Source organism: Streptomyces griseoflavus (assembly GCF_014649995.1).
In the GTDB taxonomy this organism is placed as follows: Bacteria; Actinomycetota; Actinomycetes; order Streptomycetales; family Streptomycetaceae; genus Streptomyces; species Streptomyces griseoflavus.
The window spans coordinates 35,583-91,629 of record NZ_BMUC01000015.1 but is presented as its reverse complement, the minus strand read 5'-3'; the positions used below and the strand labels follow the sequence as shown (position 1 = coordinate 91,629).

Genomic DNA, 56,047 nt, shown 5'->3' with positions numbered 1-56,047 from the left:
GACGCGGGGTGGAGCAGCTCGGTAGCTCGCTGGGCTCATAACCCAGAGGTCGCAGGTTCAAATCCTGTCCCCGCTACAAAAGAGGGGCCCGGCATCAGCCGGGCCCCTCTCACGTTCCTCCGCCTCACTGCTGGACGAGGCCGGTCGTGTGAGCGTGGTTCCTCGCCCACCTCGCCGCCGGCCTCGGCGGGAGCAAACGTCGACCCAGGGCGAAACGCTTCAGGCCGTGGGCCCCTCAGCCTGTCTCAGACGAGTCGAGGCCCGTGTGGACCCGCCGCATCGTCTCCCAGGCGATCGTCATCGCCACCGGCCGCACCCACGGCGGCCGGGAAGTCGTCGGCGTCATCGTCGGAGCGATCCGCAGCGTCGTGCTCGGCTCCGCCCGGCAGCGCTGGTGTCGCTGCCGGCTGCCGGCCGGACCGGCGGCAGGTGGGTCCCCTGGAGGACCTCGACGATGACGTCGCCGTCAGCGCAGGCCGATGCGGACCAGGTACTCCGTGAGACCGTCCGCCGTCTCGGCAGCCCACCCGATGTAGCCGTCCGGTCGGACCAGGAACACCCCCTTCCCGTACGCACCGTGCTCCCGCCCGCGCACGACCCGCACCGCCCCGAGGCGCTCGTCCGGGGCTTCCGTGCCCAGCGCCAGCAGCGTCCAGTGCGGCCCCCGGAACGCGTCGAAGAGCCGTACGCCGTCCACCCTGCCGTCGGGCGCGCGGTCTCCGGCCCGCACCGCACCGGCCGGGGCGGTACGCGTCTCCGCGGTGAGGGACGACTCCGGGTAGCCCAGCGCCAGCTGCTGGGTCTCCTTCCCGCGCCGTACCTCGCCGCGGTGGACGCCGGTCGAGACGCCGAGCATCCGCGCGGCGACCGGGCGCCGCTCCTCCTCGTAGCTGTCCAGCAACGCGATCCGGGCGCCGCCGGTGAGAACCGCGCCCAGCTTCCAGCCCAGGTTGTAGGCGTCCTGGACACTGGTGTTCAGCCCTTGCCCGCCGGCCGGCGAGTGCACGTGCGCCGCGTCCCCGGCGAGGAACACCCGGCCAACGCGGAACCGGTCGGCCAGTGCCGCGCGCGGCCGGAAGTCGGAGGCCCAGCGCACCTCGGTCACGTCCTGGGCGGCGAGGTGCGTGCGGTCGGCGACGACCTTCCGTATGCCGTCCAGGGTGAGGTCCACCTCTGTTCCCTCGGGGAGCTCGGCGGTCAGCTGGAAGTCCTCGGTGCCGGCGAGGGGGCAGAGAGCGAGGCGGCCACCGGCCTCCTCGGCCGGGAAGAAGTGCCAGTTGTCGCGGTCCAGGCCGTCGATCCGGACGTCCGCCACCAGCATCGGGCGTGGATCGACCGTCTCGCCGGTCATGCCGACGCCGAGTGCCCGCCGCACGGCCGACCTGCCGCCGTCGGCGGCGACCGCGTACCGGGCGTGGACGGTCCCGCCGGAGGCGAGGTGCGCGGTGACGCCGTTCGCGTCCTGGAGGACGCCGACGACCTCCCGGCCGAAGGCGACCTTGCCGCCCAACTCCTCCAACCGGTCCCGCAGGATTTCCTGGGTGCGCCACTGCGGCACCATCCACGGCTCGGTGTACGGCGTCTCCTCGCTCGCCGGGAGCGGCTCGAACATCCGGTGCTCGCCGGCCCGCCGCCCGCCCCTCCAGATCATCCCGACGGGGTAGGTCCCACCGGCCGCGCGGATGGCGTCGAGGACGCCCAGGTCGTCGAAGACCTCCATCGTCCGGGGCTGGAAGCCCTTGCCGCGTGAGCCGGGGAACAGCGTTCCGTCCCGCTCCACCACGAGCGCGTCCACACCGCGCCGGGCCAGGTCGATGCCGAGCGTGAGACCGGTGGGGCCCGCGCCGACGACCAGAACGTCCGTGTTCATCCCACTCCCCCTTAACGTTGTTAAGTGATGCTGGATGCCGAGCATCTCCTTAACGCTGTTAAGCTGTCAAGCTGTGCGGGTGGAAAAGGAACGACGCGCCCCCCTCGACCGCAGGCGAGTCGCGGACACGGCGCTGGAACTGCTGAACGAGGTGGGCCTGGACGGCCTCACCCTGCGCGCCATCTCCAGGGAGCTGGACGTCAAAGCGCCCGCCCTGTACTGGCACTTCAAGGACAAACAGGCCCTGCTCGACGAGATGGCGACCGAGATGTACCGCCGGATGGTCGCCGGCGCCGCGCTCGACCCGGGCGACACCTGGCGGGAGCGGCTGCTCAAAGCCAACCGGGGTCTGCGCGCGGCGCTGCTCGGCTACCGCGACGGCGCGAAGGTGTTCAGCGGGTCACGCTTCACCAGCCCGGAGCACGCCGAGCAGTTGGAGGACAACCTGCGCCTGTTCACCGCCGCGGGCCTCAGTCTCGCCCAGGCGGTCCGGGCGTTCACGACGGCGTACCTCTTCACCCTCGGCTTCGTCACCGAGGAACAGGGTGCCCAGCCTCTGCCCGGTGAGCTCCCCGAGGGCTTCGACCTGGTGGCGGAACGCGCCCGCCGACTGGCCGGATACCCACTGACAGCGGCGGCGGGCGCGGAGCTCTTCACGGACTACGACCGGCACTTCGAGGAGGGACTGGAGCTGGTGATCGCGGGGATCGGGGTGCGCTACGGCCTGGACTGAGCCGCCCCGCCCGCCGTCATCGACTGGCTGTGACGCGTTCCCGTGCAGTTGTGCAAGGGATGCACGATCCCCGCGCCATCAACCGCCGTACGCACGAGTGACGACGCATACCCTGAGCGACAGACTCGGCTGCTGAGGCCCGTAAGGGCCGTGGTCCGCTTCAGGACACGAGGCCCTGCCGGTACGCATAGACGACTGCCTGGACACGGTCGCGCAGGCCGAGCTTCGTGAGGATGCGGGAGACGAAGGTCTTGACCGTCTCCCGGCTGATCACGAGGGCCGCGGCGATCTCGTTGTTGGAGAGGCCGTCCGCGATGAGACGCAGAACCTCCAGTTCGCGGGGTGTCAGCGGGACGTCGGGCCGGTTGTCCTCGCTGGGGCGGATCCGGACGGCGTACCGGCCGACGAGCTGGCGCGTCACCTCGGGGTCCAGCAGCGCGGCTCCGGCCGCCACGGTCCGGATTCCGTGCAGTAGTTGGGCCGGAGGTGCGTCTTTGAGGAGGAAACCGCTCGCGCCCGCGCGGAGCGCCTCGTAGACGTATTCGTCGAGGTTGAACGTCGTCACCACGAGCACTTTGACGGGCTGAGGTACGCCGGCGCCGGCCAGGAGGCGGGTGGCCGAAATGCCGTCGAGGCCGGGCATGCGGATGTCCATCACCACGACATCCGGGCGGAGTTCTGCGACGAGGTCGACGGCGGTCTGCCCGTCCCCGCACTCGGCCGCTACCTCGAGATCGGGCTGGGCGTCGATGATCGTCGCCAGTCCGGTGCGGATCAACATCTGGTCGTCGCAGATCAGGACGCGGGTGGGTGCGGTCACGATGGTGTCCCGGCGGGTATGTGGGCGCGGACGATGAAGCCGCCGTCGTTCTGTTCCTCCGCGTGGAAGTCGCCGCCGAGGACGTTGACCCGTTCACGCAGACCGGCCAGGCCGCGTCCGCTCCCGGAGAGTGCGGGGGCCTGCGAGCCGGAACCGGCCGTGCCGACCTCCACGGTGATCTCTCCTGAGCCATGGCGTACCCGGACTGAGGTGCGGCTGCCGTGAGCGTACTTGAGCGCGTTCGTCAGGGATTCCTGTACCACCCGGTAGGCCACGAGGTCCGCGCTGCCGGTCGACTCGGCCGGTGTGCCCTCCTCAGTGAACTCCACGGGCTGACCCGCCTGCCGTGTCTGTTCGACCAGGGTGAGGAGCCGGCCGGCCGCTGGGATCCCGGGCTCGGTGCCGTGGTCGGGATTGAGCAGGTCCAGCAGGTGCCGCAGGTCCGTGATGGCCCGGCGGCCGGTGTCGGTGACGGCTGTCAGGCTCTGGTCGAGGCGGTCGGGGACGGCGGTCAGATAGCGGGCCGCCTCAGCCTGGACGACCATCGCGGTCACGTGGTGGGTCACCACGTCGTGAAGTTCGCGGGCGATGCGGGCGCGTTCGGCGGCGCGGGTGTCCTCGGCGATACGATCGCGGCGCTCGGCCTCCAGGGCCCGCGTGTGACGCACCCACGCCCCGACGCCCCAGGAGAGCGCCACGGCCAGGTAGAACGTCACGAATTCGCTGGGCGGTTCGCCAGGGCCGAGCCGGTGGAGCGCGACCGCCAGCGGGACATACGCCACGGAGGCGGCGATCGCGGTTGCGCGCCTGTGGTGTTCCAGATGGCTGGCCACGCTCACCAGCGCGATGGGCAGCGCGATGCCGGCGAGCGAGTGGTAGCCGCGGAGCTGGTCGAGGGCGAAGCCGACCGACACCATGGCGAAGCAGAGGGCGGGCCACCGCCGACGTCCGGCGAGCGGGAGGCACTGGAGGGCGATCGCTGCGAGCGCCAGGGCGTCGAAAGGGCGGGTCGGCAGGCCGCCGAGCTCCGTGCCGTTGTCGTGGTAGACCAGCGAGGCGGCGAACAGGACCACGGCGAGCGGGAGATACCAGAGTGCGGCGCCTGACCGGCGCCACAGTTCCTGGATCCGCGTAAGTCCGGTCACCGGGACAGTGTAGTGGGGGTGGCGGCGACCCTGTCGGCGCGTCGACGGGGCACCAGGTTGCCGCGCTTACGGGCCAGCCACAGGAACCCGATCATCACCAGGACGCCGAACAGCACCGCGTACACGCTGCCTTCCGGTCCGAAGGCACCGCCGGTGACCCACGTCGGGCCCGACGTCACGGTGTCCAGCAGACCCTGCGGGGTGTCGTTGCCGGAGACCTCGGTGCTGAAGATGCCGGCCGCGGCGAAGTTCCAGCCGAAGTGGAGGCCGATCGGCACCCACAGGGTGCGGGTCGCGGCGTAGGCGGCGGCGAGCATGCCGCCGGCTTCGACCGCGATGGCGAGGGCGCCCCACAGGTGGGCGTCGGGGTTCAGCAGGTGCGAGAGGCCGAACAGCAGACCGGTCAGCGTGAGGGCGATCCAGGTGCCGGTGCGCTCCTCGATGATCCTGAACAGGATGCCCCGGAAGAGCAGTTCCTCCGTCACCGAGGCGGCCGCCATGAATCCGATCAGCCCCACGGCGCCGGACACCGAACCCAGGCCGTTGATCTCGTAGTGCGCGTTGACGTAGATGTTCGTGATGACGGCGCCGAACATCGCGACGCCGATCAGCATCCCCCGGCCGATCGCGGACCCCGCACCCTTGCGCTCCACTTCGGTGGCCGGGCGCCGTTCGGTCTTGCTGACCACCCATCCGTAGACCAGGACGGCGAGCACGGACACCAAGAGCCCGAAGACGAGCTGCAGCCAGGGGCTGTCCTCCACGGCGGCGACGAGCTGAGCACCGATCACGGAGACCACCGCGACGGCCGTCAGCTGCCAGACGAACCTCATGAACGCTCCTTCTCAGGATTCGCGGCCGGGGTGCCGCGAGGCCTCGAACGCTACGGACACGACGTCCGCGAATCGTCACCTCACGGTGGACACCTGCGCGTAGCTCGCGTGGGGGACAGGCGCTCCGACGCTCCGTTCGACTTGAACGTCGGCGCACCTGGCTGTCCGGAAGAGCGGCGAGGGGATGGTCCGGGCCCGAGCCGCCGAAGAAGCGGCGGTGCCGGCTTTCGCGCCCCTCGGCCGGGGCACTCGGACACGACCGGGCCGCGGCGCCCAGGCACCTCCCGCGCCAGGTCACGCCGCGTGTCCCGACGCAGCTTCACAGTCTCCGTCCGCGAAAGAGACACCATGGAATCTGTCACCCAACAGGACACCGCCAGGCACGGACGAGGCGGCGCGCCCATGAGCCGCGTGCTGGTGACCGGCTCGACGGATGGCCTCGGACGTGCTGCGGCGGACGCCCTGCTGTCCGATGGGCACGACGTGGTCGCGCACGCCCGCAACGAGGAACGCGCGATGGCCCTCGACACCCTGGCCGCTCGGGGAGCACGCATCGTGGTGGGCGACCTCACCGACCGTGACGCCGTACGGCGCATCATCGACGAACTGAACGCCGCCGAGCCGCTGGATGCGGTCATCCACAATGCGGGTGTGTGGAGTGGGCGTCCCGTCATGCCGGTCAACGTTGTGGCGCCGTACCTGCTCACGGCGCTCCTACGCGGCCCGCGCAGGCACGTCTACCTCAGCAGCGGCTCGCACTTCGGTGGACACCCGTCCTTGTCCGGCGTCGACTGGCGGGGCGCCACCGCGGGCTCGTACGCCGACAGCAAGCTGTTCGTCACGGCACTCGCCTGTGCGGTGGCCCGGCTGCGCCCCGGGGTGCCGAGCAACGCGGTGGACCCGGGCTGGGTGCCGACCAGGATGGGCGGGCCGAGTGCGCCGGACGACCTGGAGCTCGGCCACCGGACACAGGAATGGCTTGCGACGAGCGACGAACCGGAGGCCCTGACCACCGGTGGCTACTGGTACCACCGGCAGCGTCAGCAGCCGCACCGCGCGGTCCACGACGAGGCGTTTCAGGACCGCCTGCTGAGGGCGCTGGCCGAGGAGACCGGTACCGCGCTGTGACCCCGCGCGGGCGCCGGCACCGGGGCGGCGACGTCCACGCCCTCCGGGGAGCGGTGGGGCCCGCCCGCTCAGAGCCCCGGCGACCGGGTCATGCCCCAGGTGAGCGGGCCGCCGTCAGGGAGCGCGACCTCCGCGGTCACGGTGAAGCCGAGGCGTTCGTAGAACCGCACGTTGCGCGGATCGGAGGTCTCCAGGAAGGCCGGGAAACCCGCCGCCTCGGCAGCCTCCAGACCCGGCCGCAGCACCGCCGTGCCGCGACCCCGCCCCTGCGCCTCCGGGGCCACCCCGACGGTGGCGAGGAACCACACCGGGTGCGTGGGGCGGTGCGGCCCGAGTGCCTCCTCGGCGGCCTCGTACGCCGCGGCGCGGTCGCCCGCCAGCTCCGGGAGCAGGGAGCCGATCTCGGCGAAGGCCGGAGAGGGGTCCTGCTCGGGAGTCGTCCAGGCGGCCACCGCCAGGCGGTCTTCGGTGACCCAGGAACGGCCGTGGCGCAGCGCGACGCGCGCCAGGAACAGCTCCTGAAGACGGCGGACGCGCCGCTCGTGGTCGTCGGCGGCGACGACGTGCCGGGTGAACGGATAGTCCGCGAACGCGCGGGTCAGTACCTCCACGCACGCGGGTACGTCGTCGTGCGTGGTGGGCCGTGCGGGCGGGGTGGTGATGGACATGGTCTGCATGCTCCAGCTTGGGATCGTTCAGGGCGGGGAGGGAGTCGGCCGGTCAGGCGGGCACGGGGGCGGCGTCGCGCAGGCCGGTCCAGAGCCGGCGTTCGTCCGGCGCGGGGTCGTCGAGCACGGCGGGCGCGCCGTCGCCCAGACGCATGACGGAACGGCGTCCGCCGTACGCGGGCCAGTGCGGCACGGCACCGGCAGGTGCGTCCGCGGGCGCGTCGGCGGGCTTTCCCGTACGGGCGAAGGAGAGCCAGGCCCGGCGGATCACGTCGGACAGTTCCGGTGGGGCGCCGGGGCCGGTGAGCGGGGAGTCCAGGTTGCCGAAGACGTACCCGACCTCGGCCATGTGGCAGGCGCCGAGGGCACCGTCGAGCGCGGGGGAGGGGCGGGCGAACTCGTACACGTAGGTGTCCGCCCCGTGCGCGGCGCGGGACTCGGCCACCCGGAGCGCGGGGATGCGGTAGGCGTGGTCGCTCATGGCCGCGGACAGCAGGTCGCCCGGGGTCGCGCCGGGGTGCTTCGCGGAGTAGACCGCGCGGGCCCGCTCGGGGTCGAGCCCGAGCCCGGCGAGGAACCCGGTCAGCGCCTCGTCCGTGATCCTCGGCCCCATCCCCAATGGGACCAGGAAGAGCCGGAACTCGTCGCTGGTGGTGCCGGTGAGCAGGTCGATGTCGCGACCGGCTCCGCCGGCGATGGCGTCGACCGGGCGCTGCGGCAGGGTGGATCCGTCCACGACGGGCAGCACGGTGGTGCCGCCGCCCGCCGACTCGCCCCACTGGGCGGGATCGGTGGCCCGGGCGATCTCCTGCCCCAGGGCGGCGTTGGCGGCGACGAGCCGCTCGGGCGGTACGACGGCCAGGCCCTCGCGCGTCGGCTCCGTTCCGGCGAGGGCGGCCAGCCGCTCGGTGATGCGGCGGGCGATGTTCTCGGGGTGGCTGTGGTGGCCGGCTCCGCTTTGTGTGATCGCCCGCCGGAACAGGCCCCGGGCGTGCGGCATGGCCATGAGCGTGGTGATGCAGATGGCCCCGGCGGACTGGCCGAAGACGGTGACGTTGTCCGGGTCGCCGCCGAACTGGGTGATGTTGTCGTGAACCCATTGCAGCGCGGCGATCTGGTCCAGCAGACCGAGGTTCGCGGTGCCGTCGGGGAGGAGCAGGAAACCCTCCGCACCGAGCCGGTAGTTGAGGGTGACGCAGACGGCGCCGTCCGCGGCGAGCCGCGTGCCGTCGTAGGAGGGCAGTGAGGCGGAGCCGTTGCGGAAGGCGCCGCCGTGGATCCACACCATGACCGGAAGCCGGCCTCCGGTGAGGCCCGGCGCAGGCGTCCACACGTTGAGGTTCAGACAGTCCTCACCGGTGCTCACGGCTTCTTCCAGCAGGGCGGCCATCGCCGGGTGGTAGCCGGGCTGCGGCGCGGCGGGCCCAGGGACGAGCGCGTCACGCACCCCGGTCCACGGCTGCGGCGGCTCGGGTGGCATCAGGCGCCGGGGGCCGAACGGCGGAGCCGCGTAGGGGATCCCCTGGAATGCCGCCACCTCGCCCTTCCACTGTCCGCAGATCGTGCCTGCCAGGGTGGGAACGGTGACGTGCATGGGGCCTCGCAATCCATGATCTTGCCCGGTCATCCTTCCCGGCCGCCCTGAGGGCGGACAAGTGGTTTTCGGACCGGTCGGACAGGGCGCGCCGGATTGGCCCGGTCTCTTCTGCCCCAGGCGGCAGACGGCAGGCGGCAGGCGGCCCGGTGCCGCCCTCACCGATCCCCTCCGGGGCCGCGTCACCAGGGCGAGCGGATGGTCGGACGCAGTGTGGCGAGGACGTGTGGGGCGTCGCCCGCCCTCACCACGTCGAGCGTGGCTCGACAGCCGGCCCCTGCACGGACGGTTGCCGAAGAGGAGGCGGGCCGGGAAGGCCAGTTCCTTCCCGGCCCGTGGTGGTTCGGTTGTCGCGCTGGTCAGGTGTTGGCTGTCGCGGTGAATCGGGTGGCGACGTCTTCCCAGTTGACGAGGTTCCAGAGTTTGGTGACGTAGTCGGGGCGGACGTTCTTGTACTGCAGGTAGTAGGCGTGTTCCCAGGCGTCGAAGACGAGCAGCGGAGTGCTGCCCTGACCGACGTTGCCGTGGTGGTCGTAGACCTGCTCGACGATCAGGCGCTTGCCGAGGGGCTCCCAGGCCAGGACGCCCCAGCCGGAGCCCTGGACGGACGCTGTCGCGACGGTGAGCTGCTTCTTGAACTGCTCGAAACCACCGAAGTGTTCGTCGATGGCGTCGGCGAGGACGCCGTCGGGGCGGTCGCCGCCGTCGGGGGAGAGGTTCTGCCAGAAGATCGAGTGCAGGACGTGGCCGGAGAGGTTGAAGGCGAAGGTCTTCTCCAGCCCGACCAGTGAGGTCGGGGTGATCTGGTCCTTGTCGCGGGCTTCGGCGATCTGTTCGAGGGTGTCGTTGGCACCCTTGACGTAGGCGGCGTGGTGTTTGGCGTGGTGCAGTTCCAGGATCTGCCCGGTGATGGCCGGTTCCAGCGAGGAGTAGTCGTAGGGCAGGTCAGGAAGCGCGTAGGCGCTCATCAGGCACGTCCCCTTTCCGGGTGAGTGGTCGTCCGGGGACAGCCTATGCCTTTATTGCGAACAACTTGCAACAGCGACCCTGATGCATCAACATCATGCGTGGCGGGGTCGGCCCGTCAGTCTTCGGTGTGGAGCGCCTTCCGTCCGTCGGCGCGTCCTTCCTGGAGAGTGATCGTCTTCTCACCCGGCGTCCGCCGGTTCCCGGCCGGCCCCGCTCCGACATGCGACGGCCTCAGCGGTGCTCAGCCGTGGAGGGTGCGGGTCTCCGCCGCCGGAAGGGAGTGGCGCCCTTCCGCGCGAGACACCGGGGCTTGAGCTTGATGGCTGCCCGGACGATCAGGGTTCGGGCGCTGGACGAGTCGTTCGTCGTCCTCGCATGACGGCAGGCATGCATCCGTTGCGGGGGTGGCGACAGCCGGCCGGCCCATTCCATGTTCGCCGCCACCATCGCACCCAGCTTTTCCCACCGGGGTGAAGCCCGCGTTCAAGCCCTCGTCAGCGGACTGTCCACGCCTCAGGCCCGCAGGCCCAAGACCTAGGGCCTGTCTGACAAATGATCATCTGGCCGTTTCGCGGAGCCAGAGGATCAGGGAGGCGAGGACGACTCCCGCGCGGTAGCGGTCCGCGAGCTTGTCGAACCTGGTTGCGATCGCGCGGAACTGCTTGAGGCGAGCAAAGCATCGTTCGACCACGTTGCGGTCGCGATGGATCTCCCTGTCAAAGGCGGGTGGCCGGCCGCCCCAGAGCCCCTTGCGTCGACGGTTGGCCAGCTGGTCGCGGCGCTCGGGGATCGTGGCGGCGATGCCCCGCCGCCTCAGCAGTTGGCGGATGGCCCTGCTGGAGTATGCCTTGTCACCCAGCACACGTTGCGGCGTCGCGCGCGGGCGAGCCGTGCTGACGCGCGGGATGCGGACCCCGTCGAGGACATCGGCGAACGCGGTGGCGTCGTTGACGTTTCCGGGTGTGAGCACGATCGACAGCGGCAGTCCCCGGCCGTCGACGGCAAGATGGACTTTGGTGATCAGTCCGCCCCGGGACCGACCGTTCCCATGCCGTATCTCTCAACTCACCTCGACCTGACACAAGATCAATTATCAGACCGGCTATAGAGTCCCTGCCTGTGGTGAATCATCAGGACGAAACCAGGATGGCCTACGACGGTGTCGTCGAGCTGTACGCATCGCTGTTCGCGAACCGGCTGGAGACACAGCCTTTCTCGCGGGCCATGATCGGCACCTTCGCCGAACTGGTGCGCGCGACGGGCAACCTGCGGGCAGCGGATGTCGGGTGCGGGCCCGGACACCTGACAGCCATGCTGCACGAACTGGGCCTGGATGCCTTCGGACTCGATCTTGCTCCCGGCATGGTCGCCCACGCCCGGCAGGTCCATCCGGCGCTGCGCTTCCAGGAGGCGCGGATGGAATCCCTGCCGGTCGAGGACGCCGCCCTCGGCGGCGTACTGGCCCACTACTCAATGATCCACACCCCTCCGGGAGAACTACCGGAGCTGATCGCCGAACAGGTACGCGTCCTGGCGCCGAATGGTCTGCTGCTGGTCTCCTTTTTCGGGACCGACGGACAGGAACCGGTCCGGTTCGACCACAAGGTGGCGCCCGCCTATAGCTGGCCGGCGGATCGCCTCGCCGGACTGCTGGGTGATGCCGGGCTCGATCCCTTCGCTCGGCTGCTCCACGATCCAGCCTCTGATCGGGGCTTCCTCGACGCCCATCTACTGGCCCGCCGTTCGTAGGCCCTGCCCAGTCCCCACGGCCGGTCAGCGCACCTCTGGCTTGCAAACTCAGCCGAATCTCGCTGGTTGGAATGGAATTGTCAGACAGGCCCTAGGGGGCGGAGCCACGAAAGAGGTGAGCCGCCGGTCAGCCGTGCGGGCCGTGGCAGTGGTGCCGGTCGCGCCAGGCCCGGGGCGGCATCCCGTACGCGTCCTTGAAGACTCTGCTGAAGTGGGTCGCGTTCGTGAAACCCCAGCTCCGCCCGATTGCCGCCACGGTTCGCGACCGCCCGGCGGGCCCGGCCAGCTCCCGCTTGCACGCGTCGAGCCGCCGGGCACGTATCCAGTCCCCGAGACTGATGCCTGCCCGGGACAGCACGGCGTACAGATGCCGTACGGAGATGCCGTGCGCCGCCGCGATCCGGGCCGCGGACAGATCGGGGTCGGACAGGTGCTCCCGGATGTAGTGCTTGATCCGCAGAGTGAGCGTCGCCTCCAGGGGCTCCTTCGCCAGCCGCGCGTCTCCGCGCTGGGAGACCAGGACAGCACGCAGCAGCTCGATGCTGGGGGCGACGACGGCCTCGTCGCGGTGCAACTCGCCGCTCACCGCGAGCTGCGAGAAGTACATGTAGGCCAGCCGCGCAACCGGGTTCCCGACACCGAACGTCACCGTGGTGGCGTCCCGCAGCAGCCGGTCGGGCAGCGCGAGGGCTGCGAGGGGCAGCCGCAGGAAGTGGTGGTCGATGCCCTCGTCGAAGAGGAGCGTGTACGGGGCGTCGGACCGCAGCACGGCGAACTCCCCCGGCCCCACGACGCATTCGCGCCCGTTCTGCACACCGATGCTGGTGCCGGTCACCTGAAGACTCAGGAAGAGGGACGGCTCCTCGTCCTTCCGTACGAGTCGCTCCGTGCGGCGCAGCCTGACCGCCGTCGACCGAGCCGAACACACTCTGAGCGGCCCGACGGATCCGACGTCCATCCGCGCCCGGATCTCCCCGGCCGCGGGGCGGTGGTCGATGTCGACGACCACCACGGAGCCCCACACGGCGTCCCGGATGACCGCCTCACGATCCTGCGGCCGTATGTACGTGGTGTCCAGCGCCGGACTCATCCGGTGCACCCGGCCCGACATGGCACCACCAGGGTTCCTCGCTGCACGCGCCCCCCTCGACACGGACGGTTCCGGCACGAGTGTGGGTGACGCGTGCGTGCGGTGCAACTGTCCGGCTGCCGGAGGGACGGCGTTTCGGCACGGCGAGCAAAACATCCGGCACGCACAGCAAAGTCGCGACTCTCCGACGGGCCTAGGGTCCTTCAGCGGTACATCACCTCCACTGGATCGGACGGGGTCTCATATGCGCATCTCCATACGTCGGGCCGCCAGGACCGCCTGCACGGTCGTCACCGCGACGGCCGCGCTGCTCGGCGTCGCGGCGGCCGCTGCTCCCGGGGCCTCCGCGGTGGCCGGCGACCCCTATACGTGCGACACGTACACCGTTTCCTTCGCGGCCTCGCACTCCGCGAGCATGAAGATCAGCGCGTGGATCCCGTACAGCAACGGCATCTACAGCAAGGACTGCACGCTCCGGATGAACGATCAGGGAGGCGGCGTGAAGGCACTCCAGCGGAGCCTGCGGCACTGCTACCAGCAGCAAATCGCTGATGACGGGTTCTTCGGCCCGGCCACCTTCGCCGCTCTGAAGAACGCGCAGAGCAGGCTCGCGGGGGTGGCCGTCGACGGGAAGTACGAGTTCTACACGGCCCGTGCCATCAAGTTCCCCTACTTCACCCCGACCGGCGCGTTCTACTCGTGCCGCTGACCCGTACGAGACATGCGCACATGAGGTGCGCGTGTCCGGGCGGGCCACGGGGTCGCTGCACTCGCGGAGTGCACGGGGCGAGTGCCGCAGCCAGAACAACGCCACCGGCGGGGTGCTCGGCGACAAGACCTGCAAGGCCGTCGAGCGCCCGGAGGAAAGACGGGCGTGACCACGGACGGCATGTTCGTCCCGGGCCCCGCGACGCTCCCTTCGGCTGCTCCCTTACGAGCGACCGGTGAAGTCAAGGACGGACGAGGCGACGATCGAAGCGGGGGGTGCTGCATGGCGCCCCCCGCTCCCGCGTAGGTGAGGACGGGACAGTTGAGACACAGCAAGTTCAGACGCTTGCGCGCCGCAGCGGCCTCGACGGCCGCGCTTGCGGTCGCGGTCGGCATCGGCCTGCCGCAGGCGTCCGCCGACAGTTCGCGCCCCCGAGCACTTGACGGCTGGTCGGCCGAGACGGATGCCGCGGTGAGGGGCGACGGCGTGTCCGCGGCTGCGAGACCCGGGTTCAAGCCCTCGGCAGTGGCCGAGGGCCGTCGTGCCGCTGTACTCGGCGAGGACTTCGCCGACTCGGGCGACCGGGCGCTCACTACTTCCGGAGACGCCACCGGGTTCCACGTGATGGTGGCCGAGGAGAAGAAGGGGTACGGGTGGCGGACCGCAGCCACGCTGTCCGAGGCTGGGTTCGAGACGGACGCCTGGATCGGTAACGCCTGCGTGACGGAGTCAGGACGGTATGCCGCCGTGGCGTACGCGCCCCGGACGTTCACCAACAAGCCCGAACTGATGAGCCGGGGCGCCTTCACCGCGATCGTCGATCTCGACACCGGGAGCGTTCGCAAGCTGCCCTTCCAGGCTTCCCTGGGCTACTTCTCGCCCGGCTGCGGCAGTGGCGAGAACGCGGTCTTCTCCCAGTTCACCGACGAAGTGTCGTCGGCCGCTCCGGAGACCAGGCTGATCACCGTCGCCGGTCCGAGCGGGACGACGCGCGCGGCACGCCTGGGCGGGCAGATCACCTCGGCGGTACCCGTGGGCGGACAGATCGTCGCCGCCCACGGCAATCGGATCGTCGGGATCGACGGGACGAGGACACGGGTGGTGGCCCGCACCCATGGCGTGCCGTTCCAGCTCAAGCCGGACGCGGGCGGCGGCGTCACCTTCATCGACCGTCTGCCCGGCCGGACGCGGTCCGCCCCGCAGGCCGATACCGAGTCCGAAGCCGCCGTCTTCCGCGTCACCCCGGCACAGCTCCGCTCACCTGCGGCGAAGCACACCGCCCAGCGACTGGTCAGGGGCAAGCTGACCTCCTTCGACCTGGCCAGGGCGGCGGACGGCACGGTCTTCGTCACAGGTACGGCCCGTACAGAGCAGGGCACTGAACTCCCGGGTTCGGTGCGCAACCCGGGCGGCATCGCCAAGGACGCGCGCCTGTCCAGTCACGGCCGCGCCGCCCTCACCACCGCATGGGCCGACGGGGAAGACTCGCGGACGCCCTCTCGGGGTACCCTGGCGGCCCGGCCGGCACGGGTGACCTTGAAGGCGCTGGACACTGGTGAAAGCGTGACGCTGGACGCCATGCCGCACGAACGCATCGGCACCGCGAAGGCGCAGGACAGTTCTCGCGCGACCAGCCCCGTCCTGCCCCAACCGCTGGGGGCGGAGGCCAAGTCGTCCCGGACGGCTGCCGGGTCCCCGGTCGACGCGGACCGCACCTGCTCCGTCCCTCGCGGGGACCTGCGCAAGCAGGCGTTCCAACCGACCCCCCGGCAGGTCGAGTGGGCAGTGGACCAGACCGTGGTGCGGAACCTCAACGCGCATGCCAGCCGGCCGGCCGGCTGGAAGGGGATGGGCATGCCTGCGTACTCACCGCAGACGCTGTTCCCCCTCAGGTCCCTGACCGGCGGGACCGGCGCCGACTGGCACATCCCCGCGCAGATCATGCTGGGCATCACCGCGCAGGAATCCAACATGTGGCAGGCCACCCGCTACGCGGTGCCCGGTGTCACGGCCAACCCGCTGATCGGCAATTACTACGGCGTCAGGTACTCGGCCGACGGTACGCAGCACGACCCCTGGGCGATCGACTGGTCGAAGTCGGATTGCGGCTACGGCATCGCCCAGGTCACCGACGGAATGCGGCTGCCGGACAAGGGCGAGGTCACGCTGACTCCGGTCCAGCAGGAAGCCGTAGCCCTCGACTACGCCGCCAACATCGCCAAGGGGGCGGACATCCTCGCCGACAAGTGGAACCAGACCCGAGCCGACGGTCTCGTCGTCAACAACGGCGAACCGAAATGGATTGAGAACTGGTTCTACGCCCTGTGGGCCTACAACTCCGGCTACTACCCCAAGGCCGCGGCCCACAAGTACTCGGGCAAGTGGGGTGTGGGCTGGACCAACAACCCGGCGAACCCCCTGTGGAAAGAGAACCGCAACCCGTTCCTGGAGTCCGACGGAGGCGGCGACCAGTACGCCGATGCCGCGACGCCGCAGAACTGGCCGTACCAGGAGAAGGTGATCGGCTGGGCGGCCCGCCCGCTGTCCGCGATGTTCGCCCCCGGCGACTTCCGCCCCGGTTACCGACAGGCGACCTGGCTGACTCCTGGCTTCCGCACCACCGCGAAGCCGCCGATCGACCTGTTCTGCGACAGCGGCAACGACTGCGCCCCCTCGAAGATCGGCGAGGACGCCACCAACCACACCGGCGGCGGACCGTGTCTGCTCCCCGGGGACGACGACACCGATCCGCTGTACCTCAAGTGCTGGTACCACCAGCCGGTGACCTGGAAGGACTGCGGTCCCGCCGTGAGGGCGTGCGGCTATCCGCTGCACCGGTTCGACACCGGCTACGCGGAGCAGCCGGACGGCTCCGCCTACCCTCCGAGGTGCTCGGCCGGCCTGCCGGCCGGCAGCCTCGTGGTCGACGACATCCCCGCCGGGACCACACCCAGCGGCTCCGCCAACCGCGACTGCGGGCCGTCGGAGTCGGCGGGCACCTTCACGTTCGACTTCGCCTCACCGTCCGGCCGGATCGATCTCCACCAGATCGGAGCCGGATACGGCAACCACTTCTGGTTCTCCCACACCCACCAGCAGCGCGGCACCGAGCCGCCCCGTGTCAAAGTCACCGGCACCTGGGCCCTGCGAGGTGACCACCGCGGCTGGATGAGGGTGTGGGTCCATCTGCCCGACCACGGGGCCCACACCCGCCAGGCCCTCTACTCGGTCATGGGCACCGACTCCACCAGCCCGCACCGCTCCAAGCCGCAACGAGTGATGACCAACAAGTGGGTGTCGCTCGGCGCGTTCAACTTCACGGACGCGCCCCGCGTCTCCCTGTCGAACGTCACCCGGGACGGCAACGGAACCGAGGACGTTGCCTGGGACGCCGTGGCCTTCCAGCCGCTGGGAGGCAAGCCCCGTGACCAGATCGTGGCCATGGGTGACTCGTACTCCTCGGGCGAAGGCGTCACCGAAGGTGCCGGCGGCGCGGACTACTACCCGGAGACCGACTTCTACAGCGGTGACAAGGCCACCATGAACGGCTGTCACCGGTCCCGGAAGGCATGGTCCCGGCAAGCGGTCCTGCCTGCCCGCACTTCCTCGATCGGCACCCTCGCGGATGCCGGAGACCCGTCCCTGGACTTCCAGTTCGTCGCCTGCTCGGGAGCACGGCACTACAACCTCATCGGTGAGGGCCAGCATCACGAGCCGGGCCAGATCGCCCAGGGAGCGCTGGACCAGCACACCTCCCTGGTGACGGTCTCGATCGGCGGCAACGACGCGAGGTTCGCCGACGTCGTGACGAAATGCGTCCTTCCCGCGATTCCGCACTGCTCCAGTGCCAGCATCGGCGCCCTCGACCCGGACACCGGGGAGAAGATCCCGGGCGAAGAGACAGGTCCCCTGGAAGCATGGGCGCCTGTCTGGATGCATGACACGGTACGTCCCCGCCTGGTCACCACTTTGAAGAAGATCCAGGAACGGGCTCCGAACGCGCGGATCGTCCTCATGGGCTATCCCAGACTCCTGACCGGCGCCACCTGCGCGAACATCAACGAGCAGAACAAGACCTGGCTGAACGGGCTGGCGGACTTGCTGGCGGCCGAGATGGCCGGCGCCGTCGCGGACGCCAACTCCCGGCACGGGACCCGCGCCGTCTTCTCCGACCCACGCGACGAGTTCGACGGGAAGGCAATCTGCGGCAGCCCGGAAGGCGTCCACGGCATCATCCTCAGCGGCCACTCGCAGGCGGACCTGGGCGTCACCTCAAGTAAATCCTTCCACCCGAACATCTACGGCGCCGCGCTCTACACCGACTCCTTGGAGGCCACTCTGAGCGCCCTGGAATAAGGCGCATCCTGCCGGCACGGTGGGTCCGGGGCCGACGTACGCGTCAGCCCCGGACCCAAGGCCCACGCTCACTGATCTCACGGAACGGACATCCGTCGACCGGGGGAGATGCTGCGAGTGGGCGGGCCGCGCCGCGGCCGCCGGGCCGCCCGCCCTCCGACCCACACCCTCCGCTTCGCCGGCGGCAGTCGCCGAGGCCGCCATGGACCGGGAGAAGCGGGTCACGGCGATGGTGTGTCTGCGACCGTGCGGCCTACGTGCTCGCCTGCCCGCGAATCACGGCGAGCACGCCGTGCAGCCCGTCAGCTTTCACCAGCACGTCACGAGCCCTGGATCCCTCGCTCGGCCCGACGATGCCCCGGGACTCCATGAGGTCCATCAGCCGCCCCGCCTTGGCGAAGCCGACGCCCAGTTTGCGCTGGACCATGCTGGTGGACCCGAACTGCGTGGAGACGACCAGTTCGGCCGCCCGGCACAGCAGGTCAAGGTCCTCGCCGATCTCCTCGTCGGTCCCCTTCTTCTGCTTGGCGCCCACAACGACGTCGTCCCGAAAGGCGGACGCCAACTGTTCCCTGCAGTGCCGGGCGACCGCCGCGACCTCGTCGCCGGTCACGAACGCGCCCTGTATACGCCTCGGTTCGTCCACACCCATCGGCAGGAACAGCCCGTCGCCCTTGCCGATCAGTTTCTCGGCGCCGGGCTGCTCGAGGATGACCCCCGAGTCCGCGAGCGAGGAGGTGGCGAAGGCGAGCCGTGAGGGGACGTTCGCGTTGATGAGACCGGTGACGACGCCGGCCGACGGCCGCTGCGTGACGAGCACCAGATGGATGCCGACCGCGCGCGCGAGCTGTGTGATGCGCACGATCGCGTCCTCGACGTCGTGCGGCGCGACCTTCATCAGATCGAACAGCTCGTCCACGATCACCAGAAGGTACGGGTAGGGACGGAGCTCGCGCTCACTCTCCTCCGGCGCCTTCACCTTGCCGCCCCGCACGGCCTGGTTGAAGTCGTCGATATGGCGGAAGCCGTATGCCGCGAGGTCGTCGTAGCGCAGGTCCATCTCTCGTACGACCCACTGGAGGGCCTCGGCGGCCCGCTTCGGGTCGGTGATGATCGGCGTGATCAGGTGCGGGATGCCCTGATAGAGGGTCAGCTCGATGCGCTTGGGGTCAATTAGGACCATGCGCACGTCCTCCGGGGTCGCGCGCATCATGATGGACGTGATCAGGCAGTCGACGAAGGACGATGTGCCGGAACCGGCAGCTCCTCCGACAAGCAGGTGCGGCAACTGCGCGATGTTGGCCGTCACATAACCGCCCTCGACGTCCTGGCCGAGCGCGACGAGCATCGGATGGTCGTCCTCGGCGTCGGCTGCGAAGCGCAGCACGTCACCGAGGGTGACCGTTTCGCGGTCGGTGTTGGGGATCTCGATACCGACCGCGGATCTGCCGGTGACCGGGCTGACGATCCGCACGTCCGGGCTGGCGACCGCGTACGCGATGTTCTTCGTCAGTGCGGTGATCCGCTCGACCTTCACGGCGGGCCCGGGCTCGACCTCGTAGCGGGTGACCGTCGGCCCGCGCGTGAAGCCGGTGACGCGGGCATCGACCTTGAACTCGGAGAAGACATTGATGAGTGAGGCGACGACGCGGTCGTTGGCGGCGCTGCGCGCCTTGCCAGGGGCCCCGCGCGTGAGGAGGTCGGGGGAGGGCAGGCAGTAGATGATGTCGCCGGACATCCGTGGCGGTTCCGCAGCGGGCCGTGGGGGCCGGGAGGACAGCGTGGCCTCGGCGACGGCCCGCGCCTTCTCGGTGCGTCGGTTGGTCCGGGAATCGAGGGCGATGGCGTCCAAGGCGGTGCTGACGTGCGCGTCGAAGGGCGAGGGCGGACAGGGCCCGGAGACTGTGGCCGAGGGCCGGACCGGTCGCCGTGCGGCGACCTTGACCGACCTCGCGACGGCCACCCGGTATTCCAGCTCGGCCCACATCTGTGGTCTCTGCCGTACTCCGGCGGCGAGGGTCCGCTCGTAGACGTAGTCGTACAACTCCGGCACGGTGATGATCCCGTCCTGGTCCCGATCAGCATTGCCGGTGCGCAGCCCGTCGATGATCGCCCCAGTGAATCTGGAGGGCTCAGGCGACAACGCACTGAGGTGCCGGCCCTCCCAGGCGTACTCGGTGCGATTGGTGGCCGTGAGGACGGCCCTGCCGTGGCCTGCGAGGACCTCGTTCACGTGCACAGTGGTGTCGCCTTTGGCACCAGGTAGAAAAGCACCGCTGTAGCAGCAGTCCAGGAGCACCACGATCGACTTCGCCCGGCAACGGCTCATCTGGTCCTGCACGAACGCTGCGGATATCGCAGTCGACGCGAGGAGCCTTCTGTCCGTGTCCGCGGCTGCGAAGTAGAGCCTCCCGTTGTCGTCCTTGATGCCGTGGCAGGAAACGTGCAGCAGGAGCAGGTCGTCGCGACTTCGATCCAGGAAGAAGCCCTCGATGGAGCGCGTCACTTCATGATGAGGTCGATCGATCACCTGAACCACGTCGAAGTGTCCGATTCGCGGATCGCGCAGGACTTCGGCCAACCCGGCGGCATCACGCGCCGGTGATCGGAGTTGTTGCAGAGCGGGATTCTCGTACTGGCCGGTGGCGATGAGCAGTGCTTGCCGGCTACCGGGCATGGCCACCAGCCATGTGTCCCCTGCTCCAGCTCAATGCTGTGCTCACTGGAAGACACTCACTGGGTTCGGAACCCGCGGGCGCGTTCCGGGAGCGGATGAGTTCGACGCGAGCAACCCCCAATGCGAGCACCAGGTCTCGGAGTTGGATCGTGAGTTCGTAGAATTCGACCTGATCGCTGACGGGTGCACCCTCAAGCATCACGGTCTTCAAGTATGCGTTGGCCACAGACCCCCCCGGAAGTTGCCGACGTGAATCAGCCTACCTTCAAGAGGGGAATGATTTACGGGGTTGAACAGGCAGGCGCACGGGGGTGAATTCCCTCCAGGATCGGTCCCATTGTGACCCGTGACGCACTTCCAGCCGTAGACGGGCGGCCCACGAGGCGCCCACCACCAGGCACGTCCGTACTGCGCCGCGCCCCGGACCTCTCGCTGGTCGATCGGAGCACGCCCGAGTCGCAGGGAGCCGAGGTGCGAGGTCGCCGCCCTCGTCGTCACGCCGGTGGCGACCTTGTGCCGGAGGCGCGATCGAGCCGAAGACCGGCCGGTGTGTCGGATGGCCGCCCGGCGGGAGCCAGAGGCGCATGGACGAGGCCGGCACGGGTCCGGCGGAGCAACTCCAGTGCGAGTGCCTCGCCCGAGGCGTCCGTCCCGAGGAGGCGGTTGGCGTGCAGGTGTACGTAGCTGCGCCACAGCGCTTCCCGGGACCGCCACAGACCGCCATCGCTGTGCAATGTGGTGACCTGGGCGATGGCAGGCTCGAGTGCCTGCCGACGGGCGTTGAGTAGCTGGGTCACTTCGTCGTCGCCGGGCGGGGCGTCTCCCAGCGCTTGCCGCAGGGCACGTTGCCGCTTGCGGTACTCGGAGCCGCCGAGGTGTGACGACAGCGGATCGCCGTAGCCGAAAGCCGCTCGTTCTTCCGGGGGCAGGCCCAGGCAAGCCAGGAGGTCGTCGATGCTGACCACGGCCAACTCCAGTAGATCTCGGCCGAGCCGGCCTTCGGCACGGCCCCGCAGCATCTCGGCGACGACCGGGCTGTCAGCCATGAAGAGCGCCTCTGCCGCCGCCATCCCGGCCTCGCCTCCGTACCTCTCCACTTCACGCTCGTACGTCTCGAAGCAGAACTTCCCGCAGAAGCCTTCAGCCGTCAGTCTCCCGACCCAGGCGCAGACCTTCTCCACCAGCGGGCCGGTGAGCGCAACTGGATCTCCGTGGAAGCGGAGGCGGACGTGGCACTCGGGATCCGCGTAGCGGACGAAGAACCAACCATCCGCGAGACCGGACCGGGTGGCGTGTTCGGCGAAGGCACGTAGAGGTCCGCCGATCAGATCCTCTTCTCGGTGCACGTCGCAGTACAGCTTCAAGTACAGCCAGTCGCTGCCCGGGGGACGGAGCCGTTGTACGGGGTCGACCACGTGCATGACGGACGGTCCATCGTCAGCGGGGCGCACACCGCCATGGCGGACGAGGGGTGCCACGACTTCGCAGAGGTGGCCGCCGTCGGTTCCCGGCAGCCAGGCGTGCTCCAGTCCGGGCAGGGCTTCCTGAAGCAGTGCAGACCCACCTGGGACGCCCGTCCTGAGTTCCTCCCGGAGCAGCTCGACATCCCGTTCGTCGTCCAGGTCGAGGAGCAGCCGGTTGTCGGCGACCGTCAGGTAGACGTGGCTGGGTACATCCCATGTGGTCCGCCAGGTGGAGAGCGCTGGTGCGAAGCCGTCGTCGGGTTCGGACTCTGCGACGGTGGCCGGGTCGAGCCGCCACTGGGCGGGGGCCAGCACGGTGCGGTGGCGCTGGACCCTTGGCAGGTAGCCGAGTTCGGCCGCAGGTCCCCAGGAGAAGGCGGTGAACCGGCACCGGCCGTCGTGGGCGACGTCGGAGAGGAACTTGACGGCGGCCGGCGCCCTCCGCGTGTTGAGCATGTGGCCTTGGAGACCGACGACCTCGGCTCCCCCCGCCGGCCAACCGATCACGAAGCTCCCGTTCCTGAGGCCGACTACGAGTTCGCGCGCCGGTATCACGCCCTCAGCCGATACGCCGGGCCAGGCGTCGATGAGGATCTCGTGTCGCCGTACCGCAGGCCTCAGCGCCACGTTCGCGGAGCGTGGAGGGTCGGGTGAATAGACGACCTCAGCCATGAGCGTGCCGGGATCGGCCGCTTGCTCGATGCGTGCGAGTTCGGCCAGCGCCGCCTCAGAGGGCGGTCCGAGGAGACTGGCAAACCTCCCCAGGCCGCGGCCGGCAGCGGACGCCCCGAGGCTGGGGCCGATGACGATCCGGAAGTCGCCTCTGTCGATGGCGGCCGGCGAGGTGGCGGCGACGAAGAAGGACAACTCAACTGACGGCGGGACATTCTCGGGGACAGGATCGGACGTGGCCAACTGGGCAAGGAGGTCGTCGTCCAGCTCCACCACCCGACGACGCTCCCGGTTGGCCGTTACGGCGAGGTTGAGGAGTAGTTGGTCGCGCGGACCGTGCCTGGGCTCGCCCGCGCCGTGCGAGGACGGCGGTCCGAGCCCCGTTGCGGGGTCGAGCAGCTCCAGTAGCGGGACCCAGCGGTGCGGTCCGTACCGGCTTTCGAAAGCCCGCCGGTACTCCATCAGGTGCGGCAAGCCCGCCGGGAGACGGCTGAGACGCAGGAGCACCTCAGCGGCCTCGGCCGCTTCGGAGGCAACTGAGGCGTGCAGTCGGGTGGACCGCAGTGAGAGAGCTGTGTCGGTCTGCAGGAGTTTGCTGTGGCTCCTCCCCGTGCCGCCGGCTGTTGCGGACTTGGAAGGGTGAAAATCAGCAACCTGGTGCTGCAGGTGCTGCAGGTGGTCTGCCTTCCGGTCGAGAGGTAGCTCGTCCCATCCGGCCAGTTCGTCGCTCAGCTGGGCCAGTTGCCGAGCGATGGCTTGTGCTCGTTCCGAAGGGGTTGCCTCGAGGGACCTGCGCAACCGCGTCATCGGATCGCCGCAGGTCGGTGCCTGGCTCAGCTCGGAGATGAGGAAGCCCTGAGCCGACAGGTCGTCGACCAACCGGTCAGCCTTGTCCGGAGTAGCACCGGGTATTCCGCGGACCGCCTGCACCAGGTCGGTCCGCGAGGTGACCGCCTGTGCCGCACTCAGCACAAGCCGTACGGCGGCGGTGGCGCGTACGGAGCCGCCTGCCGCCGACCCCTCTGTGAGGAGGGCGCGGCCACCGTGTAGAAGGACGGACGGACTGGCCATCATGCGCAGGTGTGGGCCGATGTCCGGGTCGTGGCTGAGCCGCTCGGTCAGCTCGTGCAGCCATCCCATATCGGCCCGTGTGTGCGTGTGTGATGCGGCCGGGACGATCGCGAGGTCCGTGGCGGTGGCCCAGCTCACCAGGCCGACTCCTGCGAACAGGCCGAAGGGCGTCGGTCTGGTGGTCATTCTGATGAGGTAGCGCCTGAGCTTGCGGGCCAGGCGTGGACCCCGGCTGTCCTGCGGGCCGGTCCGTTCCAGCGCGGCGGTCAGATCTGGACTGGCCACCCGTATCGCGAGGGCCAGGAGCGGATCAGGGGGCAGCATCGAGGAGTCGGACCGAGGCGTGAGAGTGGCATCGCGGGCGTCCGCCGGGAGGAGCGGGGCCCGTACGACGGCCCAGCCGAGCGGCTCGTACAGGGGAGACCGGTGGGCCTGGCGTGCGGATCGGCCGCGGGCAGTTCTGGTCATGAGAGGAGGAACATCCGATCCCAGACCGGCTCGGTCTCGGTGGCTGCGGCCAGGAGGGTCATGGCGACACCGGCGGCGCCGTCGAGCAGGCCGGCCCGGTCCACGCCGATGTTCGCCGCCTCCCGGGAGGCATAGCCGAACGGCCGCTCGGGATCGTATGCGGCCAAAAGCTGATCGACCAGTCCGGTCGACGCGTCCGCGAGGGTGTCCGATGGGTTGTCTCTCGAAAAGCGCAGGACGATCTGGAGCAGCCCCGCTACACCATGGCAGTAGGTGGGGGAGGCGAGGTGGCGCAACTCGGGGGGTCGTCGCAGGACGCTGGTGATTCCCTCGACCGCAGCGGCGCGCAGCCCGCCGTCATCGAGGGCTTCCCCGGCCAGCCATAGGGAACGCGCGACCCCTGGAGTGCCGTAGCACCAGGCACCTCTTGTCGCGCCGTAGGCCCCACCGGGAGCCGGTCGTCCCGTGGGTGTCAGCGGTACGGCGTCGGGCCAGCCGCCTCCCCATGCGTCCTCGACCCGCTGCGAGAGTAGCCATTGGGCCAGGGACCGCACCGCCTCGCGCTGACCGGGAACCTCGTAACCGCCCTGCAGAGCGAGGGACAGTACTGCCAGGGGTCCGGGTATCCCGTGTGCCAGCCCACAGTTGAGCTGGCCCGACGGATACGTCTGGCGCGTCGACTCGGAGAGCAGCAGTTCCGGCGGGGTGGCCCAACGGGGCGCGTCTCGGGAGGGTTCGGCAAGGTGGACGAGCGCGGTGAGAACGTCCGACAGTACGCCGAGAGAGTCGCGCTTCAAGAGGTACGCCGTCACGCCACTCACCCCGGAGACCAGATCGAAAGCACTCACCGGCATGCCGGACCTGGTGGTGTCCAGTAGTGCGGCGAGTTCCGATGCCTGCGGTGCCAGCAGTTCGTCGGCAGCGGCGAGTGCCCGCTGGTACCGGTCGCCGCTACGGCTCAACGATTCCACTGCGAAGGCGAAACCGCCGAGTCCGGCGAACAGCCCAGCATGCTTCGGGCCACGGTCTTCGAGAGCAGTCACCCCTTCGGCGAGGAAACCGTGGCCGACCGCGTCCCACCCTTCCCCTGGGAGGCACCGATCGAGATAGGAGCACATCACAGCGATTCCGGCGTGTCCTGCTGCGAGTCCGTACGGGTTCCAGTGCACCGATTCCGGATAGCGCGTCTGGCGGCGGGCCAGGGGCAGTGACTGAGCGATACGTTCGCGATCAGTGGTACGGACAGCTACATCCCGTACCACGAAAAGCACCGTGCTCTGCCGGGTTGCGTCGAGGGTGCTGACCCAGGCCGGCGACAGTTCCTTGTCAGGCGTGGCGGACTCCGTCACTTGGACTCCCAACCCGTGGGGACTTGGTGGTGGGGGCAGCTTGGGCAACTGCTGCGAAGGGCTCAGCAGCGTGGACTGCAGGCTGTCTCGATACAGCTCAGCGTCTTGTCCCAGTCCTCGTCCGGAAGACAACCCGTGCAGGTCGACTCGCAGGTGGGCCAGATGTCGCACGTGTTGGTACATCCCCAGTCCCCGCACGTACACGTCCAGAACCCCTCGGTCCACGGGACCGGCCGGCAGTCCCCCTCTGGGTCCGTGAGAATCGGCTGCGTGTAATAGTCCACCGGGTTCGTGTTCTCGTCATACACGGCGGCACGGAACTGCGGCCGACGCCGGGTTGGCTGAGGGCCGCGGCGGCCGGGTCCGCCGAATGGTGTCGCTCGCCTTTGCCGGAGGTCAAGGTCGAACTCGTCCGGCGGGCGCACCGATGTCGTGCGTGTGTGGGCGATGTGGGCGCCTTTTCTGAGCGTCAGCTGAGTTGCTTCGGCACCGACGAACGGTGCCCTCTCGGACGGGATTCGCGAGCTGTCGAGGACGTCGCTGACGGAGAACTCGATGAAGGAGTCGAGCCCTTTCGTGAGGTAGAGACGCCTGTGGCCGGGGCGATCACTGTCTCCCAACAGCCCGCTCACGGTCAGACCGGATTCCGGCGGTTGTGAGGGGTCCGGGCGCAGCTTTTCGACCAGAGGATCTTGGGGGCCTTCGACGTCCCTGGAAGCGTTATTGTCCATGGGGTCGGGCATGACGTTCTCCCCAGGGCGATCGGGGCGGCCCGACATGCCGGCAGCTGCGGGCCTCCGTGCCTGTCTTCATTCTCTCGCGTCCCCGAGAGCCATGCCAGCCGAGCACCGTTACTCAACCCTGTCCACGATCAACACCGGTCCAGCAGAAGGTCACCTGCCCGTCCTGCCTTCGTCCAACACCGCCTCTCAGCGGGGAGAGTTCCACTCGCTGCTCCCGCGCCGCCAGGTCGTTCATCTGCTGTGCTGTCATCGGGCGGGACGACCTTTCACCCGGCGCGTCGGCCAGGTGCGCCGGGAGCCCCTGGGCGCTGCTTCGTTCGAGGCGCTGGGCTCCGTGGGTGACGGGCGTGCTCACCAGGCAGGCGGTGCCGATTGACGGATTGGGGCCTGCCGGACATGGGCAGACAGCCCAGCGGAACAAGGTGACATGAGCACGCCACTTCTCAGGAGGTCGACCATGCACTTACGCCCGCTCGCCCATGTCCTCAGCGCCGCCCTCACGGTGGCCTGCACTCTGGTCGGTGGCCAGGCCTACGCGGCATCGACAGGCCCCGCCGACCAGTCCCAGGCGGCTCGCGTCGTGACCTACGACGCCAGTGCCTCGGCGGAGTTCAGGGCCGCCGTCGACCGGGGTGCGGCGATCTGGAACGCCAGCGTGGACGGAGTCGAACTGCGCCCGGCCGCCGCCGGACAACGCGCCAACATCCGGATCCTGGCCGACAACGGCTGGCCCCGGGCCCTGACCACCTCGCTCGGCAACGGAACCGTGTACATCGGGCGCCAGGCGGTCGACCAGGGGTACGACACGATCCGCATCTCGTCGCACGAACTCGGCCACATCCTGGGCCTGCCGGACCGTAAACCCGGCCCCTGTACCAGCCTGATGTCGGGAAGCAGCGCCGGTGTTTCGTGCACGAACCCGTACCCGAACGCGGCCGAGAAGGCGGCGGTCGAGAGCAGGTTCGGCGCCCTGTCCGCCAGCCTGGCGGAGGTCGCGCGCGATGTGGTGACCGTGGACTGACCCGCGCCGTTGTGCGGGGGCGTCCCGTCCCCGCACAACGACACCAGCCGAGGGACAGCGGCGACGGCCGACGAGGACCTGGGCGCAGAGCGTGTTGCCCTGCGACGACGTGGGGGAGGGCAGCAGGCGGGCGAAGGCGGACCTGCGGCCGCAGCGGTGGCTGCACGGGGCCCATGCGGCCGCCGCTCGCGCGGTTCGCGGGACCGGCGGGTGTGCTCGCCTGACCGCTCGTCCAGCGAGGCGTTCCACAGGACGGGGGAATCGTCGCGGGCCGCTCACCGGTCTCGGCGTCGGTACACGTCACCGAACCGTCCTCGTTCGTCTTGTCCTTCAGCCCATTGGCCTTGACCGGCAGCGTGTACGAATAGGTGCGCCGGAGAGCCTTTCTCCGATCTCGACGTACTGCTCGAAGCCGGTCCGCGTCGCCTCGACGATGACGTCGGCGCCCGGCACGTCCTCCGGGTGGCGAGCAGTGGTGCCGTCCGGCTCTGGCGCGGGAAGAGCACCCTTCCACTGCAGCGTCATGGCCTGCTCACCACTGCCCAGGGTGACGAGATCACGTCGGGCATCGTCAGGGGCGGCGGCCGGCGAACGCGGCGCGGTGCCGCCCTTGTCGGCCAGGCATAGCGCGTTGGGACGCTCCTTCGCCTCCACCGGCCCTGGTCAGCGTGGCATCGGCCTTGCGCCACGCACCGGCCCGCCGGACCCGCACCGGTCCGGAGGTCAGCTCGGTGGTTTGAGTGCCGTCGGGGTTGGCCCGGTGCGGAGTGGGTCGAGTTGCCCGGCGAAAGCAGGCGAGACAGCGAAGCGGGAGAGGGCGAGCCCGGCGGCGTCGACGGCGAGCTCGATCGTGACCCTCCCGCTGCCCGGTCGCGCCGCGCCCGCGGTCGTCCCTTCGAACCTGCTCGAATCGTGGCAGGAAACCTCGCGGTGCAGAACCTGATCGACGCAAGCTGACGACCGAGCGATCGCGTACGCCAACCGCCTGATCAGTAAGGCCTGTTGCGCTGTGAACCGCAGGAGAGGGAACCCTAGTGCGCTGTCACCACAAAGCCGCCGTCGCAGTAGCCGTCATCGCGACAACGGTCGGAGCGATAGGTCTCACGCACACACGGTCTTCGACGGTCCCGCAGCGACCTCACGCGCTCAGCGAGGAGGAGAAGGATCTGCTGCACGAGGCCGAGGAGACGCTGACCCGTTCCTGCATGGCAGGCAAGGGCTTCAAAACCTGGGTGGTGCCCCGGCGACCTGTACCAGACGACCGCGAATTCCCCTACGTCGTCGATGACGTGGAGTGGGCATCCAGGCATGGATACGGGAGTGACATCCTCGCTCGGCGGGCCGAGGTGCGCGGCTCCGACCCGAACCGGCAGTACTTCGCCGGCCTGACACCGGCGGAGCGACAGCGTGCGCTGGACGCACTCCACGGGGAGAGGACCGGGAAGCGTGTCTCGGTCCGCCCCCCGAACGGCATGACGGTGAGTCGTGTGGCGGGAGGGTGCGCCGCAGATGCCCAGAAAGAGCTCTACGGGGACCTCGAGACATGGTTTCGGGTTCTGACCGTCACGGATGCTCTCGAAACGCTGCGCAGCAGCATGACCACCGGCGACGCCGAGTTCGCGGGGCTGGTCAAGGACTGGTCCGCATGCATGCGCGTACGCGGACTTCCCTACAAGACCCCGCAGGAGGCCCGTGCCGAATTCTTGAATCCGGATCACCGCAGGAGCCGGAAAGACGAAATACGCGTGGCGGTCATCGAGGCACGCTGCGCGGCGAGTTCCGGCCTCTCCCGCACCGCTCACCGTCTCGACGCGCAGCACGACAAGCGGCTGCGCGACGAGTACGCGGACGAGGTGCGCACCAGGCTCAGGTTGGAGAACGAAGCACTTCCGCGGGCCCGAGCCGCCGTCCGTCCGTCGTGACGGGCCGTCACAACAACCGACCAGGAGACAGGACACCATGAAGAAGATCAGTATTGCCCTGACCGCCCTTACGCTCATGGCCATGGGTGCGGCCGCTCCCGCTGCCTCCGCACAGCCCGCACCGCTGCCGGCGGCTCCGAAGGGTGCCGTGGCCGCTGCCGCCGACGGCTACCTGTACGCATGGGACGGCTTCGCGCGCGGCGGGGCGCAGTGCCGCTGGCAGCAGAACGACGCCAACTGGGACACCTGCTCCGGCATCAACATGAGAAACCGGGCAAGCTCCCTCGAGAACCGCGGTTACGCCGGCGCCTACGAGGACGTCGACCTGTTCTACAAGCCCTCCTGGGTAGGTTCCAGGAACTGCCTGCCCAACGGCTACTACCTCGACAACCTCACGGGCATCTACTTCCTGTGGGACGGCAACGACGGCCAGGGGCAGTCGATGAACAACAACATCGCCAGCCACCGCTGGACCAACAACTGCTGACGTCGGCCGCCGAGGCAGCCCCGTAATCTCTGACGCGGTCCTGCAAGAGGACCGGTGTGCCTCCGGACCCGGCATGACTGTTGCCCCCTGTCGTGAAATGACCTGGAGGGCGGTGTCACCGGGTCCGAGGGGTGCTGTCGAAGACGCAACGCACCACGGCCCCGGTCTGACCCCGGGCCGGCCAGGCCGATGGCCTGGCCATAGACGTCCAACGCGGCCTGGTGCAGGGCTTCGAAGAGTCCCGCGGCGATCCTTTGGTTCCAGGGCTGCGCCCGGCCGGGCCGCCGGCCGGGCGCAGCCCTGCCCAGGATCACCCGAGCGTTTCCTCCGTCACCGCGGCGGGAGGGGAGATCCGCCAGGCGACGCACCCGGCCGCGGCGAGCCCGACGATGGCCAGGAAGCTGCTGGCGAGAAACGGGTCGGTGCCGTCCAGCGCGGGAGCGAACCCGACGCCGACGTAAAGCGTGACACCGGTGGAACCGCCCAGTTGGTCGGCGGCCCGCTGGACGCCGGAGGCGATGCCGGCGTCCTCCTCGGTCACTCCGGTCACCGCGACGTACTGCAGCCCGACGACCCCGAACCCCATCCCCGCCGCGATGAGCACCATGGCCGGAACCATCGCCCAGCCGGTGGCCCCGAGGGAAGAGATCAGAACGATGGCTGCCATCGCCAGCACGGTGAAGCCGATCCCGGCCAGGACACAGGCCCGGGCACCCCACCGTCCGAGCAGCCGGGGAACCAGCACCGAGGCCACGATCAGGGACACCGCCAAGGGCAGCATCGTCAGACCGGCCTGGAGCGGGCCGGCACCCGACCGGTCCTGCAGGTAGTAGGTGAACAGCAGGAACGAGGTGGACAGCGCCGCGCTCAGCAGAGCGGTGGCGAAGTTGGCCAGGACGCGTGGCCGGTGGCGGAAGAACCGCAGCGGCACGAGCGGGTTCCGTGAACGGCGCTCGGCCCTGACGAACAGGGCGCCGGCTGCCACCGCGCCGGCCAACGCCGCCGACGGCAGCCAGGCCAGCTTGCTGACCGCCTGTCCTGCCTCGACGATGCCGAGGGTGAACAGCAGCGGGGCCGCGACCAGCAGGAGCGAACCGGAAAGGTCCAAAGGTGTGGGCTCGGCCGGCCGTTCGCTCGGCAGGAGAATGGCCGCTGCCGCGAGCACGACCAGGATGAACGGCACGGACACCAGGAAGATCCACCGCCAGCCGAGCAGCTCGGTGATGATCCCGGAGACCACGAACCCGAGGACGAGGCCACAGCTCGCGACGGCCGCCCACACGCCCAGCGCCCGCGACCTGCGCGGCCCCTCGGGGAACATGAGCACGATCACCGCCATCGCCGCCGGAAGCGCGATCGCTTCCCCGGCACCCTGCAGCAGCCGGGCCGTCACCAGCACGGCGAAGGACGGCGCGAGCCCGGCCAGCAAGGACGCGGCACCGAAGAGCGTGGTGCCAAGCAGGAGGACGCGGCGCCTGCCGAGCACGTCGCCCAGCCGGCCGCCGAGCATCAGCAGCCCGCCGCCGGTGATCGTGTACCCGACCACGACCCAGACGAGGGTGTGACCGTCGACCCCGAAGTCGCCGCCGATCGTGGGCAGGGCGATGTTGACGACGGTCACGTCCACCGCGATGAAGAACTGCAGCATGGCCATGCAGCACAGCACCAGCCACGCCCGCACCGGGGACGCTCCGTTGCCGTGCGAAGAAGGAATGCCTGAAAACACCGAGTGCTCCGTTGCCCGGGAGAAGTTCCGAGCAGCACGAACGTGCCGCTCCGGTCCAACCACGAAGCAGCGAAACGTCCAAACGAAAGTGAGACGAACGCCCCGCCGCTAGCGGAGCGTCCTCGTCACCGCGGCACAAGCCGCGCACGAAGCACCAGACATGGCGCCGATGATAGCGGAGCCGAGGGCAAGTGATCCGTGGGCGTCATTCCGTCGCGGACCTACCAGCCACCCTCGTTCCACACCCAGCCCTAGTCCCCCTTCACGCCCGGCAGAGCCGGCGCCGTCGGACAGAACTCCGTCCTGTCCGCGCGACCCCGGCGGCGATGACTTTTCCAGCGGCACAGGGTCGGGTTGGTTTCCCTCGAGCACGGTGTACACCGCCTCCCCATCGCCGGTGAGACCACTCCCTCAACCATGCAGGGGAGCGCACAGCAAACCCGCAGCCTCGCTGTCGGGCCTCGAGGACCCGCGGCCTGTGGTGGCGCCTCGGCGACCCCTGCCTGCCGCTGTCCCTGGCCATTTCCTGCCGGGCTGGTGGCGGTGGTGCCGGGATTTGGTGCTTCGCGCGGGTGCGGCCTGCCTTGACGGCGTCGTCCGGCACTACATACGCTAACGGCGTTAGAAAAGCTAACGCTGTTAGGCCGACGGTGCGGACCGGTGTCGCGCCGTCTCAGGGCAAGGAGACTCACATGCGTACGCGTACTCTCATTTCCGGCCTCGCTGTCGGGGTGGCCACGGCGGCTCTGATAGCCGGCACTGCCAGTGCCGGACCCGCGGCCTCGTCCGAGGCGTCGCCCGGTCAGCGGGCCGCGCAGGCCGGGACGCGGCAAGTCGTGGGCGTGGCGAAGCACGAGAAGGATCGGGTGCCGGCGATCGGGCGGCGCTGGGCCGCCGCGTGGACGACGGGCGACACCCGCGATCTGGCCCGTCTGTACACCAAGGACGCGGTCTACACCGACCGTGCCGTCAACCTGGTGTTCCGCGGTCCTGAAGGGGTCGAGGAGTGGGAGACCGGGTCCCATCAGCTCATCGAGAATCTCAGGTTCGAGGCGACCGGCGGGTTCCGCGGGCGGGACGGAGTCGTGGTCGAGGGGGTGTTCAGCGGCCACATCGTCGGTGCGCCTCGTCCGTTCGCGGTCCCGCTCGTGACCGTGCTGCGGCTACGCGGTGACCTGATCCAGTCGAGCAATGACTACTACAACCGGACTGAGATCCTGAGCGATTCCGGCCTGCCCGCGGACTGGACCCCGCCCGGCAGTTGATGTCACCCGCCGAGGCCGCCCCCCGTGAAGCGGCCTCGGCGTGCGGTGGCCGTGGTCGCGGGTGGCAGTCATCCCGCCCTGGTCCGGTTCAAGCGGGTGATCTCCACCAGGGCCGGGCAGCACCGACGGACCGGTTGGCAATCGGTCTCGGCCCGGTGTCGCGAAACCCGAACCGGACCCGATTCGTTCCGGTGCCTACGCGTTCACCGGGAGGTCGGCCCGCCAGCCGCGAAGCAGCGTGTGCATCGCCCTCTGGGCGAGCTGTTGGGCGCGCTCGTTGCCGACGGTGCCGATGCGGCCGAGCGACGCTATGCCGGACAGCGTGCCCCAAACGATGTCACAGGCTTCGTCGAAATCGGCCAGGATCACGTCGTGGGCGTCCGACCACGTGGTGAGGAGTTCCCTCAGGAGGCCGATCATGGGGGCTGCCGCGCGCAGGCGCTCATCCGCATCGACGGTGTTGTCGTTCATCACCTCATACAGGTGCGGGTGCTCGCCGGCGAACCGGACGCTCTCGGACGCGAGCAGCAGGAAGCGCCGGTCGATGTCTGCTTCCTCGGCGGCCTGCTGCAGCTCGGCCATCATCAGGCGGTAGCCGTGAGCGACGAGCTCCAGCACGAGAGCGTCCTTGTTGGCGAAGTGCTGATAGACGACGGGTGCGGAGTATTCGACGGCGGTCGCTATGCGCCGGATCGTCAACGCCGTGACACCCTCGTTCTCGAGGATGTGCACCGCGGCCTCGATGATTCGTTCGCGGGTGCTCGCGCGCTCGCGGGCCCGTCTGGCACTGGTCGGCATCGTGGCACCTCGCTTCCGGCGTGTCCTCGTATGAGCCGCCGACGTCGGCGGCACCGTCACGGCACAGCCATGCTAACAACGTTAGAAGGTTACGGCGGAACGCGCAGACGGCACCTGACCTCCGGTGCGACCTCGCCCCGAGGGCGGAACTGTGCTGGAGATCGGCCTCGGAGGGGTGCCGGGCCCACCAGCACGCTGCCGGGGCGAGGAAAAAGGGGAGCTGCAGAAGGAGCCACCCGGCGGCGTCGCCGTCGAGCCGGACGACCACGGGCTCGGGCGCTCGCGCGGCGGCCTGACGATCAAGCTGCACCTGGCCGTCGAACAGAGACAGAAGCCCGGTGTCCATCGTGATCACGGCCGGGCAGCGGGGCGGTTCCCAGCATTTGGAGCCGGTCCTGAACCGGCGCGGGATCCACTGCACCATCCCGGACAAGGCCGACCAGGCCCGCAGCCGCAAGAAACGCGGTTCGCACGGCAGTCGGCCGCCGAAGTCCGACCCACAGGACTACGAAGCTCGGCACGCAGTCGAGTGCGGCTCAATCGTCTCGAAAGCACCGGGCCGTGGCCACGAGGTACGACAGGCTCGCGGTCCCGCCACGAGGCGACCCTCCTCGTCGCTGCCATCAACGAGTGGCTATGACTGACCACGTCACGATGGCGCCGCGTAACAGCGGATGGCCACCGTCTGGCGCGGAATCCACTGCTGCTCGACTGTGGCCATCAGCTTCCAGCCCAGCCGCTCGTACAGGGCTGCCGCCGCGGCATCGGAGGCGACGACGTCGAGCACGGGATGCAGGCCACGACGCCGCGCTTCCTCCACTGCCTGGCCGATCAGCAGTGCGCCGATCCGATGTCCCCTCGCCTGCGGGGCAACGAACAGCCTGCTGACCACGGCGGTCATACCCCGCGTCGCCCCGTTCCGCTCGCTCCACAACGTCGGGGCCAGATCGCCCTCGCCTGCCGGCAGTGCCCGGCCGGCTGGGGGCAACGTCTGCGCCTACTGAGCTTGTGGTTTGTCGTTCAACCCCATCACGGGGTGACGTAGTCGCCCCAGCCGAAAGTGGCGACATAGGCCCGCCGTACTACTTCCCTGCCGCGTCCACCCTTGATGTGGACGACCGTGAGCGCGAGGACGAACCAGGCGGTGAAGCCTCCTGCGACGATCAAAGTCCAGCGAGCGCCGGAGAAGCTGGAGACAACGATCAAAGCAAGCATCGTCACGGCCAGTCCGATGTGCCCGCCGCCAATATCCGTACCGGACCTGTTGCCGCTTGTCATGAGAGCCCCCGCCGAAGATCACGCTGTCCTGCGTCAGAGCAGATTACGGTGCTCGGCTGATGGTGTCAGTACCGCTCCGTCGACGGGGTTTGGTGCCATGCTTGTGGTGGGCGGGGCGGCTGTATGCCTCGCCGGTGGCAAGGACTCTGCCCACGTCGTGACGGGTGGCTGGGCAGCGGTTCTTCGAGCCCGGCGGCCTGCCTGGCCTGGGCCGGGCCGGTTTCGGTGCCCCGACTGGAGCCCCGGACAGGTTGCTGAACCCTCTGCGGACGCAGGCCGGCGAGCCGGAGTTGGGCATGGGCGGCGATCAGCAGCCAGGCAGTCTGCCGTGACCTCAGCACCCCCTACAGCTCCACCGCCAGGCCCTGTGCACCATGCAGGAAGTGGGCGAACCGCTCCACGCCGGCATCTGAGCACCGACGCAACTGGTGAGAGGTGACTACGGTTGCGTTGGATCCGTCCGGTGACTGCTCGTCTCCTGACGCCCTCTCGTCGCACATAGGAAGTGGGGCTCATGAACTCAGCGGAACAACGCCCACGTGCGCTGCTCGCGGAGGCGTCGCGTCGGTGGGTGCGGCTGTTGCCGTGGGGTGTGGCGTTCGTACTGTGTGTCGCCTTGCTGCCCACGACCATCGTGGTTCTCACCGCCGACTACGGAATGAACGGTGCCGTGGCGAGTGCGCTGGCCGTTGCGCAGGCGGCGCCGCTGTTGCTTGCTGTCGTGCGGCCGCTGCGAGCCTGGTTCGTGATCTTCGCGGCGGATGTGGCGGGTGCGCTGGTTCTGCTCGGTGTGGACTTCGAAGAGCGGCTTTTGTGGCCGTTCCCGCCCATGGAGATCGTCGGCTACGTCGGCCTCTGCCTCGCTCTCGGCCTGCGTGAGTCGCGCCGGACGCTGTTGCTGGTGTGGTTGGCGACGGCGGGCGTGAACGTCGGGCTGGGGTTCGCCGCGCCGCACGGCACGGAGGCGGTGAGTGTTCTGCTCACCATTCTCAGTGGCGTCACGCTTCTGCTGGGTGGTGCGCTCCGGGAGCGTTACGAGGTGCAGCGCAGGCTGGCCGAGCAGGAAACGATCAGTGAGGCGGAACGTGAGCGTAGGACGCTGCTGGAGGAACGCGCCCGCATCGCACGTGAGTTGCATGATGTGGTGGCGCACCACATGTCCGTGATCACGGTGCAGGCGGACACGGCGGCGTATCGTCTGGAGCGGCTGCCGCCGGATGCGCAGGACGAACTGACGTCGATCGCGGCGACGGCGCGTGAGTCGCTGAGTGAGATGCGCCGCCTCCTCGGTGTGCTGCGGAACGAGGAGACGCACGGCGAACTCGCGCCCCAGCCGGACCTGACCCGGATCGGGCAGCTCGTGCAGGCGACGGCGAGAGCGGGCACGCCGGTGACGTTCACTGACTGCGACGCCGAGGTGCCCGAGGCGGTGGGGCTGTCCGCGTACCGCATCGTCCAGGAGGCACTCGCGAATGTCGTACGGCACGCACCCGGTGCCCCTACCCAGGTGTCGGTGTCGCAGGATGGGGGCCGGCTCACCGTGCTTGTCGTCAACGGGCCGCCGCCCCAGGCGCTTGCCGGGCCGCTGGAGGAGGGCGGCACCGGGCATGGTCTGGTCGGGATGCGTGAGCGGGTTCGGATCATCGGCGGCACCCTTGACGTGGGGCCGCTGCCGGGTGGCGGGTTCCGGGTTGCCGCCCAACTCCCTCTGAATGAAAGGAATGTCACGTGACGACGCGCGTCATCATCGTCGACGACCAGGCCATGGTGCGAGCCGGCTTCGCCGCGCTGCTGGCCGCGCAGAGCGACATCGACGTGGTGGGCGAGGCCCCCGACGGAGTGCAGGGTGTCGAGCTGAGCCGGCGCACCCGTCCCGACGTTGTGCTGATGGACGTCCGCATGCCCGAGATGGACGGCCTCGAAGCCGCCCGCCGCCTGCTTGCGTCCCCGTCGGGCGTGACCCACCGGCCACGCGTGCTGATGCTCACCACCTTCGATGTCGACGATTACGTCTACGAGGCGTTGCGGGCGGGCGCGAGCGGCTTCCTGTTGAAGGACGCCCCGCCGGCCGACCTGATCGCCGCCGTCCGTGTCGTGGCCTCGGGCGAGGCACTGCTCGCCCCCTCCGTCACGCGCCGCCTCATCGCCGACTTCGCCCGCCAGCGCCCCGCCGCACGGGGCAAGCCCGCGTTGAGGCTGAAGGCGCTGACGGAACGCGAGACGGAGGTCCTCACTCTCGTCGCCCGCGGCCAGTCCAACAACGAGATCGCGCAGACACTGGTCCTGGCGGAACAGACGGTGAAGACACACGTCAGCCGCGTCCTCACCAAACTCGATCTGCGCGACCGCGCCCAGGCGGTCGTCTTCGCCTACGAATCCGGCCTGGTCACCCCGGGTGAGTAGGCCGGCGGGTCTGCCCCACCCCCTACCGGGGTAGCACATCCGGTTCACCTCCCGGGTATGACGCCCGGCGCGCAGCCGTCCACGCACTCTCTGGTCCGTCGGTACGAGAGATCGCGAAAGGGCGGAACATGAGGCTACGCAGCGCCAGGCGGCAGAAGGCGGAAGACCGACCGGAAACACCGGCCACCACCACATCCGGTCTCGCCGTCGAACTGCGCGGTGTTCAGCGTCAGTACGGCCGTGGCGCGGGAACGGTACACGCCCTCGCGGGTGTCGACCTGGCCCTCGCCCGGGGAACGTTCACCGCGGTCATGGGCCCGTCCGGGTCCGGCAAATCCACCTTCCTGCAGTGTGCCGCCGGACTCGACAGGCCCACGTCGGGGCTGGTGGCCCTGGGCGGTACGGAGATCACCGGAATGAGCGAGAACGAGCTCACCGAACTGCGCCGCGACCGCCTCGGCTTCGTCTTCCAGGCGTTCAACCTGCTGCCCTCGCTGACCGTGGAGCAGAACGTCCTGCTGCCCATGCGCCTGGCCGGACGGCGCCAGGACCGCCGCCGGGCGGCCGAGGTCCTCGCGCAGGTCGGGCTCGCCGACAAGGCCCGGCGCCGGCCCGGCGAGCTCTCCGGAGGCCAGCAGCAGCGCGTGGCGGTCGCCCGCGCCCTGGTCACCAGCCCGGACGTGATCTTCGCCGACGAGCCGACCGGCGCCCTCGACACCGGCACCGCCACCGACGTCCTCGGCCTGCTGCGGAACGCGGTGGACACCCTCGGCGCCACCGTCGTCATGGTCACTCATGATCCGGTCGCGGCAGCCTGGGCGGACCGCGCGCTGTTCCTCGCCGACGGCGCCTTCGCCGACCACCTCGAACGGGGTTCGGCGGAACAGATCGCGGCACGGATGGCGGTTCTCACCTCCCGCACGGGCGCGATGGCAGGTGCCGCGGCATGAGGCGCCCCAACGGACTCGCCCGTGAGGCCGTCCGCTTCAAGCCCGCGTCCTTCGCGGGAACCTTTCTCGCACTCCTGATGTCCGCACTGATCGTCGCAGCCTGCGGAATTCTGTTGGAGACCAGCCTGCGCGCGTCGGTGCCGGCGGAGCGGTATGCGAAGGCGCCGGTCGTGGCGGCGGCGGACCAGTACAAGTACGTCGTCACGGGCAGCGGCGAGGACCAGGAGAGGGAGGCCACCCCGCTGCCGGACACCGCCCGGCTCGACGCGGGGCTGGCGGCCGAGGCAGCGAAGGCGCCGGGCGCGGCCACCGCCGTCCCGGACTTCACCTTCCCGGTGCGCGTGGCGCACGAAGGCGAACTGCGCCTTCCTGAAGAATTGCTCACCGCGCACGGATGGGGATCCCACACATTCACCGGTACGGCGCTGACCGCGGGCTCCGCGCCCCGCGGAGGCGAGGTCGTACTCGACGCGGGTACGGCCCGCGCCGCGAAGGCCGCGGTCGGCGACACCGTCGTACTGCAGACCGCCACAGGTCGGCAGGTCTTCCGCATCGCCGGCGTCGCCCGGGCCGGAACGGCGGACACCGCTCGCGGCGCCGGACCTCTGGCCTGGTTCGCGGACTCCCAAGCGCCCGTGCTGGCCGGACACCCCGGCAAGGCCGACGCCATCGCCGTGCTGGCGCAGGACGGCACCGATGCCGACGCGCTCGCCGCCTCGGTGAAGAAGGCTCTCGCCGGTTCCGGCGCCCAGGTGCACGTCGGCGACGACCGCGGCGCTGTCGAGGACCCCGGCCTGGCCTACGCCCAGCAGACACTGTTCGGAATCGGCGGTTCCTTCGGTGGCATCGCCGCCATCGTCGCGGTCTTCACCGCGGCAGGGACCGTGGCCCTGTCCGTGTCTCAGCGGGCCCGCGAGTTCGCGCTGCTGCGTGCCGTCGGCGCGACCCCGCGGCAGGTCCGGCGGGCGGTCGCCTCGGAGTCACTGCTCATCGCTCCGCTCGCCGGTGCCCTCGGCTGCCTGCCCGGTATCGGGCTCGCGCACTGGTGGTTCGGGCAGTTGCAGGACCGCGGCGCCATCCCGCAGGCCGTGGACCCGCACGTGTCCGCGCTGCCTCTCCTCGCCGCCGTCGGCATCGGACTGCTCACGGCGCTCGGCGCCGGATGGGCGGCCGGTCGGCGGCCCGCCAGGATCAAGCCGGTACAGGCGCTCACCGAGGCGTCGGTGGAGCGGCTGCGGCCCGGCCTGATCCGTACGATGCTGGGCATCGGCGCCCTCGTCGGCGGGGGAGTTCTCACCGGTATCTCCGCCGGCTCCTCGGGGGACGACGCGGCCGGGGCCGCTCTGGGCGTCGTCATGCTCTTCATGCTCGCCGTCGCGCTGCTCGGTCCGCTGGTGGCGCGGCTGTGTGCGGGGCTCATCGGCCTCCCGCTGCGCGGCGCCGGCCCGACCGCCCAGCTCGCGGCCGCCAACTCCCGTACCAACGCCCGCCGTCTCGCCTCCGCAATCACCCCGATCGTGCTCGCCATGGCCTTCGCCTCGACCCTCGTCTTCATGCACACGAGCGAGACCCGGGCCGCCGACAAGCAGTTGCGCGCGGGTATCACCGCAGATCACGTGGTCACGGACCCGGCCGGGCTTCCCGTGGACGCGGCGGCGCGGGCCGCCCGAGCGCCGGGCGTGGAGGCGGCCGTCGGCCTGCTGAACACCCAGGTGCTGGTGCCGATCGGCTCCGGCGAGTTCCAATCCCTCCAGGGCGCGGTGACGCAGGGCGTCAGCGGCTCGGGCACCGAACTCGCGAAGGTGCAGGACCTGGACGTACGCGAAGGCAACCTCAGTGGCCTCGGTGAGAGTCGTATCGCCATCGACAAGACCCTGGCGAACTCGGCGGACGTCGGCGTCGGCGACCGGCTGCCGCTCTACCTCCCGGACGGCACCGAGACCCGGCCCGAGGTTGTCGCGGTCTACGGCCGTGGCCTCGGCCTGGCCACGGTGACCATGGACCGGAAGTCCCTCGCCGGCCACGTCACCTCGGGCTTCGACACCACGCTGCTGGTACGCGGCGGATCGAAGAAGTCACTCACCGCATGGGGCAGGGTCACCGACGCCTCCGGCTACGCGACCGAGAAGAACCTGGACGCGAAGCTGGGCGCCTGGATGAACAACACCATGGCCGCGGTCCTCGGCGGATTCGCCGCCATCGCCGCCGTCAACACCCTGGTGATGACGGTCCTGGACCGCCGTCGCGAACTGGGCGCCCTGCGCCTGGTCGGCTCGACCCGGCGCCAGGTCCTGACGATGCTCGGTTGGGAGAGCCTTCTGGTCTCCACGGCGGGTGTGGTCATCGGGTCCGCGATCGCCGCGGTCACACTGATCCCGATGATGCGAGGCATGACCGGCGAGGCGCCCTACGCACCCCCGCTGCTCTACGGCTTCTTCGCGGCCGTCGGTGTAGGTCTGGCCCTGCTCGCGGTGACGCTGCCGGCGCGGGCAGCGCTGCGGCACAGCCCGTAGGGCCCGCACAGGGGCGGTGCCGCTCTCGTCCTGGCCGCCACGCTGCTCGGACTCGCCGCCGTCGGGGCGGCCACCCCTGACGCCCCCGCCCTGATGGCGTCGCCACTCGCCCTGGCCATAGGGGTGCAGGCGGCGACGGCCCCCCCACCAGGCAGTCAGGGACGTCACCACCGTGGTGGTCACTCCACCCTGACCGGGCTCACGGCGGACTGCCGGCTGGGAGCTGGACGGTCGGACCCCTACTCGCCCGGCACCAACAGACAAGGACCCTCATGACCACAACCCTCGCCCCTCCGGCCCGCATGGGGAAGGCGGCCGTCGCGGCCCTAGGGATGCTGGCGGTCTCCACCGGCGCCCTGGAGTCGGTCGTGGCACCGACGCTCCCGCTCCTGCAAGGCGAGCTGGACATGAGTCCGTCCGAAGGGGCACTCCTCACCATCGTGCTCGCCATCACCGGCACGCTCATCACACCCTTCGCGGGCAAACTCGGCGACCGCTACGGCGGAAAGCGCGTCCTGATCCGGCTGATGGCCGTGGTGTCGGCCGGCGGCCTGGTGTCCGCCCTGGCGCCCAACCTGCCGGTGCTGCTGCTCGGCCAGATTCTTCAGGGGGCGATGGTGGGCGCACTGCCCCTGTCATTCATCGTGGTGCGCACCCACCTCCCCTCCGGAGCGTCGAAGGCCGCCATCGGACTGGTCAGCGGAATGTTCGTGGGCGGCTCAATGGCGGGCCTGCTGACGGCCGGGCCCGTGGCGGAAACTTTCTCCCGGCACTGGATGTTCGCGGCGCCGACCTTCGCGGTCATCGGATTCACCCTGCTGGTGAACAAGCTGATGCCGTCCGATCCGCCGAGCCGGCCGGACGACGCCCGGCTCGACTGGCCCGGCCTGCTCCTCCTGAGCGGGATCCTCGTCACCCTCCTGCTCGTGTGCGCGCTGGCGCCCGAGGCAGGCTCGCAGCCACTCGTGTTCGTCGCCCTCATCGCGGTGCTGGCCGCCTTCGTGGCCGGATGGACAGCCGTTGAACGTCGCTCGGTCGCGCCGATGGTCGATCTGCGCATGCTGGCACGGCCGGTGATCTGGAAGTCGTGTGTGGTGACGTTCGTGATCTGCCTCGGCACCGCGATGGGGGTCTATCTCGTCCCGCAGTTGCTCGACGTGCCGGGCGACGGATACGGCTTCGGCCTTGGCGCCACCGAGATCGGCTTCGTCCTCCTGCCCGGCGCCGTCGCCGCGACGCTGGCCGGGCCGCTCGGCGGAATCTGGGAGCGGCGCTTCGGCTCGCGCGCCGTGGTCGCCACCGCGGCCGTCCTCATGGCCGCCGCCCTGCTCGCCCTGGCGGCCGCACACTCCGAGGTCTGGCACGTCGCCGCCGGCAAGGCGCTGATCGCGCTCGCCAACGGCTTGTGCGTCACGGCCATGGTGACCAGCATCGCCTCTTCCGTCGATGAAGGCGACACCGGCATCGCCACCAGTCTGGTCCTGGTGACGCGTGTGCTGGGCTCCGCCGTCGGCGGGATGCTCGGCGGCACACTCCTCACCTCGCGAACCCTCCCCGGGTCCGATGTCCCGACCGAATCGGCCTTCAGCACCGGCTTTCTCATCGCCGGCGTCGTTGCCGTGCTGTCCCTGCTTGTCGTCCGCACCATGAGCAAAGGAGTCAAGGAATGACCCTCACCGACCCGCTGACCGGTGCTCGCACCACGCCGAGGCCCAAGGTCCTTATATCAGGGGCCGGCATCGCTGGTCTCGTCCTCGCGTTCTGGCTGAACCGCTACGGGTACGCGGTCACGATGGTGGAGAAGGCGGACGCGCCGCGCAGCGGTGGCTACCCCGTCGACGTGCGCGGCACCGCGCTGGAAGTCGTCCGCAGGATGGGCATTTTGCCACGGCTGCGGGAGGCGCACATCGACCTGCGCCGGCTCACCTTCCTCGAAGGGGACGGCAGGGAGGTTGCCTCGCTGCACCCGCACAGCGTCACTGGCGGTGCGGAGGGGCGGGACCTGGAAGTACGGCGCGGAGACCTCACCGACGCTCTCCACACGACGGTCCGTGACGACCTGGAGTTCGTGTTCAACGATTCCATCGACACCCTCGACCAGTCCGGCCACGGAGTGGACGTCACCTTCCGCGGGGGCGACAGGCGCACCTTCGACCTCGTCTTCGGCGCGGACGGCATGCACTCGCGTACCCGGGAAAGCGTGTTCGGCCCCGAAGAGCGGTTCCACCACTACCTCGGCTACTGCTTCGCCGTGTTCACCATGCGCGACACCTTGGGACTCTCCCACGAGACCGTGATGTGGAACTCTCCGGGCAGGGCCGCGGCCCTCTACGCCGTCGGCGACGACGAAGTGCACGCCTTCCTGAACTTCGCCCATCCGCAACTGCCGTTCGACGCGTTCCCGGATCCGCAGGCCCAGCGTGACCTGGTCGCCACGGCCTTCGCCGACGCCGGATGGGAGGTCCCCGGCATGCTGGCTGTCCTGCGTGACGCGGACGACGTGTTCTTCGACGCGATCAGCCAGATTCGCATGCCCCGCTGGTCCAACGGCAGGGTCGCGCTGGTGGGCGATGCCGCATGGGCGCCGTCGTTCCTCACCGGACAGGGCACCAGCCTCGCCCTCGTCGGCGCGTACATGCTGGCCGCTTCCCTGGCCAACAACCAGGACCATGCCGCGAGTTTCGCTGCCTACGAACACTCCACCCGTGACTTCGTGACCACGAACCAGGCTCTGGTCGGCAAGGGCAGTGCCACCCTCTTCCCGACCACGCCTCAAGCCCTGGCGGAACGCAACGACAGGCTGCGCACACTCGACGCCGTCCCCTCCGGGGAGGGACGACCTGCCCATTCGGCCCTCACCCTGCCCGACTTCACGCCCATGACGTGACCCGATCTTGCTGACGGGGGAGAGGGGCCCGGCTGCCGACTCCCGCTGGGCGATCGAGGAGTGCGGCGCCCTCGCGTACGCGATCGAAACCACACCGGCCTGGTCCGTGGTCTGCTGTGCATCTCCCGCACCCGCCCCGAAGGCATGTGTGAACGGCGCGCGCATACCGGAACGCCCCCCGGGCAGCCGTGCCTCCAGTCCTCCCGGCAGGTGCCGTCGGCCGGGCCGCTGCGCCGGCTGTACGGCAGGACAACCATCGCGCTGAGGCGGCAGACCCCGCTGGAACGCCGACTCCGCCTTGCGCTCACGCGGGCGGTGTGCTGGGTTTGCCCCCGGGTGCCAGCCCGTATCGCGGACGACGGTCCGGTGACCCCGTCACGATGCCGGGCCATGCCGAACCAGGCGCCTCAACGGATGCGATACAGCGACGAGTTTTCGGTTGCTCGGTCGGTGATCGCAGCGTCTATTCGCTTCTCGACGGGATCAGCCACAGGGCGATGACGGCGGCGACCGCGGCGATGCCCGTGGCGACGAGGAATGCGTCGTCGAAACCGGCCGCCGCCGTGGCGGTGCCGGTGTGGGCGGCGATACCGGCGGCCGCGGCGCTGGAGACGGCTGCGGCGCCGACCGAGGCGCCGAACTCGTGGAAGGTGCTGACGATTCCGGAGGTCACGCCGGCTTCGTGCGGGGCTACGTGGCCGAGCGCGGTGGCCGAGGCGACCACGAACAGGGCGCCCAGACCGGACGCGGCGATGGACACGCCGGTGACCATGGCGGTGGTGCCGGACCAGAGCACGGGGACGAGGAATCCGGCGGCGGTCACGGCCAGGGCCACCACGGCCAGCACCCGTGCCCCGTGACGGCCGAGCACGCGGCCGGCTCCCGTGGCGGCAGCCATGGTCACCAGCGCCACCGGCAGAAACAGTACCCCGGTCATCAGGGCACCGTGATCTTGGTGATTCTGGAGGTAGAAGGAGCCGAGGAAGAACACGCCCACCATCAAGGCGGTGGCCACCGCGATGACGAAGATGCCCGCCACCACCGGGCGCCGGCCGAGCAGGCGCAGGTCCATCAGCGGTGCGGGGGTCCGGCGCTGCCAGGCGGCGAACGCGGCGTAGGCGGCTGCCGCAGCGGCGAACAGGACGAGCGAGAGCGTGTTCAGCCAGCCGTGGTCCCCGGCGCGGATCAGCGCATAGATGAGGGCGGCGGTTGCCGCGGCGACCAGGGCCGCGCCCGGCACGTCCAGGGAGCCGGTGGCCGCCCGTGGCAGGTCGGGCAGCATCCGGGCGAGGGCGACGAGGACGATCAGGCCGATGGGGACGTTGACGAAGAAGACCCAGGCCCAGCCCGGTCCGGCCGTGATCAGCCCGCCCAGCAACACGCCCAGGGCGGCGCCCCCGCCGCCGAGCGCCGACCAGATACCCAGTGCCTTGTTGCGTTCTTCGCCGTCGAACAGCCGCACCACCACGGACAGGGCAGCCGGCGAGAGCAGTGCGGCGCCCGCTCCCTGGGAGATGCGGGCGGTCAGCAGCAGGGGAGCGCCGTTGGCCAGTCCGGCGGCCAGGGACGCGGCGGTGAACAGGACCAGTCCGGCCAGGACGATCCGCTTGGCGCCGAAGAGATCCGCCGTCCGGCCGCCGAGCAGCATCAGGCTGCCGAAGGCGAGGGCGTAGCCGCTGACCACCCAGGTCAGCGCGGCGCGGTCGAGGTCGAGCTCGGCGCCCATGTGGGGCAGGGCGATGGCGACCACGGTGATGTCGAGGATCAGCATCAGCTGGGCCAGCCCCAGCAGGCCAAGGATGGGCCAGCGGCGTGGGTGAGGCGTTTGTGCGGCGTGTGTGCCCGCGGTTTCCGTGTCGGTCATGACGCGTACCTCTCCAGATCTAATCCGTACAGGGCTGTTCAGGTTAGACCGGAGTGCTCCATAAGCCAAACAGTGCTGTTCGACTTATTCAGGTAGGGTGTGAGGCATGGGCAGCAGAAGCACCGTCAAACGCGCCGACGCCCTGCGGAGCATCGACGCGATCGTCACAGCAGCCGCCGAGTGCCTGGGGGAGAACCCGGAGGCGAGCCTCAGTGAGATCGCGCGCTCCGCGGGAGTGGGCCGGGTGACGCTGTACGCGCACTTCGCCTCCCGGGCGGAGCTCGTCGATGCGGCGATGAGCCGCGCCATCGACCGGGGCAACCAAGCGCTGGACGCGGTCGACCTGACCGGGGACCCACTGCTCGCGCTGGCGCGCTACGTCGAGGCCGGCTGGCATCTGGTGGACCAGGCGCGTGCGCTGCTGGTCGCCGCCCAGAGGGAACTGCCCCCCGGGCGCATCCGCGAGCTGCACAGCGGTCCGGCCGCCCGGGTCGAGACGCTGATCGCCCGCGGCCGCGCCGAGGGAGCCTTCCGCACCGACCTGCCGATCGCGTGGCTGGTCAACGTCCTGCACTCGATCATGCACAGCGCCGCCGACGAAATCCGCGCGGGCCGCCTCACCTCCGAGCATGCCGCCGACCACATCACCGCCACCGTGCTGGCGGCCTTCACCCCGCCGGGAAAGCCGGTACCAGAACCCGACGCGGGCGCGTGACGTGCGTCGGACGGCGGCCACCGGGAGGCGTAGCGGCGGCACGCACGTCGGGGGAGAGCGAGGTGGTGCGGCAACTGACGGGTGCAAAGGTCAGACGCAGGGCTCCCCTACTATGAGTTCGTGACCGCAAGCACCTGTTCAAGCAGCCGCCCGGCCGGGCGGCTGTTCGTGTTGCTGGTGCTGGCGGTGTTGGCCGGCGTGCTGGGCATGCACGGCCTGGCCCCGGGCGGGGTGCCGGCGGCGCAGGCGGCGGCCGGCCACGAGATGGTGATGGCCGCGGCGGACGGTGTGCCGCACGCGGATGGGGGATGTGCACACACGGATGGCGGATTGGGCCATCTCGATCACGCCGACGGAACGTGCTCGGCCGCCGGCACCGCTTCGGCGTACACGCCGCCGGCGCTGACCGGGACCGTGCTTCACGCGCCCGCCCTCCCTTCCCCCGTCACGGCGGCCACCGGACGGCCCCATGACGGACGCGCCCCGCCCGACCTCTTCGAGCTGCAACTTCTGCGGATATAAAGCGGCCCGCTCGGCACCCTTGCGCCCCGTGATGACCGGTGGCGGGTGCCGTGCTCTCGCGCGCTCTCAGAGATCCGTGACATCGCGCGCCGTGACCGGCGCGTGAGAAGGAGTTGCACCACCATGGACCGTAAGCGTTTCCTCGTCCGCCGTACCGCCGCCGTCGCTGCCGCAGGAGCGGCAGCGCTCGTCCTGGCCGCCTGCGGCGGCAGCGGCGGCGACACCGACTCGGCCGGACACGGCGGCCACAACGCATCCTCGTCCGCCTCGGCACCGGCCTCGCAGGGACAGCACAACGCGGCCGATGTGGCCTTCGCCAAGGAAATGATCCCCCACCACCGCCAGGCCGTGGAGATGGCCGACCTCGCTCCCGGGCGGGCCCAATCGCCGGAAGTGAAGAACCTCGCCGCTGACATCAAGAAGGCCCAGGACCCGGAGATCAAGACCCTGTCCGGCTGGCTGACCTCCTGGGGCGAGGAGGTGCCCGCCGACGGCGCCATGAACCACTCCATGCACGGCGGCATGGACGGCATGATGACGGAGCAGGAGTTGACCGAGCTCGAGAAGGCCTCGGGCAAGGCGTTCGACACCGCCTTCATGGAGATGATGATCAAGCATCACGAGGGGGCGGTCGAGATGGCCGAGACCGAGCGGGCCGACGGTGCCTACGCCCCCGCCAAGAACATGGCCGACGAGATCATCGCCTCGCAGAGTGCGGAGATCGAGCAGATGAACAAGCTGCTCGGCAACGGCTGATACCCACCGCACGAGTGTGGGGCGGGCACCGCTGGTTCCCGCCCCACGCCCGGCCTTGCCCTCCGCCATCTTTCACCTCCTCCTGCCTGGATTTCACACCATGACTCGCCTACCGCGGCGCCGCCCGCGCGCCCTGATCCTGCTCGCCGCGGCCGGTCTGCTGCTGGCCGCCTGCTCCGCTACCGACACCACGGCCGGGGCCGGCCAGGACAGCGCAGTCCCCGACCCGGGGACTGGTCACCTGCACGGCCTGGGCGTCGACCCGGCCGACGGCGCGGTCTACGCCGCCGGCCACCACGGCGTCTTCCGCCTGGACGGAGGCGAAGCCCTTCGGGTGGCCGACCGCTATCAGGACACCATGGGCTTCACCGTCACCGGCCCCTCCACCTTCCTGGCCGGCGGCCATCCCGCCCCGGCCGGCCCCGAGGCCCGCTCACCGCACCTGGGGCTGATCCGCAGCACGGACGCGGGCCGGACCTGGCAGACGCTCTCCGCCGAGGGCGAGGCCGACTTCCACTCTCTTGTCCAGGCAGGCAAGGTGCTTTACGGGTTCGACAGCCAAAGCGGCAGGGTGTGGGCCGGCACCGACGGCGGCCGCAGCTGGGACAAGCGCGCAAAGGTCGAGGCGTTCGACCTGGCCGTCCACCCCAACAGCACGGAGACTGTGTGGGTTGCCAACGGCACGGGCCTTCAACGCAGCACCGACGGCGGCCGCACCTTCCGTCCCGTCCCGTCCGCGCCCGCCGTGGTCGCGGTGGAGGAGCCGCACCCCGGACGGCTCGTTGCGCTCACGGCCGACGGCCGCACTCTCACCGCCGAAGGTGACCGGCGGTGGACCGAGGTGGGCCGCCTTCCCGGGGGCGGTGAGGCCACGGTGCTGACCGCGGTGAGCGCCCGGCGGCTACTGGCCGCCGACAACACCGACGCCGTCTATGAGTCCGCTGACGGCGGACGCACCTGGAGCGCCCTTCACCGCCCGACGACCGGCCAGGAACACCACTAGCCCTACACCGGCCTGCCCTGCCTGAGCCTGTACGCCTTCTCCACGGAGAACTGGACGCGTCCGGCCATCGAGGTCGAAGCGCTGCTGCACATCTTCCAGGACGGCCTCGACATGGAGCCCGAGGAGGTCTGGCAGCGCGATGTCCGGCTGCGATGGTCGGGCATCCCTGACGGGATGCCATCGGAGATGCCGCAGTCAGTGCTCCGCACCGAGCACGCCACCCGCAACCGCACCGCCCTGACCCTGAACATGTGTCTCAACTACGGCGGGCGCACCGAACTCACCCACGCCGCCCGCGCACTGGACCGCCAGGCGGCCGCGGGGACGATGAACCCCGACGCCATCACGGCCGGTCATGTGGCCGCCCACCTGCACCAGCCCGGTCTGCCGGAGGTGGACCTGCTCATCCGCACCGGCGGCGAGATGCGCACGTCCAACTTCCTGCCCTGGCAGTCGACCTGTGTCGAACTCGTCTTCCTCGACACCCGGTGGCCCGATGTCGACCGCACCCACCTGTGGCAGGCCATCGACACCTGCACCCGCCGCGACCGCCGCTTCGGAGCCTCGCAGTCGTCACCGGGCGCGCCGGATGAACACGGATCTGCCGGATGAGCTTTCGTGTCCTGCACCGGCGCGCCGGCGTTCTTCGACCGAGCTGAGGTCTTCCCAGGCCGACGCCCGCCCTTTCCCTCTGGCACAGGAGCTCTGCCGCCATGAACTGCACCCGCTTTTCGAGCGCTCTGCCCTCACCGCGCCCGTGGCTGTCGCGGCCCTGGGTGCCTCGGTACCAGCCATCACCCCCACCACGTCTCAGGCGCAGACCCTCGCCCGTTCGGGCCATGAGCGCCTCCCCGCTCCTGGCCGCGGCCGCCCGCATGCAGCTGTCCCGCCGCAGCCGCTGCGGCCCGAATCGGAAGACGATGACCGGCGCAGCCGTCCTCACCCTGGAGAGGCAAGGTGGAAAAACGTTCACAGACGCATTCCAGGCAGAGGATGGGCGTCGCACATAATCTTGGGGCGCTCCGGAATGCGGGCTACGCGCCGGGGCGGACGCCGGCTGCGAGGTTGTGCAGGTGCGCGGTGGTGCCGTTGCGTCGTGCGCGGCGCAGTCCCTGTTTGGCCAGCAGGCCGTTGGCCACGGTCATGACCGTCCTGCTGGGCGGCGCTGTCATGCCGACCGAGGTGTGGGGGGCGTACAACGTCTCTCCGTTGTCGACGGTCAGCCAGCCGGTGGCGGTGCGCATGCTCACACCGACGCACTGCGGTCGGAATGCGTGGGCGAGGAATCCCGCTCGGCGTCCGCCTGGTGGCAGGAGTTCGGGCGGTGCGCTGAGGCGCAGCCCGGTCTCGTCGTGTCCGGTGACCGTCACCGGGAGGATGACGGGACTGCCGTCGGCCCCCTCGTACGCCAGCAGACGGTGCGGGAGGGCGGCGATCCGCCGGGCGAGCTGGGAGACAGGTATCCGGGGTGTTATGCCGTTCTTCGGGGGTCGCTGTTCGGCGGGATGCTGTGGCCAGGAGAGGCCGGTCACGGTTGCCGGTCCGTGCGCCGAGAGGTGGGGCCAGGTGCTGATGCGTTCCAGGCCGACGTCGACGAAGACGCGCTCTTTGTGGTATTCGCGCAGCAGCCAGTCCCACACTCTTCCGTGCTTGGTTTTCCCGAGGAACGGCTCTGTGGCGTCCATCAGCTCTGCCAGCCGCTGTGCCGAGGGCTGAAGGTCCACCGATGCCGTGCCTTGGGCGAGGACGTAGTGGCTGTGGGCGGCGAATCCGTGCATGCGCGTGTGATAGGCGAGGGCGACGCGGGGGTTGTTCAGGATGCGTTCCAGTTTCTTGGGGAAGCCCAGCGAGGTGGTGAAGCTGACCTGGTTGGCTGCCCGGTTCGCCAGCCCTACCGGTGAGACGCTGGTGACCACCGCGCCTCCGGCGGGGGTGAGGTAGGCGACCGCGACGGTCAGGTCGCCCGTGAACGCCTCGTATGCCGTGTCCGGCCAGGGGAGGTGTGTGTCCGTCACGAGTCGATGCCTCGCAGCACTCGCAGGTCGGCGGCGGCCTGGTTGCGCAGGGCGGGCAGCAGCGACTTCACCGGTGGCGGCATGTTCACGAATATCGATTCCACCTCGGCGGGTGTGCCCACCTCGTCGAGGAGGCCGATCATCAGATGCCCGGCCACCGGGGGCGTGCTGGCGATGACTCGTTGGGCGAACTCCGCCCACTGCGCGGGCGTGATGTGCGCCCGCAGGGCGGGGAACAGAACCGGTTCCTCGTGGACCAGGTGGTCGCGCACGCTGTCGCGCACCGCGACGGCCGCCTCGCGCAGCGTCTGCCGGTCGTCTTCGTCCAGATTTTCGCCGTCATGGTCTCCCGCGCCGGTGAGGCCGATGTCGGCGAGGCGGTCGAGCGAGATGTCCAGGCGTTCGTGTTCTTCGCTCAGGTCGTCGAGTGCGCGCTTCGCATCGGGCGCCGCGGTCAGGATGAGCGGCCACAGCCATTCGTCTTCGGTCTTGTGGTGGTGACGCAGGTTCACCACGAGGAAGTCCCGTAACTGCGCCAGCGCTTGGCGAGGCACGGAGGGGCGGCCGGCGGCGCCCACGAGCAGCCCGGTGGCCAGTCTGTGTGTCTCATGGGTGAGCCGCGTTTCCACGACGGCTTGTGAGTCACGCCCGGCATTCATGTCCATATGCTGCGAAACCTTCGGGTTGAGGGGTGCATGGTGCAGGGCCTTCCGTCCGGAAGGAGATTCCCATTTTGAAGTTACAGCATCTGCAATGAATGCGCGTACCCTTACCCCGGGGTAAGGTGGGGGCATGTCCGCACCGACCCGGAGTTATCGATCGCCACGGCGTGAGCGGGGCGCGGCTCAGACCCGGCAGGACATCCTGGCGGCCGCGCGCGAGCTCTTCATCGCGCGGGGCTATGCACAGGTGACGATGGGGCACATCGCTCGCGCGGCCGGCGTCGCAACCAAGACGCTGTACGCGAGCGTGGGGACCAAGACGGAGCTCCTGCATGCCCTCCTGGCCACGGACGTGGCGGACTCGCGGACCACCGGGCTCCTTGAGGAGGTGTTCCGGAGCGAGGACCTTGCCTCGGCGGTCGCATGCCTGGCGCACGGCATCCGCAACAACACCGAACGCTTCGCTTCGTCCATCGACCTGATCTACTCCTCCATGGCGAGCGACGCCAAAGCGCGGGAGGTGTGGGACTACGTCGTCACGCAGTACCGCCAGGCGCTTCGCGAAGCCGCGGAGCACCTGGTCTCCATCGGCGCAGTGGCTCCGCATCTTGACGTGAACGGTGCGGCGGACCGTCTGTGGCTGTGCTTCGGGCTGTCGGCATGGCGATCACTTGTCGTCGACTGCGGCTGGAGCTACGACGCCGCGGAGCGCCTGCTCTGCCGCCAGGCCCTGAACATGCTCGAAGACCCCGTCCCGGCCTAGAGCGTGTTTCGGAAGTGACCTTCTGGGTGCAGGCCCTCGCTGGTGCCGATGACGATGAAGCTCGGCGGCTCAGCGAGCCAAATCTCGGTTGCCCATGGGCGCGGGTGTTGGTTCCAATGACCGGCATGATCACCCGGGCGCGCCTGCCTCGGCGGGACGTGATGATCGCGCACCGTCAGCGGCCGGCGCGCGATCCGGGCGGACCGCGACCGCATCGTCCCAGGGGAGACGCCACCCGATGAACACGCCACCATCGCCGTCCGGAGCGGAGCACACGGACGGGTCGTCCATCCGCCTGGGTGCTCTCGTCCCGCTGACGCGGCCCGGCTGGGTCGAGGCGGGCCGACACCTGCTCGCAGGACTCGACCTGGCCGTCCGCGAGGTCAACGACGCCGGCGGGATCGACGACAGACCACTGGAGTTGGTGGTCCGGGACACCGCGGCCGATCCGGAGCGGGCTGCGGCGGCCGTGGAGGAACTGGCCCACCTGGGCGTGGCCGCCGTGGTGGGTGAGTATCACAGCGTGGTCGCCCGCGCCGCCGCCGCTCGAGCCGACGCCCTCGGCGTGCCGTTTCTCTGCTCGTCCGCGGTGCTCGACACGCTCACCGAGGAACCGACGGAGTGGGTTGCGCGTGTGGCCCCAGCCCAGTCCTACGGCTGGCGGATCTACGCGGACTTCCTCCTCCGCGCGGGCCGGCGTCGGATCGCCGTGGCGACCCAGCCGAGTGTCTACTGGGCGTCCGGGACCCGCGTCCTGCGGGACCACCTCGCTCCCCGCGGCGGCACCGTCCTTGAACTCGACGCGACGCTCACCCCCGAAGCTCTGTGCGACGCGCTCGTCGACCATGACGCGACGGCGCTCCTACTGCTGGTCGGCCATCCGGAGCCGGCGGTGCCGATCGTCCGGGCCGTCCGGGGCGACCGGCGGCTCGCGGAGATCCTTATCGGCGCTCCGGCCGGACAACCGGAGTTCGCCGAATGGGCCGCGGCGCTGGGTGAGGACGGCGCCGGGATCCCGTTCCTGCGCTACCTGCCCGAGCCCCTCGGTCCGCTCGGTGAACGCGTCGGGAAGGAGCTCCGCGAGCGGCTTGGCGAAGCGCCCTCCTTCGTCGCCTTCGAGGGCTGGGACACCGTCGCAGTCCTCGCTGCGGTGCTGCGTTCCCACGGTACGGACCGGGCGGCCATCGCCGAGTCATGGCCGCGCGTGGCGGTCGAGGGCACCCGCAGGCCGATCCAGTTCTCCCGCATGCCGGGCATCAGCGTGTGGCAATGGGCTTGGACACCCGTCCAAGTCGTTGATCGGGACCCCGCGGAACCCGACCGCTTTCGGATCCTCCACGCCGGCTGAGCGAGTATGGAAGTCCAACGGCGCGGTGTCTTGTGAGGCGGTTGATGCCGCACTCCACCGCGTGCCTCTCCTCGTAGTCGGCCTTGTCGAACCTGGGCGGCCGACCCCCGCGCGAGCCGGGCCTCTTGCGGTGGGCCGCCTGGTCAGCCTTGTCCGGGATGGTGCAGCGGATCCCACGTCGGCGCAGGTAGGCGCGGTTCTTGGCAGAGGCGTACGCCTTGTCCGCGCGTACCCGGCGAGGCCGGGTACGCGGCCGTCCCAGCCCGAGCCGGGGCACCCGGATGCCTTCCAGCACCGCCTCGAACTGCGGCGAGTCGCCCTGATGCCCCGCGGTATTCACCATCGACACCGGCTTCTGCCGCTGCTCGACCGCCAGGTGCGGCTTCGTGGTCGGCCCGCCACGCGAGCGGCCGAGCCCGTGATCGTCCGGCTCCACGGCGACGCCGCCGGGCGGCTCCTTTTGGAGATCCCCCTTTACCGCGCACCTGCGGCGTGCTGGTGCGCCCGGGCCACGGTGGAGTCCACGTTGATGTCCCAAGGGATCAGATCGTCGTCATCCGCGCGGGCCTGCAGCGCGGTGAAGATCCTCTGCCAGGTGCCGTCCCGCTGCCAGCGGCGGAACAGGTCGTACGAGCGCATCCATGGCCCGTATTCCTCAGGCATGTCCCGCCAGGGGATGCCGGTGCGTACCCGGAAGCGTATGCCGTCGATCAGCCGCCGGCGCGACCACACAAGTGGGCGCCCCGGCTTCTTCCCCTTCGGCAACAGCGGCTCCAGCACCGCCCATTGCTCGTCCGTCAGATCTCCACGCGCCACGAACCAAGATCATCGCATGATCGAGATCCACATTCGGAACACGCCCCAGCGGCCGCCCCTACACCATCGCCGACACGGTCGGTTTCCACACGGCACCTTCCGCATCACCTCGTCGAGGCGTTCCGCTCGACCCTCGACGAGGTGGCGGACGCGCACCTGATGCCGACGTGGTGCACGTCTTTTCGCCTCCCGGACGGGAGGCGCCACTCGCCTCCGTCCGGGAGGTCCTGGCGGAGGTCGGCGCGGGCGGGATCAGGGAGGTCGTGGTTCGTCACCAAGGCGGACGCCGCCGACCCGGACGTGCTGTCCTGGCTGCTGGCTGCGGAACCGGGCTCGATCGCGGTCAGCGCGCACCGGCGAGGCTATCGAGGCGCTGCGGGACTTCATCGACGTCCTGCTGCCTCGCCCCAGGTCGAGATCGAGGCCATGGTGCCTTGCAGCCAGTGCGGCCTCCTGCTCTGCCGGGCCTACATGGAGCGTGAGGTGCTGTCCGGCGAGCACACCGTGCAGGGCACCTTGTCGAAGGCGAGGGTGGGGCCGCAGCCGGCGTCCGTTCTGCGGTCCTACCCCCAGCCGTGGCCTGGGCGGGAGGGCCGCAGGACAGGCCGGTCCTCCCGCCCAGTCCGGCCGGATCGGTTGCCGGTGCAGCTTCGTGTCGTCTACGGTGGCGGCATGGGTTCCCTGTGATCGGTACGTGTGGTCCGCGAGGGCGTGGGACGTCGAGCCTGGCTCCGTCACCGCGTCCGGCCGTGCACGCCTGAGAGACGGACGCGCTGCGATTCTTTCGCCATGCGCTGTTTCCGCCGGACGGAACCGCTCCCAACGGTCTGGGTCACCGACTGTCTGCGTTTTCCTGACGGACTGTTGTGTGCGCGGCGACATCACTCAACCCAGTGCTGATCAGGAGGACTTCCGCGTGTCGACAGCGCAACTCGCTCTGCATGACCTCACCAAGCGTTACCAGGACCACGTCGTACTCGACCGGATCGGCTTCACCATCAAACCGGGCGAGAAGGTCGGTGTCATCGGGGACAACGGATCCGGTAAGTCCACACTGATCAAGCTCATCGCCGGCCTGGAACAGCCGGACAACGGTGCGCTGACGGTGGTCGCGCCCGGGGGCGTCGGCTATCTGGCCCAGACACTGGAGCTGCCGCTGGACGCCACGGTCCAGGACGCCGTCGACATGGCCCTGGCCGACCTGCGGGAGCTGGAGGAGGGCATGCGCCGGACCGAGACGGAACTGGCCGAACGGCCCTACCAGACGGGCCAGGACCCCGAACTCGTCGATCTCCTGGAGAGTTACGCCGGGCTGGTGGACCGGTACCAGGCCCGCGGCGGCTACGAGGCCGACTCCCGGGTGGAGATCGCGCTGCACGGGCTCGGGCTGCCCGGGCTGGAACGCGGCCGTCGGTTGGGCACCCTGTCCGGCGGCGAGCGTTCACGCCTCGCCCTGGCCGCGACGCTGGCCTCGGAACCCGAACTGCTGCTGCTGGACGAGCCGACCAACGACCTGGACGACCGGGCCGTGGGCTGGCTGGAGGAACACCTGCGCAAGCACCGCGGCACGGTGGTGGCGGTCACCCACGATCGGCTCTTCCTCGACCGGCTCACCACCACGATCCTGGAGATCGACTCCGGCGAGGTGATGCGGTACGGCGACGGCTACGAGGGTTACCTGGCCGCCAAGGCGGCGGAACGGCAGCGCAGGCTGCTGGAGTACGAGCAGTGGCGCGCCGAACTGGACCGCAGCCGCGACCTGATCGCGTCCAACGTGGCGCGCCTGGACGCCATCCCGCGCAAGCTGCCCTTCGCCGTCTTCGGAGCCGGACAGTTCCGCATGCGCGGGAGGGGTCACGGGGCGATGGTGCGGATCCGCAACGCCAAGGAACGGGTCGCTCGGCTGACCGAGAACCCGGTCGCGCCGCCGCCCGAGCCGCTCACCTTCACCGCGGAGATCACCACCGAGGCCGCACAGCCTCAGGAGACGGTGGCCGAACTCACCGGCATCCGGGTCGGCGACCGGCTCAGCGTCGACTCCCTGCGCCTCGGGCCCGGCGAACGGCTGCTGATCACCGGCCCCAACGGGGCGGGCAAGACGACGCTGCTGCGGGTGCTCTCCGGAGAGCTGGCACCCGACAGCGGATCGGTGCTGGTGTCGGGCCGGGTGGGACACCTGAGGCAGGAACAGACCCCGTGGCGGAAGGAGATGACTGTCCTCCAGGC

The 56,047-nt window shown here is 69.9% G+C and carries 41 protein-coding genes, 1 tRNA gene and 3 pseudogenes; 24 read left to right on the top strand and 21 right to left on the bottom strand.

Annotation, left to right across the window (positions count from 1 at the left end; translation table 11 throughout):
* Window positions 1-2 precede the first annotated feature (2 nt).
* A tRNA-Met gene (locus IE172_RS26965) sits at window positions 3-76 on the top strand.
* 390 nt (window positions 77-466) lie between these two features.
* Here the strand turns inward: IE172_RS26965 and IE172_RS26960 are convergent.
* Complete coding sequence (locus IE172_RS26960; protein ID WP_190099913.1) at window positions 467-1,870, bottom strand: FAD-dependent oxidoreductase; 1,404 nt, start codon at window positions 1,868-1,870, stop codon at window positions 467-469.
* Window positions 1,871-1,949: 79 nt separating this feature from the next.
* Between IE172_RS26960 and IE172_RS26955 the strand changes: the two genes are divergently transcribed.
* The gene (locus tag IE172_RS26955; RefSeq protein WP_190099912.1) at window positions 1,950-2,603 is read left to right on the top strand and encodes a TetR/AcrR family transcriptional regulator C-terminal domain-containing protein; all 654 of its coding nucleotides are present in this window, start codon (window positions 1,950-1,952) and stop codon (window positions 2,601-2,603) included.
* Between the two features lie 160 nt (window positions 2,604-2,763).
* Here IE172_RS26955 and IE172_RS26950 read toward each other — a convergent pair whose 3' ends face one another.
* Genes IE172_RS26950 through IE172_RS26940 form a run of 3 tightly spaced genes read right to left on the bottom strand, consistent with a single transcriptional unit; the run spans window position 2,764 to window position 5,401 of the window.
* Window positions 2,764-3,423 (bottom strand): response regulator, encoded by a 660-nt coding sequence (locus tag IE172_RS26950; protein WP_190099911.1) that lies wholly within the window; start codon window positions 3,421-3,423, stop codon window positions 2,764-2,766.
* Window positions 3,420-4,568 carry a sensor histidine kinase gene (locus IE172_RS26945; RefSeq protein WP_190099910.1) on the bottom strand — a complete coding sequence of 383 codons (1,149 nt, stop codon included), beginning with the start codon at window positions 4,566-4,568 and terminating at the stop codon, window positions 3,420-3,422. The genes IE172_RS26950 and IE172_RS26945 overlap by 4 nt, the downstream gene beginning before the upstream one ends.
* Window positions 4,565-5,401: a CPBP family intramembrane glutamic endopeptidase gene (locus IE172_RS26940; RefSeq protein ID WP_190099909.1), complete on the bottom strand. Its 837-nt coding sequence runs from the start codon at window positions 5,399-5,401 to the stop codon at window positions 4,565-4,567. Before IE172_RS26940 ends, IE172_RS26945 begins: the two co-directional genes overlap by 4 nt.
* A gap of 402 nt (window positions 5,402-5,803) precedes the next feature.
* On the opposite strand from IE172_RS26940, the gene IE172_RS26935 reads away from it, so the two are divergent.
* Complete coding sequence (locus IE172_RS26935; RefSeq protein WP_190099995.1) at window positions 5,804-6,529, top strand: SDR family NAD(P)-dependent oxidoreductase; 726 nt, start codon at window positions 5,804-5,806, stop codon at window positions 6,527-6,529.
* A gap of 68 nt (window positions 6,530-6,597) precedes the next feature.
* Here the strand turns inward: IE172_RS26935 and IE172_RS26930 are convergent, their stop codons facing one another.
* The 4 genes and pseudogenes from IE172_RS26930 to IE172_RS26915 form a co-directional block, all read right to left on the bottom strand.
* Window positions 6,598-7,197 (bottom strand): GNAT family N-acetyltransferase, encoded by a 600-nt coding sequence (locus tag IE172_RS26930; RefSeq protein WP_190099908.1) that lies wholly within the window; start codon window positions 7,195-7,197, stop codon window positions 6,598-6,600.
* A gap of 52 nt (window positions 7,198-7,249) precedes the next feature.
* The gene (locus IE172_RS26925; RefSeq protein WP_190099907.1) at window positions 7,250-8,791 is read right to left on the bottom strand and encodes a carboxylesterase/lipase family protein; all 1,542 of its coding nucleotides are present in this window, start codon (window positions 8,789-8,791) and stop codon (window positions 7,250-7,252) included.
* A gap of 359 nt (window positions 8,792-9,150) precedes the next feature.
* Complete coding sequence (locus IE172_RS26920; RefSeq protein ID WP_190099906.1) at window positions 9,151-9,759, bottom strand: superoxide dismutase; 609 nt, start codon at window positions 9,757-9,759, stop codon at window positions 9,151-9,153.
* A gap of 535 nt (window positions 9,760-10,294) precedes the next feature.
* A pseudogene (locus IE172_RS26915) lies at window positions 10,295-10,802 on the bottom strand (IS5 family transposase); the annotation flags it as partial.
* Between the two features lie 77 nt (window positions 10,803-10,879).
* Between IE172_RS26915 and IE172_RS26910 the strand changes: the two are divergent.
* Window positions 10,880-11,509, top strand: a complete 630-nt coding sequence (locus IE172_RS26910) for a class I SAM-dependent methyltransferase (protein WP_190099905.1) — start codon at window positions 10,880-10,882, stop codon at window positions 11,507-11,509.
* A 127-nt stretch (window positions 11,510-11,636) separates the two neighbouring features.
* On the opposite strand, the gene IE172_RS26905 is transcribed toward IE172_RS26910, so the two are convergent.
* Entirely contained in the window at window positions 11,637-12,599 is a 963-nt protein-coding gene (locus tag IE172_RS26905; RefSeq protein ID WP_190099904.1) for an AraC-like ligand-binding domain-containing protein, read from the bottom strand.
* A 244-nt stretch (window positions 12,600-12,843) separates the two neighbouring features.
* On the opposite strand from IE172_RS26905, the gene IE172_RS26900 reads away from it, so the two are divergent.
* Complete coding sequence (locus IE172_RS26900; RefSeq protein WP_190099903.1) at window positions 12,844-13,308, top strand: peptidoglycan-binding domain-containing protein; 465 nt, start codon at window positions 12,844-12,846, stop codon at window positions 13,306-13,308.
* A gap of 486 nt (window positions 13,309-13,794) precedes the next feature.
* Entirely contained in the window at window positions 13,795-17,664 is a 3,870-nt protein-coding gene (locus tag IE172_RS26895) for an SGNH/GDSL hydrolase family protein (RefSeq protein WP_190099902.1), read from the top strand.
* 253 nt (window positions 17,665-17,917) lie between these two features.
* Here the strand turns inward: IE172_RS26895 and IE172_RS26890 are convergent, their stop codons facing one another.
* From IE172_RS26890 to IE172_RS26880, 3 genes are all read right to left on the bottom strand, one after another.
* Window positions 17,918-20,341 (bottom strand): caspase, EACC1-associated type, encoded by a 2,424-nt coding sequence (locus IE172_RS26890; protein ID WP_229886479.1) that lies wholly within the window; start codon window positions 20,339-20,341, stop codon window positions 17,918-17,920.
* Window positions 20,342-20,835: 494 nt separating this feature from the next.
* A complete protein-coding gene (locus IE172_RS26885; protein WP_190099900.1) occupies window positions 20,836-23,871 on the bottom strand; it encodes a lantibiotic dehydratase in 3,036 nt (1,011 codons plus the stop codon).
* Between the two features lie 140 nt (window positions 23,872-24,011).
* Window positions 24,012-25,364 carry a lanthionine synthetase C family protein gene (locus tag IE172_RS26880; RefSeq protein ID WP_190099899.1) on the bottom strand — a complete coding sequence of 451 codons (1,353 nt, stop codon included), beginning with the start codon at window positions 25,362-25,364 and terminating at the stop codon, window positions 24,012-24,014.
* A 1,200-nt stretch (window positions 25,365-26,564) separates the two neighbouring features.
* On the opposite strand from IE172_RS26880, the gene IE172_RS26875 reads away from it, so the two are divergent.
* Window positions 26,565-27,128: a snapalysin family zinc-dependent metalloprotease gene (locus IE172_RS26875; RefSeq protein ID WP_190099898.1), complete on the top strand. Its 564-nt coding sequence runs from the start codon at window positions 26,565-26,567 to the stop codon at window positions 27,126-27,128.
* 330 nt (window positions 27,129-27,458) lie between these two features.
* Here IE172_RS26875 and IE172_RS26870 read toward each other — a convergent pair whose 3' ends face one another.
* Window positions 27,459-27,782 carry a hypothetical protein gene (locus IE172_RS26870; protein WP_190099897.1) on the bottom strand — a complete coding sequence of 108 codons (324 nt, stop codon included), beginning with the start codon at window positions 27,780-27,782 and terminating at the stop codon, window positions 27,459-27,461.
* Between the two features lie 551 nt (window positions 27,783-28,333).
* Here IE172_RS26870 and IE172_RS26865 point away from each other — a divergent pair.
* Both IE172_RS26865 and IE172_RS26860 read left to right on the top strand, forming a co-directional pair.
* On the top strand, window positions 28,334-29,050 hold the full coding sequence (locus IE172_RS26865; protein WP_190099896.1) for a hypothetical protein: 717 nt from the start codon (window positions 28,334-28,336) through the stop codon (window positions 29,048-29,050).
* 37 nt (window positions 29,051-29,087) lie between these two features.
* Complete coding sequence (locus tag IE172_RS26860; protein WP_190099895.1) at window positions 29,088-29,537, top strand: hypothetical protein; 450 nt, start codon at window positions 29,088-29,090, stop codon at window positions 29,535-29,537.
* A gap of 310 nt (window positions 29,538-29,847) precedes the next feature.
* On the opposite strand, the gene IE172_RS26855 is transcribed toward IE172_RS26860, so the two are convergent.
* A complete protein-coding gene (locus IE172_RS26855; protein WP_190099994.1) occupies window positions 29,848-31,191 on the bottom strand; it encodes an MFS transporter in 1,344 nt (447 codons plus the stop codon).
* 908 nt (window positions 31,192-32,099) lie between these two features.
* Here IE172_RS26855 and IE172_RS26850 point away from each other — a divergent pair.
* Window positions 32,100-32,528 (top strand): nuclear transport factor 2 family protein, encoded by a 429-nt coding sequence (locus IE172_RS26850; protein WP_190099894.1) that lies wholly within the window; start codon window positions 32,100-32,102, stop codon window positions 32,526-32,528.
* 195 nt (window positions 32,529-32,723) lie between these two features.
* Here IE172_RS26850 and IE172_RS26845 read toward each other — a convergent pair whose 3' ends face one another.
* The 3 genes and pseudogenes from IE172_RS26845 to IE172_RS26835 all read right to left on the bottom strand — a co-directional run bounded on the left by IE172_RS26845 (window position 32,724) and on the right by IE172_RS26835 (window position 34,604).
* The gene (locus IE172_RS26845; protein ID WP_190099893.1) at window positions 32,724-33,326 is read right to left on the bottom strand and encodes a TetR/AcrR family transcriptional regulator; all 603 of its coding nucleotides are present in this window, start codon (window positions 33,324-33,326) and stop codon (window positions 32,724-32,726) included.
* A gap of 649 nt (window positions 33,327-33,975) precedes the next feature.
* A pseudogene (locus tag IE172_RS26840) lies at window positions 33,976-34,284 on the bottom strand (GNAT family N-acetyltransferase); the annotation flags it as partial.
* 71 nt (window positions 34,285-34,355) lie between these two features.
* Window positions 34,356-34,604: a hypothetical protein gene (locus tag IE172_RS26835; RefSeq protein ID WP_190099892.1), complete on the bottom strand. Its 249-nt coding sequence runs from the start codon at window positions 34,602-34,604 to the stop codon at window positions 34,356-34,358.
* A gap of 514 nt (window positions 34,605-35,118) precedes the next feature.
* Between IE172_RS26835 and IE172_RS26830 the strand changes: the two genes are divergently transcribed.
* From IE172_RS26830 to IE172_RS26805, 6 genes are all read left to right on the top strand, one after another.
* Window positions 35,119-36,336, top strand: a complete 1,218-nt coding sequence (locus IE172_RS26830; RefSeq protein WP_190099891.1) for a sensor histidine kinase — start codon at window positions 35,119-35,121, stop codon at window positions 36,334-36,336.
* Window positions 36,333-37,007 (top strand): response regulator, encoded by a 675-nt coding sequence (locus tag IE172_RS26825; RefSeq protein WP_190099890.1) that lies wholly within the window; start codon window positions 36,333-36,335, stop codon window positions 37,005-37,007. The genes IE172_RS26830 and IE172_RS26825 overlap by 4 nt, the downstream gene beginning before the upstream one ends.
* A gap of 128 nt (window positions 37,008-37,135) precedes the next feature.
* Window positions 37,136-37,957: an ABC transporter ATP-binding protein gene (locus IE172_RS26820; RefSeq protein WP_190099889.1), complete on the top strand. Its 822-nt coding sequence runs from the start codon at window positions 37,136-37,138 to the stop codon at window positions 37,955-37,957.
* The gene (locus IE172_RS26815; RefSeq protein WP_190099888.1) at window positions 37,954-40,470 is read left to right on the top strand and encodes an FtsX-like permease family protein; all 2,517 of its coding nucleotides are present in this window, start codon (window positions 37,954-37,956) and stop codon (window positions 40,468-40,470) included. Before IE172_RS26820 ends, IE172_RS26815 begins: the two co-directional genes overlap by 4 nt.
* Before the next feature lie 272 nt (window positions 40,471-40,742).
* Window positions 40,743-42,140, top strand: coding sequence for an MFS transporter (locus IE172_RS26810; protein ID WP_190099887.1), 1,398 nt, complete (start codon window positions 40,743-40,745; stop codon window positions 42,138-42,140).
* A complete protein-coding gene (locus IE172_RS26805; RefSeq protein WP_190099886.1) occupies window positions 42,137-43,357 on the top strand; it encodes an FAD-dependent monooxygenase in 1,221 nt (406 codons plus the stop codon). Before IE172_RS26810 ends, IE172_RS26805 begins: the two co-directional genes overlap by 4 nt.
* A gap of 463 nt (window positions 43,358-43,820) precedes the next feature.
* Here the strand turns inward: IE172_RS26805 and IE172_RS26800 are convergent, their stop codons facing one another.
* Window positions 43,821-45,221 (bottom strand): MFS transporter, encoded by a 1,401-nt coding sequence (locus IE172_RS26800; protein ID WP_190099885.1) that lies wholly within the window; start codon window positions 45,219-45,221, stop codon window positions 43,821-43,823.
* Between the two features lie 106 nt (window positions 45,222-45,327).
* On the opposite strand from IE172_RS26800, the gene IE172_RS26795 reads away from it, so the two are divergent.
* From IE172_RS26795 to uppS, 5 genes are all read left to right on the top strand, one after another.
* Entirely contained in the window at window positions 45,328-45,936 is a 609-nt protein-coding gene (locus IE172_RS26795) for a TetR/AcrR family transcriptional regulator (protein ID WP_190099884.1), read from the top strand.
* A 120-nt stretch (window positions 45,937-46,056) separates the two neighbouring features.
* Window positions 46,057-46,458: a DUF6153 family protein gene (locus tag IE172_RS26790; protein ID WP_190099883.1), complete on the top strand. Its 402-nt coding sequence runs from the start codon at window positions 46,057-46,059 to the stop codon at window positions 46,456-46,458.
* Window positions 46,459-46,581: 123 nt separating this feature from the next.
* Window positions 46,582-47,214, top strand: coding sequence for a DUF305 domain-containing protein (locus IE172_RS26785; protein WP_190099882.1), 633 nt, complete (start codon window positions 46,582-46,584; stop codon window positions 47,212-47,214).
* Window positions 47,215-47,314: 100 nt separating this feature from the next.
* Window positions 47,315-48,217, top strand: coding sequence for a F510_1955 family glycosylhydrolase (locus tag IE172_RS26780; RefSeq protein WP_190099881.1), 903 nt, complete (start codon window positions 47,315-47,317; stop codon window positions 48,215-48,217).
* A 12-nt stretch (window positions 48,218-48,229) separates the two neighbouring features.
* Complete coding sequence (uppS, locus tag IE172_RS26775; protein WP_190099992.1) at window positions 48,230-48,829, top strand: polyprenyl diphosphate synthase; 600 nt, start codon at window positions 48,230-48,232, stop codon at window positions 48,827-48,829.
* 422 nt (window positions 48,830-49,251) lie between these two features.
* Here the strand turns inward: uppS and IE172_RS26770 are convergent, their stop codons facing one another.
* Both IE172_RS26770 and IE172_RS26765 read right to left on the bottom strand, forming a co-directional pair.
* Window positions 49,252-50,232, bottom strand: a complete 981-nt coding sequence (locus IE172_RS26770) for a hypothetical protein (RefSeq protein WP_190099880.1) — start codon at window positions 50,230-50,232, stop codon at window positions 49,252-49,254.
* Window positions 50,229-50,897, bottom strand: a complete 669-nt coding sequence (locus IE172_RS26765; protein WP_190099879.1) for a hemerythrin domain-containing protein — start codon at window positions 50,895-50,897, stop codon at window positions 50,229-50,231. The genes IE172_RS26770 and IE172_RS26765 overlap by 4 nt, the downstream gene beginning before the upstream one ends.
* Window positions 50,898-51,024: 127 nt before the next feature.
* On the opposite strand from IE172_RS26765, the gene IE172_RS26760 reads away from it, so the two are divergent.
* Both IE172_RS26760 and IE172_RS26755 read left to right on the top strand, forming a co-directional pair.
* A complete protein-coding gene (locus tag IE172_RS26760; RefSeq protein ID WP_190099878.1) occupies window positions 51,025-51,657 on the top strand; it encodes a TetR/AcrR family transcriptional regulator in 633 nt (210 codons plus the stop codon).
* Window positions 51,658-51,895: 238 nt separating this feature from the next.
* Window positions 51,896-53,005: an ABC transporter substrate-binding protein gene (locus IE172_RS26755; protein ID WP_190099877.1), complete on the top strand. Its 1,110-nt coding sequence runs from the start codon at window positions 51,896-51,898 to the stop codon at window positions 53,003-53,005.
* On the opposite strand, the pseudogene IE172_RS35515 reads toward IE172_RS26755, so the two are convergent.
* Window positions 52,914-53,821, bottom strand: a pseudogene (locus IE172_RS35515) (IS5 family transposase). The gene IE172_RS26755 and the pseudogene IE172_RS35515 sit on opposite strands and share 92 nt — an antisense overlap.
* Window positions 53,822-54,737: 916 nt before the next feature.
* Between IE172_RS35515 and IE172_RS26745 the strand changes: the two are divergent.
* The coding region (locus IE172_RS26745) for a TlrC/CarA/OleB/SrmB family ABC-F type ribosomal protection protein (RefSeq protein WP_229886446.1) at window positions 54,738-56,047 on the top strand (1,310 nt) is incomplete at its 3' end.

What these genes read in the sequence shown, in the direction of transcription:
- IE172_RS26960 (WP_190099913.1), bottom strand. Translation starts at nt 1,870, where the DNA reads ATGAACACGGACGTTCTGGTCGTCGGCGCGGGCCCCACCGGTCTCACG.
- IE172_RS26940 (WP_190099909.1), bottom strand. Translation starts at nt 5,401, where the DNA reads ATGAGGTTCGTCTGGCAGCTGACGGCCGTCGCGGTGGTCTCCGTGATC.
- IE172_RS26935 (WP_190099995.1), top strand. Translation starts at nt 5,804, where the DNA reads ATGAGCCGCGTGCTGGTGACCGGCTCGACGGATGGCCTCGGACGTGCT.
- IE172_RS26930 (WP_190099908.1), bottom strand. Translation starts at nt 7,197, where the DNA reads ATGTCCATCACCACCCCGCCCGCACGGCCCACCACGCACGACGACGTA.
- IE172_RS26925 (WP_190099907.1), bottom strand. Translation starts at nt 8,791, where the DNA reads ATGCACGTCACCGTTCCCACCCTGGCAGGCACGATCTGCGGACAGTGG.
- IE172_RS26920 (WP_190099906.1), bottom strand. Translation starts at nt 9,759, where the DNA reads ATGAGCGCCTACGCGCTTCCTGACCTGCCCTACGACTACTCCTCGCTG.
- IE172_RS26905 (WP_190099904.1), bottom strand. Translation starts at nt 12,599, where the DNA reads ATGAGTCCGGCGCTGGACACCACGTACATACGGCCGCAGGATCGTGAG.
- IE172_RS26900 (WP_190099903.1), top strand. Translation starts at nt 12,844, where the DNA reads ATGCGCATCTCCATACGTCGGGCCGCCAGGACCGCCTGCACGGTCGTC.
- IE172_RS26890 (WP_229886479.1), bottom strand. Translation starts at nt 20,341, where the DNA reads ATGCCCGGTAGCCGGCAAGCACTGCTCATCGCCACCGGCCAGTACGAG.
- IE172_RS26885 (WP_190099900.1), bottom strand. Translation starts at nt 23,871, where the DNA reads ATGCTGCCCCCTGATCCGCTCCTGGCCCTCGCGATACGGGTGGCCAGT.
- IE172_RS26875 (WP_190099898.1), top strand. Translation starts at nt 26,565, where the DNA reads ATGCACTTACGCCCGCTCGCCCATGTCCTCAGCGCCGCCCTCACGGTG.
- IE172_RS26865 (WP_190099896.1), top strand. Translation starts at nt 28,334, where the DNA reads ATGGCAGGCAAGGGCTTCAAAACCTGGGTGGTGCCCCGGCGACCTGTA.
- IE172_RS26860 (WP_190099895.1), top strand. Translation starts at nt 29,088, where the DNA reads ATGAAGAAGATCAGTATTGCCCTGACCGCCCTTACGCTCATGGCCATG.
- IE172_RS26855 (WP_190099994.1), bottom strand. Translation starts at nt 31,191, where the DNA reads ATGGCCATGCTGCAGTTCTTCATCGCGGTGGACGTGACCGTCGTCAAC.
- IE172_RS26845 (WP_190099893.1), bottom strand. Translation starts at nt 33,326, where the DNA reads ATGCCGACCAGTGCCAGACGGGCCCGCGAGCGCGCGAGCACCCGCGAA.
- IE172_RS26835 (WP_190099892.1), bottom strand. Translation starts at nt 34,604, where the DNA reads ATGACAAGCGGCAACAGGTCCGGTACGGATATTGGCGGCGGGCACATC.
- IE172_RS26830 (WP_190099891.1), top strand. Translation starts at nt 35,119, where the DNA reads ATGAACTCAGCGGAACAACGCCCACGTGCGCTGCTCGCGGAGGCGTCG.
- IE172_RS26820 (WP_190099889.1), top strand. Translation starts at nt 37,136, where the DNA reads ATGAGGCTACGCAGCGCCAGGCGGCAGAAGGCGGAAGACCGACCGGAA.
- IE172_RS26815 (WP_190099888.1), top strand. Translation starts at nt 37,954, where the DNA reads ATGAGGCGCCCCAACGGACTCGCCCGTGAGGCCGTCCGCTTCAAGCCC.
- IE172_RS26810 (WP_190099887.1), top strand. Translation starts at nt 40,743, where the DNA reads ATGACCACAACCCTCGCCCCTCCGGCCCGCATGGGGAAGGCGGCCGTC.
- IE172_RS26805 (WP_190099886.1), top strand. Translation starts at nt 42,137, where the DNA reads ATGACCCTCACCGACCCGCTGACCGGTGCTCGCACCACGCCGAGGCCC.
- IE172_RS26800 (WP_190099885.1), bottom strand. Translation starts at nt 45,221, where the DNA reads ATGACCGACACGGAAACCGCGGGCACACACGCCGCACAAACGCCTCAC.
- IE172_RS26795 (WP_190099884.1), top strand. Translation starts at nt 45,328, where the DNA reads ATGGGCAGCAGAAGCACCGTCAAACGCGCCGACGCCCTGCGGAGCATC.
- IE172_RS26785 (WP_190099882.1), top strand. Translation starts at nt 46,582, where the DNA reads ATGGACCGTAAGCGTTTCCTCGTCCGCCGTACCGCCGCCGTCGCTGCC.
- IE172_RS26780 (WP_190099881.1), top strand. Translation starts at nt 47,315, where the DNA reads ATGACTCGCCTACCGCGGCGCCGCCCGCGCGCCCTGATCCTGCTCGCC.
- IE172_RS26765 (WP_190099879.1), bottom strand. Translation starts at nt 50,897, where the DNA reads ATGGACATGAATGCCGGGCGTGACTCACAAGCCGTCGTGGAAACGCGG.
- IE172_RS26760 (WP_190099878.1), top strand. Translation starts at nt 51,025, where the DNA reads ATGTCCGCACCGACCCGGAGTTATCGATCGCCACGGCGTGAGCGGGGC.
- IE172_RS26755 (WP_190099877.1), top strand. Translation starts at nt 51,896, where the DNA reads ATGAACACGCCACCATCGCCGTCCGGAGCGGAGCACACGGACGGGTCG.